Source organism: Siminovitchia acidinfaciens, from assembly GCF_003605385.1.
Classification (GTDB): Bacteria; Bacillota; Bacilli; order Bacillales; family Bacillaceae_C; genus Siminovitchia; species Siminovitchia acidinfaciens.
Genome location: NZ_QYTV02000003.1, coordinates 403,374 through 461,044, shown reverse-complemented (window position 1 = coordinate 461,044; position 57,671 = coordinate 403,374). Strand labels below are relative to the sequence as shown.

Below are 57,671 nucleotides of genomic sequence, written 5' to 3'. Positions count from 1 at the left end.
TCACCTGTAACAACAAGAGGGTTGATTTCGGCAATTGAACAATCGTTATCAACAAAGGCATTATAAAGGCTGATCATGAATTTAGCTGCCTTACCGACAAGTTCGTTAGGAATATTGATATTGAATGCTATTCTGCGCGCTTGAAAACCAGTTAAACCAACGAGTGGATCAACCACTTCTTTGAAGATTTTTTCTGGTGTTTCCTCCGCAACTTCCTCAATTTCCGTACCGCCTTCTTCAGAAGCCATCAAGACCACTCTATCAGTACTTCTATCAACGACAAGACCGACATAGTACTCCTTCTTTATGTCGCATCCTTCTTCAATCAACAGGCGCTTTACCTCTTTTCCTTCAGGGCCTGTCTGATGCGTAACAAGTGTCTTGCCTAATATCTCATTAGCATATGTACGAACCTCATCCAAATTTTTCGCGACTTTCACCCCGCCAGCTTTACCGCGTCCACCGGCATGGATTTGAGCTTTTACGACAGTGACACTAGAACCGAGCTCTTTTGCAGCTTCCACTGCTTCGTCCACGGTGAAAGCAACTTTTCCACTAGGTACAGATACTCCGTATTTTCTAAGGATTTCTTTACCCTGATATTCATGGATATTCATTTTCCGTCCTCCTATCGTTACTATGAAAAAAATAGATTGCGTGTTTATTGTATTAAAATGGCGTCAGGAAGTCCACTTTTTATGGTTGCACTATTTTTTGCTTTCACCCACTTTCTGATCAAGTCGATAAATAAACGCAAAAACTTCCGCCACTGCTTCAAAAAGCTCCTCAGGTATTGTTTCGTTTAAATCAAGCTGCCCAAGCAGTTCAACAAGCGCTGCATCTTGTTGAACAGGTATTCCGCTTTCCTTTGCCGCCTCCAGGATTTTTTCGGCAGTTACACCCTTTCCCTTTGCCAGTACGACAGGTGCGTTTCCATCATCTAACTGGCCTCCAAGTGCAACTGCTTCCTTTATTTTCGGATAATGTCGATAGCTTTTCATATTTGAATATCAACTCCCGAATACGGTTTTGAACCAATATCTTGCCATTTTTTCATTTTCTGTCTGGCAGGCTGTTTAAAATGGACAGAGGACAATTCATAGTCAAGATCTTTTAGCCGTTTCTTTAAATTAGGAATAAGCACACCGGCAATTGCTTTTATTTCCGATGATTCATTAATGACTGTAATATTAGTAATCCGGTTTTGAATTTTCACATCCACCACTGTCTTGTCCAGGTTAACTAAGTCCAGATAAAACATTATCCTGCAATAGTCCGGATCGATTTTCCCGTCCTCACGGCGTTTTCCCTCCCACTGCATTGTAAGGTCGGTGCGATGTCCATATAAATCTATCGGAAGGTCAAAAAATATTTGCTGGACCGGACCCGAATCCACGGATAAAAGCTGCTGGCCGTCCATCCTATGAAGAAGCTGCTCAGCGGCATGTCTGGCGATGTGATTTGTCTTGACGTCTAAGCGACTTAGATACTGAATAAGCAGGGACTTCAGAGTCTCCGCCCCGTTAACATCCCTGTTATGAATGATGGCATGCTCACTAAACAGGCCCATTTGTCGAATCGATTGCTTTATTCTTGTCAAAGCATCTTTCCCCTGAAATACATGGGACTCTATGGTCGAGCTTTTTTGGCTTGCCTCATTCCCCCGTAACGCCGCCGGATCAATATTTGTACCTTTTCGACTCGCTTCCTTATTCAAAACCGTTTGGCCCTTCTCTGTCTGGCTTACTTTTTTTCCAAGCCGCGTATTTTGTTCATTGGTTGAACTATTTTGCCCTGAATCTTTCCCTAATGTATTGATCAAATCCAAAATCCTCTGTACAGCAGGTTCTGAATTTCCTTCCAAAATCAAAGCTGCACGTAAGGAGGCTATTATTTCAGCCATTGGGGTTTTACTTAAGGCAGCAATAAGAGACTTGTAAATGCTTTCCGAAAAAGGCATGTCTCTACTGCTCATCAGCTGAACGACTCGCAAAGCGAGGTCTTTATCCGCTGCGTCACCAACCCACTGTCCCGCCAGATGGATCTGCTCCCGCGTCAAACTGATCGGTTCCTTTGTTAAAAATTCAGCAAGTACATGGAAGCCTTTTTCGTTTGGAATAGATAATTGCCGCATGGTGGCGAGGCTATCTGTCTGTTTCGTACCAATCAATTTTAGCCTGGGCTCACCTTGTCCTGGCTCAACTTGCAGAAAGTAGCCTTTTCCGCTTTCCAGTGGCGCTTCCAACCTGGCAATCAATTTGTGTGCCCCAAGCTGTATTTCTGCATGCTGGTTCGGAAATATTTTCTGAACCTGCGCAAAAAATATTTCCCCCGGCCGCAAAGTGAGCGGTCTGTTTTGATTGGATCTGACTGTTTGAAACAATTCTGCTGTTAAAGCATGAATATCCAATTCGCCCACTCCTTCGAATTATTTCCTGGCCGCCTGAACTGGAGCAAAAGATTGACGATGAATTGGACATGGACCGCATTTTTTTAATGCATCAAGGTGAGATTTCGTTCCATAGCCTTTATGTATAGCAAACCCATATTCAGGATATTTTTGATCATATTCAACCATGAGCCGGTCACGTGTTACTTTTGCAATAATGGAAGCTGCTGCGATGGAAATGCTGTTTGCATCGCCTTTGATGATGGATTCCTGTGGATAGGGAGCATTTATTCTCATCGCGTCTACGAGCAAAAAGTCCGGTTGGAACGCCAACTCACTGACAGCCTGCTTCATCGCTTTTTTCACAGCTTCATAAATATTATATTTGTCAATATCTTCGGCAGATATGATTCCAACCCCTATAGCCTTTGCATCTTCATGAATCCGGTCAAAAAGCTGAAGACGTTTTGCTTCGCTCAGCTTTTTAGAGTCATCCAACCCGGGAATTTCGGCTTCTTCTGTTAATATGACTGCTGCAGCAACAACCGGGCCCGCCAAAGGTCCTCGTCCGGCTTCATCTATACCGCAAATCCACTCGAACCCCTGTCTTCTTAGCCGGTTTTCATGCACTAACATTCGTCTATACCGCTCAAGCTCTTCGCGTTCCTTCTCTTTTTCAGATTTCCATCTGTTCAAAAGTGTTTGGACGCCTTTTCGAGAATCCGACTGCAACTGTAGAATTACCGGGTCGTTCTCATTTTTAATTTCAGCCAAAGCGTCTTTTATTTGTGTGATTGTATAAGTTTTCATAGGTTAAAATTTCACCCTTCAATCTTTGAAAAAAATAGATATTCATTTATTCATTTTTTTGAAATACATCTATATAAATTGATATTGGGCATTCATCTAGCATTAGCCCGAGGCATAGAAATCTGATACATTGGTTGCAGTGGAAGGCGGCGACTCCTCGAAAATGCTCCGCATTTCCTTCATGAGATGCTTATTCAAAGAAGCTATTTCTGGGTCCTGCGGGAGTAGCGTAGGCCTTGAGACCCCGCAAAAGCGTCCGCCTGGAACGGAAATCAACAGTGGCTCTCATGTGAAATTATCGTTTGCAAATAGGCGTGCCTGTCACGCACAACCCAAAGTCTTCATGCAATCACGAATTTGTTCAAAAATAAAGACCCTCTCGGGTCTCATTCAAAGATATCGTCAGGCATATCAAAAGTAATATTGCCAAGCTTCTGTGTCCGAACATCCATGACCACTGTCTCTGCGGTTTTTTCATAGTCAACTTCCGCACCGGATGTCAGGCATCCGCGAAGTCTTCCAATATGGTCAAATAAATCGACCATGTCCTCAGGCAGTTCTTCAAGCTGAAACCTTTTTTTCAATTTTTCCGGATAATGGGCTTCAAGGAAGCGGAGTGCAAAAACAGCAATATCCTGCATATTCAAAAGCGAATCTTTGATAGCACCTGTCAATGCAAGCTTATAGCCTATTTCCTGGTCTTCAAACTTTGGCCATAAAATCCCTGGGGTATCAAGGAGCTCCAAGTCCTTTCCGACTTTAATCCATTGCTGGCCTCTTGTAACACCAGGGGTATTGCCTGTTTTGGCAATATTTTTCTTCGCCAGCCGGTTTATTAACGTGGACTTCCCAACGTTTGGAATACCAATGATCATCGCTCTGATAGCTCTTGGCTTCAAGCCTTTTGCTTTGCGTCGATCCCGCTTTTCCTTCAGAAGGTCTTCCGCAGCCCTTACAATTTCGTTCAGCCCCCTGCCTGCCTGGGAGTTGATTGCGAGCGCTTTATTCCCTTCATTCGAAAAGCGACGAATCCACTGCCCTGTCATTTCCGAATCTGCCATGTCCGATTTATTCAGAAGTATAAGACGCGGCTTTTGCTGTATAATTTCCTGGAGCATCGGGTTCGCAGATGAAACAGGCAGCCTTGCATCCACCAACTCAAAAACGATATCTACCAGCTTTAATTTTTCCGTTACTTCCCGACGTGCTTTTGCCATATGGCCGGGAAACCATTGGATTGTCATGACAATCACTCCATCATCACTTTACAATTCTTATATCTTTTATGGGCCAATACACAATCTGTGTATCACCGATGACCTTATCCATTGAAATTGTTCCGATATGGCGGCTGTCTTTACTCGAGCGCCTGTTGTCACCCATCACGAAAAGCTCGCCTTCAGGCACAGTCTTCTCGCCCGTGATCTCTTCCAAAGTAAAGTCTTCAGTCAGAGGGCCTTCAGGGGTCTGCTCTTTATAGGCTTCCAAATATGGCTCATCATATGCCTTGCCATTAACGTACAGCGTATCATTGACATATTCAACTGTATCGCCCGGCAGTCCAATCACACGTTTGATGTAGTCCTTCTGCTCAGGCGCATGAAATACAATGATATCAAACCGATCGGGCTTACTGAGTTTGTTTACAATCATTCGATCCCCGTTATGTAAGGTCGGCATCATTGAAAATCCATCTACAACTATCGGAGTAAAAAAAGCGTATCGAATAATTGCAGCCAATCCAACAGCAATGAGCAAGGCCTTTGTCCATTCCCAAAGCTCGTTTTTCTCCTTTGCCATATCGTCACCATCCAATCATCAACTAAAGAAGTAAGCGAAAGTTATCTCTTCTTTATTTATTGTACAGTATATTAATTGGTAAAAACACTTTTATACTTGTCATCTCGAAAAATTACAAAATGCGCACCGCCTGTTCATCGATGTGCAGAATGAACTGAAATGCAGAAACGGCTTGTTTAGCGCGGGCTAGCATAAAACAATCGCTGACAATGGCGTAGTTTGCCTTCAGAAGCGATTGACATATAACCTCGTCAAGCTATGGTAATTGGCAAGCTCATAGCAACGACATCCTGTCGCTGCTACTGCACTAGCACATCCTGACCGTCGGAGTTGGACGTAGCATGTCCCGAGTAACAAATTATAAATATTGAATTCTATAAACGATAAAAAAGGAGCTTGAACCCAAGCCCCTTTTTATCAACGGATTTTCATATCTAAGCAAGGTTTGCTTCCGTTAAGAAACCAAGCGTGAGTATTAACGAATTTCTTTAATACGAGCTGCTTTACCGCGTAGTTTACGCAAGTAGTAAAGTTTCGCACGGCGAACTTTACCGCGACGCACGACATCGATCTTAGCAATTCTTGGTGTATGAACAGGGAAAGTACGCTCAACACCTACACCGTAGGAAATTTTGCGGACAGTGAATGTTTCGCTGATTCCGCCGCCACGGCGTTTAATGACTACACCTTCAAACAACTGGATACGCTCGCGAGTTCCTTCAACAACTTTCACGTGAACACGAACTGTGTCACCAGCGCGAAATGCAGGAAGATCTGAACGCAATTGTTCTTTAGTCACTTCTTCAATTAATTTGTGCATCGTATTCATCTCCTTCCAACCGATGCTCTTGCAAAAGATTTACTCGCAGCGGAACACCGTAGTTACAGACTGACAATCCGAAATTGTCACAGTCACAAAGGTAATAATATCATATTGCAACTTCATTTACAATCAGTTTTCAAACATCAGGACCGTTTTTTTCACTTTCATTACTGATGTATTTTTCATAGAGATCGGGCCGGCGATTTTTAGTCCTTTTTAATGACTCATTATGCCTCCAGTCTCGTATTTTGCTATGGTTTCCCGACAAGAGGACCTCTGGAACCTTCATTCCGCAAAAGTCGGCAGGCCTAGTATAATGGGGGTGTTCCAGCAAGCCGGTTGAAAAGGAATCCTGAGGAGCAGAATTTTCATTCCCCAGCACACCCGGCAGCAATCGTACAACAGAGTCTACGACAACCATTGCCGCCAGCTCCCCGCCTGTCAAAACAAAATCTCCGATAGAAATCTCATCCGTAACAATATGCTCCCTGATACGTTCATCGTACCCCTCATAATGTCCGCAAATGAAGACCAAGTGATCTTCCTTTGCCAATTCCTCCGCTTTTTTTTGGTCGAAACGAGCGCCCTGAGGACACAGTAAAATGACACGTGATTTCCCGCTGTCTTTCTGGACATGGGACACCGCGTCGAAGATTGGCTGCGGCTTAAGCACCATTCCTGCGCCTCCGCCATATGGGTAGTCATCGACAGTTTTATGCTTATCGGTGGAAAAATCTCTAAAGTTGGTAACGTGATAAGAGACTGCATCTTTTTCTGCAGCCTTTTTTAAAATAGAAGACCCGAATACTCCGGAAAACATTTCAGGAAACAGGGTCAATATATCGATCCTCATGACAGTAAACCCTCCATAGGATCTATGATGACCTTTTTCTCTTCGATGGATACTTCTTTAACCACATCTGGAATGTAAGGAATCAATATGTCCTTTCCGTTTTTCCCTTTGACAACCCATACGTCATTTGCGCCAGGGGTCAAAACTTCTTTAATGATCCCTATATCCTCACCCTGTTCGGTATAAACGTGGCAGCCGATGATTTCAAAAAAATAAAATTCTCCTTCTTCCAGTTCACTCAACTGGTCCTCTTTTATTTTTAAGAAGGATTGCTTCCAAGGTTCTACATCATTGATATTGTCATATCCTTCAAAACTCAGAAGGTCAAAGCTCTTATGCTTTCTATGTGTTTTCACTGTTAATGGAGTCGGTTCCTGATGGTTTCCGAGGAATAGATAAAGGGTGCTGCCGGGGGCATATCTTTCATCTGGAAAATCGGTTGAGGAGATGACCCGCACTTCTCCGCGGACGCCATGTGTATTAACGATTTTCCCAACATTAAACCAGTTGTCCATATCTTCATCTCTCCCTGATTTCTGCAATAATGCCGTCTTTTACAATGATTGTTTTACCATTGACGACATTTTCCCATTGGTCTCCCACTTGGATATCAACCAATACTTGTACATCCTGGTCCTTTAGTTCACTTCCGTACGGAAGCATCCCAAGCTGCTCTATTTGAAAATCAATAAGCCTTATTTTCTCCTTGCGTAAATCGATTTCTTTATCAAACTGAGCTTTTAGACCTGCTGGTGAGAACTTCTTGGTTCTTTCAAGTTTTTTCATTTCAAAAAGAAGTTGGTCACATTCCTTTTGCAGCTGTTGTTTTGAAACCATATATTTTGAAGAAAGTTCTTCTCTGCTCTTTTCAGTTAAAACCTGTTTGACGGTGACTGTTTGGATAATTTTCACAATCTCATCCTCCGCCTTAGTTTTCTCGTTTTTAGGAAACTATAAAGTTTAAAGCTCTATTCGGATTATTCTACGTCCAGCTCCGACGGTCAGGATGTCCTAGGCAGCCGAAGCCACAGGACAAGGAAAGCTGCGACAGCATTACATCGTACGAAGGAAAAGCGTCAGCTTTTTCAAGGATATAGGGTTTTGAGAGGCCAGCGCCTATCGAGTAACAGACTCCCCGCCTCCGCATTTGTTCCTTTTACAAGTTCAAAAAAAGGGGGGTGTTTCGGCCCCCCTATTCGTCGATTTCTAAATAAATCCTCTTATGTTGTTTTGATCCTGCTGCGGCGTATACGACCGTTCTAATGGCTTTTGCCACCCTGCCATGCCTGCCTATCACTTTTCCGATGTCATCTTCGTGAACAGATAAGTGATAAGTAATACGTTTCTCTTCTTCATTCATACGTACATGGACATCTTCAGGATGATCAACAATCGGCTTCACAATCGACATAATCAACTCTTGCATATCTATCACTATTATTTGCTATTTTTAGCGTTATGATATTTCTCCATGATTCCTTGTTTGGAGAACAAGTTGCGTACAGTGTCAGATGGTTTAGCACCATCTTGAAGCCATTTTAGTGCACTTTCTTCGTTGATGTCAACAATCGCTGGGTTTGCCACTGGATTGTATGTTCCCACTTCTTCAATGATACGACCATCACGTGGTGAACGGGAATCTGCAACAACGATACGATAGAAAGGAGATTTTTTTGCTCCTAAACGTTTTAAACGAATTTTAACTGCCATTTTACATAGCACCTCCGAAAAGTTTTACACAAAATAGTATATTATCAATGTGTGTTTTGTTTGTAAAGTGTTTTTTCTTAACACGTTAAAAATTAGTTTTGTTAACCTAGCATATACGCCTTTTCAAACAGGCGCTTCCGCTTTTCAGGTCACATAAAAGGAAACTTAAACCCTTTCTTTTTGCCTTTTTGCTGCATGCCAGTCATCTGTTTGAGCATTTTCTTCATCTCTTCAAACTGCTTTAGCAGACGGTTGACCTCCTGGATAGTCCTTCCGCTTCCTTTTGCAATGCGACGGCGTCTGCCTGCATTGATGATTTCAGGACGCTCCTTTTCCTCTTTCGTCATCGATCTGATAATCGCTTCGACATGTCCAATCTGCTTTTCATCGACCTGGATATTATCCAGACCTTTCATTTTATTGGCACCAGGCATCATTTTGATCAATTCATCAAGAGGACCCATGTTTCTAACTTGTCCCAACTGATCAAGGAAATCATCGAACGTGAAGGAAGCCGTCCGGAACTTATGCTCCATTTCTTTGGCCTTTTCTTCATCAACGTTAGCCTGGGCTTTCTCGATCAGCGTAAGTACATCGCCCATTCCAAGTATCCTTGAGGCCATCCTTTCAGGATGAAACGGCTCAAGGGCATCCATTTTTTCACCCATACCGACAAATTTAATCGGCTTTTGGGCTACAGAACGGATAGACAGTGCAGCACCGCCCCGGGTATCCCCGTCTAATTTGGTTAAAATGACTCCCGTGATGTCCAACTGTTCATTGAAATTCTGGGCCACGTTCACAGCATCCTGTCCAGTCATAGCATCGACAACAAGAAATATTTCGTCAGGCTGCGCCAATTCCTTGATATCCCTTAACTCCTGCATCAATTCTTCATCAATATGAAGACGTCCAGCAGTATCGATCAATACATAATCACAATGCTCTTCCTTGGCCTTTTCAATACCTTGCCGGACAATTTCAACTGGACTGACCTTGTCCCCAAGTGAAAAAACAGGCATGTTCAGCTGTTTTCCTAGTGTCTCAAGCTGTTTAATCGCAGCTGGACGGTAAATATCCGCCGCAATGAGAAGCGGTTTGCGGTTATAGCTTTTCCGCAGCAGGTTGGCAAGCTTTCCAGTAGTTGTCGTTTTACCTGCCCCTTGCAGACCGGACATCATAATGACAGTCGGCGGACGTTTGGCGACAGCAATTTTGCTTTGTTCGCCGCCCATTAGCTCTGTCAATTCTTCTTTAACAACTTTGATTACTTGCTGACCAGGAGTGAGGCTTTTCATCACTTCCTGACCTACCGCTCTTTCGCTTACCTTTTTCACAAACTGTTTGACTACTCTAAAGTTGACATCCGCTTCAAGAAGTGCAAGACGAACTTCCCGCATCATCTCTTTAACGTCTGCTTCAGTCACTTTTCCTTTTCCACGAATCTTTTGGATGGTCGTCTGCAAGCGGTCGGCCAATCCTTCAAATGCCATAAGATCTCCGCCCCCTAATCCAATTCCTCTAATTCATCCAGATAACGGTTCAGCTTATCACCGTCATTTGGAACTTCGGTCATACCTTTTCTCATCAAACTGATAAGCTTTTTTCGTTCTTCAAATTTCTTTAACAGTGCAAGCTTCTGCTCGTACTCTTCCAATAAAATTTCTGTTCTTTTCAGATTGTCGTATACTGCTTGACGGCTGACCCCATAGTTTTCGGCAATCTCACCGAGCGAAAAATCGTCACGGTAATATAGGGACATATAGCTGCGTTGCTTCGGAGTCAACAACGATTGATAAAAATCATATAAAAAGTTCATTCGCGTTGTTTTCTCAAGCATACCTTCAATCCCCACCTCGTTAAGTAAAAAACCTTTACACTCATTAAATAATATACTCTTTATACTGTGGTGTCAAGTTCAAATCCTTTATCTCAAAACCAGCTCAGTCTTCAGCCTTTTCAATTGCATCAGAAAATAATCCATACACATATTTTTCGGGATCAAACTCTTGAAGGTCATCCATCTTCTCTCCAAGTCCCACAAATTTCACGGGAATATTCATCTCATTCCGGATCGCCAACACAATTCCGCCCTTCGCGGTTCCATCAAGCTTCGACAACACGATCCCAGTGACATCGGTAGCTTCTCTGAATGTTTTTGCCTGGATCAGGGCATTTTGCCCGGTCGTAGCATCCAATACTAAGAGGACTTCGTGCGGAGCACCCGGTATTTCGCGTTCAATCACTCTTTTGATCTTTTCCAGTTCTTTCATCAAGTTGACTTTATTTTGAAGACGCCCTGCTGTATCACAGAGCAGTATTTCCGCTTTCCGGGCTTTGGCTGCCTGCACGGCATCGTACATGACAGCAGCCGGATCTGACCCTTCCGCTTGCTTAATAACCTCGACACCGACGCGCTCACCCCATACTTCCAATTGTTCAATGGCGCCTGCTCTGAAAGTGTCACCTGCTGCCAGAAGTACACTTTTCCCTTCGGATTTAAACTTATGAGCTAACTTTCCAATCGTAGTGGTTTTTCCGACTCCATTCACCCCGACAAACAAAATGACTGTGAGTTCATCTTCCTGAATATTAAGGGTGCTCAGATTTTCTTCCCCTGATTCGTATATTTCTATTAATTTTTCAGAAATGACCGACTGGACGTCTGCCGGGTCTTTTATATTTCTTCGTTTGACTTCCGTTTTCAATTCTTCCACGAGTTCCATGACTGTCTCAAAACCGACATCTGCCTGGATTAGTATCTCCTCGAGTTCTTCAAAAAAATCTTCGTCAACCGTCCGGTAACGAGAAACGAGATCATTGATTTTATTGGAGAAATTATCACGGGTTTTAACAAGTCCATCCTTGAATTTTTCCGAAATGGAATCGCTGGAAGTCGTAAATTTCTCTTTCAGTCTTTTAAAAAAGCTCACTCATTATCACCTCAATTATATTTGTGCCATCATCCGGTCTTCTTCCAATTTGACAGAGACAAGCTTGGAAACACCTGATTCCTGCATAGTAATCCCATAAAGGACATCCGCTCCTGCCATTGTTCCCTGCCTATGAGTAATCACGATGAATTGGGTGTTTTCGCTGAATTTTTTCAAATACCCGCTGAAGCGATTGACATTGGCTTCATCAAGGGCAGCTTCAACTTCATCAAGCACACAAAAAGGCACGGGCCTTACTTTTAAGATTGAAAAGAGCAATGCAATAGCTGTCAAGGACCTTTCCCCGCCTGACAGCAAACTTAAATTTTGTAGTTTCTTTCCTGGTGGCTGGGCAATGATATCGACACCTGTATTTAATAAATCATCAGGCTGTGTCAATTTGAGCTCAGCTTTTCCGCCGCCAAACAATGAGGAGAATACTCCTTGAAATGCCTGCTGGATGGATTGGAAAGTCCGGCCGAATCTTTTCGTCATTTCCTGGTCCATTTCATCCATGATTTGGTACAGTGTATCCTTTGCCTGAATAAGGTCTGTCTGCTGTTCCGTTAAAAATTGACTGCGATTGCTTACCCTTTTATATTCTTCGATCGCCCCGATATTCACCGTTCCGATATCAGCCAATTCCTGCTTAAGTGTATCCCGCGTTTCCTCAGCGTCTGATGTAGAGATGGAAAGTGAATATTCCTTCCTGGCATGCTCAAAAGAAATGGTAAATTCATCTCTCAATGTTTTTATGAGACTCTCCATCTCAAGTTCAAGGCGGTTGCTCTTCAATTCTTCGCCTTTGAGTTTATCCGCCAGTTTCTTCTGCTGTCTTATCAGCTCTTTTAATTCTGTCTCCCTGCCGGTGAAGGATTCCTGCAGCCTGACTCTTTCATTCCGAGCGTTGGAAATGCTTTGGAGCGTATCTTCCCTTTCAGCCTGTTTTCTTTGTATTTCTTTCTGTAAGTCCGCCATTTTTTCCAATAATGCCTTGTTTTCACCCTCTAGTGTACTTACTTCTTTTTGAGCAATCTCTATCTGTTGACGACCCTGGTTGATAGAAGAATAAATGCGGTCAAGATTCGATTGGGCTGCATTCAACTGCTCATCTAATTGCGCATTTTGTATGTTTAATTGATTGATTGCAGCTAAAAGGTGATCTTTTGAACTTTCCTGGGTGTTTCTTTTTACAGTAAGTTCCTCTATCTTCTCTTCCAATTGGCGAATAGACTGAGCCTTGGCCACTATAGCGGCTTCAACACGTTCTTTTTGAAGTCGCAATTCTTTCCCTTCCGTTTCCAGCTCTTTTTCCTCCATACTGCAAAGCGAAAGGTACTCCTCTGTGTTTTTCAAGGTGATCTCAAGTTTAGCGGTATCCGCTTGAATCTCATAATATAATGTTTCAAGCTTTTTCGTCTCCACTTGCCCCTGCCCCTGCCGCTTTTCTTGATCAGCAATTTTTCCTTTTATGTCATTCACGGCCATTTCAGCTGAGGCTGTTTCACGTTCCAGGAGCTCGAGCTGCTTCCGGAGCTGTTCAATTCGATTCTTCCTGCCGAGCAAAGAGCTTCTTTTTTGCTTGGAAGCCCCTCCCGACATGGAACCTCCTGGATTGATAATCTCGCCGTCTGGTGTGACAATACGGACCCGGTAGCCGGATAGTTTTGCCAATTCACCGGCACCTTTTAAATCTTTCGCCACGACAACGTTTCCCAGCAAGCTCCAAACGATGGATTCATACTTTTTCTCACATTTCACAAGTGCTGCGGCAACACCCAGAAAAGAATCGTGGCGCTGCATCATTTCCAATTGGCTGGAATGGAGATGCTTTGGCTTGATGATGCTTAACGGAAGAAAAGTAGCTCGGCCTAGCCGATTCTTTTTCAAATAGTTTATTGCATCCCGCCCGTCTGCTTCAGTTTGAACAACAACGTGCTGGACTGCTCCTCCGAGAGCAGTTTCTATCCCAGTTTCAAGACCTTTCGGAACATGAATAAGATCGGCCGCTGTACCTTCAATTCCATGAAGAAACGTGTTTTTGACTTTTAAAACTTCACGAACCCCTTGCATGTAGCCGGTGTAATCTTCCTCCATCGTCTCAAGGCTTTCTTTTTCCGCCTTCATCCTTTGGATCTCACGGTATTTTTGAAAGAGCTGTGACTGTTGATGTTCTCTTTGTTTTTTAAGTTCTACCAAAGTTTTTTGAATTTGCTGTGCTGTTTTATCAAAGTTACCTAGCTGTATTTTTATCTCCTGCAGCTTCGCAACCTTGATTTCAAGCTGCTTTTTTATCGAAGTTTGCTCCTTGATGTATATCCTTTTGTCATCTTCGAGTTTTTCGAGCCTGATTTTCTGTTGATTCAATTGTTTTTCAATGTATTGGAGTTTGTTTTTTTCTCCTGCATTCTCATTCATGAAATCAACATAATCGGTTTTTAATGATTCAATTGCATGTTCGAGGGTACCATCCAATTCGCCGAGTTCGTTATTTTTTTCCAAAAGTTCATTTTTCAGCGCACTGGATTCAGCCTCTTTTTGAGAGATCAGCCGCTCAGTTCTTTTGTACTCATTTTGTAGTTCGGCGCTTTTGGATTCTGCAATCTTTATATTTTCATTCAGCATTTCCATATGCTGGATTGTATTCCTGTTTTTTTCCTGCAGCACTTGACGCTGCCCTTCGAGTTTTTCCAAATACTCGGAAACGGTAAGAAGCTTTTCCTGAAGTGTGTTTATTTTTTCGTCAACTGCATTTTGATTCTGTCTTTCTTCATCCGTTGCGAATTCAAGTTGTTGTATTTCATTGGCCAATTTTATTTCTGCATCAGTATGTGTTTCAAGTTCACCCTTGACCTTTTCCCACTTTTCGTACAGGCTCTCAATTTGCCGAACGACCAGGGCTGCTTCAATCTTCTTTAGGGCATCCTGGGTCTGAATAAATTTTTGTGCAGTTTCTGCCTGTTCCTTCAGGGTCCCCAGCTGGTTTTCAAGTTCATGAAGGATATCTTGGACACGCTGTAGATTATCTTCTGTTTCCGAAAGTTTTTCCTGGGTTTTTTTCTTTCGTTGCTTATATTTAAGCACACCTGCTGCTTCTTCAAAAATCGTCCGTCGTTCCTCGGGCTTACTGTTCAAAATCTGATCGACTTTACCTTGGCTGATAATGGAAAAAGCTTCTCTTCCCAACCCTGAATCAGTAAACAAATCAACGATATCCCTGAGTCTGCAGGGATTGCCGTTGATGAAAAATTCACTTTCACCTGTTCGGAAGACCCGCCTTTTCACACTGATCTCATTATAATCAATGGGCAGATTTCCTGCCTGGTTATCAAGTATGATTGATACCTCGGCATAGTTCAAAGGTTTTCTGGCATCACTGCCGGCAAAAATGATATCTTCCATCGTACCGCCGCGCAGCGACTTGGCAGATTGCTCCCCAAGGACCCAGCGAAGTGCATCGGTGACATTGCTTTTTCCACTCCCGTTTGGCCCGACTACAGCCGTGACACCCGGTACGAATTCAAGTTCTGTTTTTTCTGCAAATGACTTGAAGCCATAAATATTCAATTGCTTGAGGAACAATCTTTCTCCCCCTTTCCATTACCGAAATCACTGTTCATTCAGTTTTCCAAGGGCCATTTGTGCAGCGTGCTGCTCAGCCTCTTTCTTCGAACGGCCCTTACCTGCTCCAAGCACTTGGCCATTCAGTATCACCTGAGATTCGAACAAGCGGTTATGTGCCGGGCCGTGTTCATTTAATATCTGATATTCCAATGTGCCGGCCCCATCCCTTTGGACAACTTCCTGCAGTTGGCTTTTAAAATCCATCACATGAGAAAAAGCACCTATTTCAACTTTCGGAAAAACAATCTCTTCCAAAAAAGCCTGGGTTCTTTCCAATCCCTGATCAAGGTACAAAGCGCCAATAAATGCTTCGAAGGCGTCCGCGAGCAGTGCAGGCCTTTTTCTTCCCCCAGTCATCTCTTCCCCTTTTCCGAGGAGGACGACTTCACCGAAATCCAGTTCGTTGGCAAAGGTGACAAGGGATGGCTCACAAACAATTGCTGCTCTTAATTTTGTCAATTCTCCTTCACTCATCATCGGATATTTTTCATATAAAAATTGGGAGACTGTCAATTCCAGGACGGCGTCACCCAAAAATTCAAGGCGTTCATTGTCTTCATACGGCTTTTTCCGATGCTCATTCACATAGGATGAATGTGTAAAAGCTTTTTTCAAGAGTTTTACGTTTATAAAATGTATACCTGTCCGCTCCTGCAGCTTTTTAAACAGGTGGGCCTCCCTTTCTGCCATTTTTGCATCTTTTCTTGTTTTTCTCATTGTCTATCCACCTTATGAGGTAAATTTGAAGTAGAAAAAGCCCCGCTGGTAATCAACGGGACATTTCAGTTTCCAACGACTAGCTATTGCTTTTTATGTAATTGACCGCATCGCCTACTGTTGCAATCTTTTCAGCATCCTCATCAGAAATTTCCATATCAAACTCATCTTCTAATTCCATGACAAGCTCAACAACGTCAAGTGAGTCAGCTCCTAGATCGTCTCTGAAAGAAGATTCCATTTCAACTTTTGACTCTTCCACTCCAAGGCGGTCTACAATAATTTTAGTCACTCTTTCTTGTACATCTGCCATCCGATTCACCTCCCCTCAAGCCATTATAATCGATATACGGCAAAAATAAAATATTGATGAGAAATTACATGACCATGCCGCCGTCAACATGGATTGTCTGCCCAGTAATATAGTTTGCATCATCCGATGCAAGGAATAAAACTGTGCCTGCAATATCAGAGGCCTGTCCAAATCTATCCAATGGAATTTGTTGGAGCATTGCTTCTTTTTGCTCCTCTGTCAATTGGTCGGTCATATCTGTTGTGATAAAACCAGGTGCAACTGCGTTCACAGTGATACCGCGGGATGCCAGTTCCCTTGCTGTCGACTTTGTCAAGCCGATCACTCCTGCTTTTGCGGCAACGTAGTTGGCCTGTCCTGGATTCCCGATCACACCGACTATGGAAGCGACGTTGATAATTCGTCCGCTTCTTTGCTTCATCATCTGTCTTGTGACAGCTTTCGTGCAAAGAAAGACTCCTTTTAAGTTTGTGTCAATTACGTCATCCCATTCATTTTCCTTCATTCTCATGAGAAGATTATCTCTGGTGATTCCTGCATTATTCACGAGAATATCGAGCTTACCGAACTTGGCTATCGTATCCTTAACCATTGCTTGGACTGCGTCTGAATCGGAAACATTACATTGATAAGCGATGGCTTCCCTGCCAAGGGACTTAATTTTTTCCACCACTTCATTGGCTTTATCGGTGCTTCCGGCATAGTTCACCACTACATCGGCTCCCGCCTCGGCGAGCGCAAGTGCAGTTGCTCTGCCGATTCCCCTTGAAGCGCCTGTGACAAGTGCCACTTTTCCTTCCAATTTCATGCTATTCCCCCCTCAACAATTCTATGGCCTGTTGGCAGCTTTCCGGATCTTGGACTGAAATTGTCTTAACATTTCTGTCCACTTTTCTAACCAATCCGGATAACACCTTTCCTGGACCAACTTCAACAAAGGTATCCACACCGGATGCAATGAGTTGCTGTACAGTGTCTTCCCATAATACCGGTGAATAAAGCTGCTCTATTAACTTTTCTTCAAATACTTCCTTTTTCGTTTCCGGTGTTGCGGTAACATTGACAACTACCGGCACGGAGGCATCACGAATCGTAATTTCATTTAAAATCCCACTAAATTTTTCTGCCGCCGGCTTCATAAGACTTGAATGGAAAGGACCGCTTACCTGCAAAGGCAGTACACGCTTCGCGCCCTGCTCCTTTGCTTTTTCCCCCGCTTTTTGAACACCTGCCACAGTTCCTGAGATGACAATTTGTCCAGGACAGTTCATATTGGCTAATTGAACATCGTCACCTTTTTCGGAAACACTTGCACATACATCCTGGAGCACACTTCTATCTAGTCCGAGTATAGCTGCCATTGTTCCTTTTCCATCTGGAACTGCTTCTTCCATATACTCACCGCGTTTGTTCACCGCGTATACGGCATCGGAAAAATCAATTGCTCCAGCTGCCACAAGCGCTGTATATTCGCCAAGACTGTGGCCAGCCGTGTAGTCAGGACTGATTCCTGCTTCTTTCAGGTCTTGCATAAGGGCAATGCTGGTTGTTAAAAGTGCCGGTTGTGCGTTGGCAGTAAGTGTCAATTTTTCTTGAGGACCTTCAAATATAATAGAAGAAAGCGAGTATCCAAGCCGTTCGTCAGCCTGTTCAAAAGTCTTCTTGGCATTTGTATTCGATTCAGCTGCTTCTTTTCCCATGCCGACGGTCTGAGAGCCTTGGCCTGGAAAGATAAATGCTATTTTTCCCAATTTCCCAACTCCTTTATGCTTTTTGTTCAGTGACACTGCTTTTGATTGTTTCCGATACATCATTCATCACAATGTCCCTTGCCTGGCGAATCGCATGGTAGATGGCATTAGCATTGGATGACCCATGGGCTTTTATTACAGGGGCCTGAAGGCCGAAAAGTGCAGCGCCCCCATACTCTGAATAGTCCATCATATTCTTCAATTCGACGAGATCGGATTTAATCAGGCCTGCGGCCAGTTTATTTTTCAGACTGCTTGTAAACGTCGATTTTAACATAGAAAAAAGCGAAGCGGCAGTCCCTTCGATAGCTTTTAGTACGACATTACCGGTAAAGCCGTCAGTGACAACGACATCTGCATGACCCTCCAGCAATTCCCGTGCCTCAATATTGCCTACAAAATTTACATCGGATTGCTCGAGCAGTTCAAATGCTTTTTTCGTAAGTTCGTTGCCTTTATTTGCTTCAGAGCCGATATTTAACAAAGCGACCCTTGGCTTTTCAATTTTCCTTACCTTTTCGGCATATATCTGGCCCATCCAAGCATATTGGAGTAAATGCTCTGGTTTTGCATCTGCATTTGCACCCAAATCGAGCATCAGAAACCCTTTGCCATCCAAAGTGGGAAGGGTCGGCGCTAACGCCGGCCGCTCAATGCCTTTGATTCTGCCGACAATAAATAAACCCGCAGCCATCAATGCACCTGTGTTGCCAGCGGAGATGCATGCATCTGCTTCTTTATCAGCAACAGCCTGTGCCATCTTCACCATTGAAGCTTCTTTTTTTCTGCGAACAGCCCTGACAGGCTCATCTGTCGGACCGATTACATCCTTCGTATGTATTATTGTTACCCGCTCATTTGGTTGCAAGTGTGTTTTAATCTTTTCTTCATCACCGAACAAAACAAATTCAGTATCAGAAAAATCACGGGCTGCTTTGTTCACGCCGAGTATGACCTCTTTTGGCGCATGATCACCGCCCATGGCATCAATTGCTATTTTCATAATTTATCTCCTTTTTTCCAAAAACTAAGGCAGCATTCATTTTCATTATAGTTGCTGTCTTAACCTACCAAGCGTCATCGGCTTTAGGTTACAAGACAACCCCTGCTAAAAACTAATCCTTCCTCGACGCTCATCTGGCTTTTGGCAATAAAAGGGCACTTAGGCACTTCACTTTTTTCAACGCTCCGGTGTCTAGCTTCAGACGGCAGGGGCTCGAGGTCTCTTCGGTCAATCCAATGAAGTCAAAGAACGTTCACCGGATTGCTATCCTCTGCACAGGGTGTGCTAGTGCAAGCGAAGCCACAGGGTCGCGTTCTGAGCCAACAGCAGCTTGTCGCCCCTAAGCAGTCGTCTTCCGCATTTCAAGTTTGTACGTCACTAAACTGGCCCTGACACTTTTCTTATCATTCGCTGGAACGGAACATTTCAAATTCTCCCCTGAATGCAAGTTCACCGCCAACAAAACTTTCAACTTCCACTATTGTTCTTTTATCGCCTCTTTTATAAGGTCGCACCTTTGCCTTTGCTACCACTCTTTCCCCGACTTTTACAGAGCGGGTAAAGTGGATTTTCGCTTTGACAGTCAACGCTAATTCATCATTGATGACCGCCACTGCAAGCGAATTGGCCTGGGCAAATAAATGATGGCCCCTAGCGATAGAGTTACGGGTGAATACATGTTCTTGCTGGACATCGAATATCGAAATCGCACTTTGATCCAAATTGAGATCGATCACTTCACCGATCACTTCACTCATCGGCAGCGACTTCACTTCATTTTCAACATGTTTTTCCGCAACGGTTTTAATTCTTTCTCTCAATTCAGGTATTGCCAGTTCCATCCGATCAAGCCTGATCGTCTGCACACTTACTGAAAATTGTTCAGCCAGTTCTTCGTCCGTTACAAAAGGATTGGTATCTATAGTCTCAACGAGCAATTTCTGCCGTACCTTTTTCGAAGGCCTCATCTGTCATTCACACCATTCCCCGATATTAAGACTTGGTATTAATAGTAGTATATAAAACAGTAGGGCTGCTTGCAACTATTAAATCAGCTGCAAGCAAACTTCTAGTCAAGCTTGTCTTCGGACAATGCACCCGATTCTTCCAACTGCCGTCTCAGCGGCAAAAATTGATCATCCTTCCAAAAAGACTCGGATTCTATCAGTTCAACCGCATCATTTCTGGCAACTTCCAATACACGATAATCATGAACCATGTCCGCCACTTGAAATTCAGGAAGGCCGCTTTGTTTTTTTCCAAAGAAGTCACCTGGGCCTCTAAGTTCAAGATCACGTTCACTTAAAACAAAACCGTCATTTGTTTCAGTCATGATGCGCATTCTTTCTTTTCCAACTTCAGTCTTCGGGTCAGCGAGCAAAACGCAGTATGACTGGCTGCTCCCCCTTCCGACACGGCCGCGCAGTTGATGAAGCTGGGCTAAACCAAACCTTTCCGCATCATAAATCAGCATGAAGGTTGCATTCGGAACATTGACCCCTACCTCCACGACAGTTGTCGATACAAGCAGTTGTATTTCATTTTCACTGAATGCTTTCATAACCTCGTCTTTTTCAGCAGCGGGCAGGCGTCCGTGCATCAAACCAGTTTTAAAGCGACCTTGAAAATGGTTTGAAAACATGTCAAATACGTCAATTGCATTTTGGACATCCAGCTTGTCACTTTCTTCTATTAATGGACAAATGACATAGGCCTGCCTCCCTTGGCGGAGCTCTTTTTCCATAAAGTCAAGGACCCTGTCAAGCATTTCATGTTTCGCCCAATATGTTTCAATAGGCTTTCTTCCTTTTGGCAGTTCGTTAATGATGGAAACATCCATTTCCCCAAAGACCGTTATGGCCAATGTACGGGGAATAGGTGTGGCAGTCATAAACAAGACGTCCGGACTTTCACCCTTCTCCTTAAGGACTCGACGCTGTTCGACCCCAAACCGGTGTTGTTCGTCTGTAATGACAAGGCCAAGATGGTGGAAGTTCACATCATCCTGGATTAGGGAGTGGGTTCCGATAAGAATATCTATTTCACCGGTTTTCAATCGATTCAATATGTCTTCCCGTTTCTTTCCTTTCACCGAGCTTGTCAGCAAGTCAATGGATAGCCCGGTATGCGAAAAGAGATTCCGAAGCGACTCGGCATGCTGTTCTGCCAAAATTTCGGTCGGAACCATGAGTGCCCCCTGATATCCGGCAGTGACACTTGCAAACAGTGCAATGGCAGCCACAACGGTTTTTCCCGAACCGACATCCCCCTGCAGAAGTCTGTTCATCTTATAAGGTGATTTCAAATCAAAGCAAATCTCGTTAACTGCTTTTTTTTGTGCGTTTGTAAGGGAAAATGGAAGGGAAGAAATAAATGTTTTTAGTTTTTGAAGGTCATAGTTTTGGCCGACGCCGTTAGTTCTTTCTCTATTCATCTTTCGAAGGGCCTGCATTTTCAACTGGAATAAAAGAAACTCCTCGTAAACGAAGCGCCTGCGTCCCTGCTGCATTTCCTTTTCCGACTCAGGAAAATGCATGTATGACAATGCATCTTTGGTGCCGGCAAGCTTGTATTTGTCTAAAAAGAAATTCGGAAGGGTTTCTCTAATATACGGAGTGTATCCCTCGAAAGCTTCCGTAATAAAACGGCGCAAAGCTTTTACCGTCAGCTGTCCTTTTACTGCATACACCGGCTGAAAATCACCTACTCCCTCATGAGGGCCAAGCACGACTTCATTGCAAGTGATTGTTTGCCGGTGTTTATCCCATTTCCCTGTAACAGTAATTGTACTTTGCGGTTGCAGTTTTCCTTTCAAATACCCCCGGTTAAAAACGACAGCTTTCACCAAATATGTTCCAACAAGCAGTCGAATAGTCAACCGGTTTCTTTTCCTCCCGTAATATACAAGGGAAGGTTCACTATGAACCTTCCCTTCAACCGTAATGCGCTCATCATGTTCAACCTGGGACAGGTCGCGCAGCCTCATGTCATCGTACCGGTAAGGGAGATAGTACAGTAAATCGTGAATCGTATGAACGCCCAGGCCGGCTAATTGAGCAGCTGTTTCATCCCCAATTCCTTTTAATACCGTCACTTCTTGATCCAATGGATTATTCATGATCCGCTATACTGCCCCCTTGATTCTGTATGGTTGTGGATAGCTTGTTAATCAGATTATGCTGCGGCCAGCTCCGACGGACAGGACGTCCTAGTGCAAGCGAAGCGACAGGATGTCGCGTTCTGAGCCTGCCTTCGTCGCCGTGTTGTCCGGCTGCGAGTGCCATCGGCTCGAGGTCATAAGCCAATCGCTTCTGAAGGCAAAGGACGCCTTCGCCAGCGCTCACCTTATGCTTGTCGCCGATAAGCAGGCACTCTCGCACTTCCTTATCCTTTATCCCGTTGGAGGCACTATTGTCTAGCTGCAGACGGCAGGGGCTCGAGGTCGCTTCGGGCAATCCAATGAAGTCAAAGAGCGACTTCACTGGATTGCCCTCCAGCGCTTGTCGCCCCTAAGCGGCCGTCTTCCGCATTTCTAACTGTCTAGCTGCAACGCCTAGCCCTAGCCTCTCGAGGTTACAAGCCAATTCCCTGTGGTGGCTGAAGTACTGCCTCCTCGGGAATCGTCTTGTGCTTGTCGGGGCTGATCAAGGCGTTTCCGCATTTCGGCTCAGTCTGTACGTCGCTAAACGAGCACTTCCGCTTTTCTTGTTATTCTACTGAAAAAATGAAGTTGTAAACTGGCTGCCCTCCATCATGAACTTCCACTTCAACATCTTCAAAATTCTGTTCGGCAAAATCTGCTAGCCGCTCAACTTCAGACTCTTCAGCACCCTCGCCAAACAGGATGGTCAGAATTTCCGAATCTTCGTCAATCATTTCCTGAAGCAAACTTTTTGCCGTTTCTATTAGTTCGGGTCCGGAAGTAACAATTTTTCCATCAGCTATCCCCATATAGTCATCTTTCGTGATCTTCACTCCATCTATGACTGTATCCCTTACCGCATATGTGACCTGACCAGTTTTCACTTCTTCCATGGCCTCGGTCATACCCTCACGATTTTTCTCCTGTGGAGCGGTAGGATTGAATGCAAGGATCGCTGCCATACCTTGAGGTATCGTTTTCGATGGGATAACAATAACATTTTCTTCAGCAATTTCTGCAGCCTGCTCGGCAGCCATGATAATATTTTTATTGTTAGGCAGAATAATGACATTTTTTGCATTCGCCGCTTTTACAGCTTCCATGATATCTTCGGTGCTCGGATTCATCGTTTGTCCACCTTCTATGGTGGCGGAAGCACCGATGCTTTTTAGGAGCTGCCCTACACCATCTCCCATGGAAACTGCCAAAATGGCATACTCCTGCCTTTCTTTTACTGGGATTGGAGCTTGTCCAGCTGGCCTTTCATTTGTCAATGCGCTATGCTGCTCTCTCATGTTTTCAATCTTCATGTGGATTAAAGGACCGTACTGCTGTCCATACGACAATACTTCTCCAGGTTGCTCCGAATGAATATGGACTTTAGCCACATCATCATCAGAGATGACCAGCAGCGAATCTCCGTATTGGCTTAAATCGGAGCGAAATTCATCTTCGCTGTATGGACGCTTTCCGCTTTCGAACCGAACCATGAATTCAGTGCAGTATCCGAATTTTATGTCTTCCGTATTCATGAAGCCATGGACACTTTGATGATGTTGTGCGCTCACCAGTTCCTCCATTGAAGGGGCAACAGGAGCAGCACCTGGAATTTCCTTACCAGTAAGAGCTGCCAAGAACCCCTCGTAGACACACACAAGCCCTTGGCCGCCACTATCCACTACTCCGACTTCTTTGAGAACCGGCAGCAGGTCCGGGGTTCTTCCCAGAGACCTTTTTGCCTCATCCAATGTTTCTTGCATGATAGCTATTAAATCATCAGTTGTTCCTGCAGCTTTAACCGCCGCGTTCGCAGCATCCTTTGCGACTGTTAAAATTGTTCCTTCCACTGGCTTCATGACTGCCTTATAGGCAGTTTCCATTCCCTTTTCCAGTGCTTGGGCGAATTCCACGGCGTTTATTGATGATTTGTTTTCAATATCTTTTGAAAAGCCCCTGAACAATTGAGATAAAATGACTCCCGAGTTTCCACGGGCACCCATTAACAGACCTTTTGCAAACGCCGCACCGACATTTCCGATATGGTCCTGCTTATTAGCTTGGGCTTCCTTTGAGCCGGAAGTTATGGATAATTTCATATTTGTTCCCGTATCCCCGTCTGGAACAGGGAAAACGTTTAAAGCATCAACCATTTCAGCGTTTGCTGATAATTGATTCGCTCCGCTTAGAATCATTTCGGCGAAGCGCTTCCCATCCAAAGATGTTATCGACACGAACTTTTCCTCCTCATTACGGATTCGTCACACGAACCCCCTGAACATAAATATTGACTGTATCGGCAGACATTCCGATCGTTTTCTGTAATGTGTATTTCACCTTTGACTGCACATTGAAAGCCACTTCCGAAATTTTCGTTCCGTAGCTGACGATAATGTACATATCAATATGAAGTTCATCTTCTTCTTGACGTATGACGACACCCCTGGAAAAATTGTCTTTTCTTAGAATTTCGGTCAAACCATCGCGAATCTGGTTTTTCGAAGCCATACCGACAATACCGTAACAATCAATAGCCGCGCCTCCGGCAATTGTAGCAATGACTTCATTGGAAATATCAATTTGGCCAAATTTCGTTTTCATTTCAATGGACACAAAATATCCCCCCTATTATTATGAGCCACGTCCCTATAATTTCCTATTAGAACTATGATTATATTACTATAATGGGTTCTAATTTAAAAGCCAGAAACCTGCAGACAATTACCAAGTCAGTTTCAACTGTCAAGGAAGATTCCATGACAGAAGTATAATGAATTGTTGCATTGCAGGTATTTCTATGATAAATTATTAAGGTATCTTTTCACAAAGAGGATGAAATAATCTTTTGATTATTTATTGTAACGCCAGTGACAGGAGGGAAATCATAAATGTCAAAAAAATGTGTCATAACAGGACGTAAAACAGGTACAGGCAACAAACGTTCCCACGCAATGAATGCTAATAGACGTACTTGGGGTGCAAACCTCCAAAAAGTACGCATCTTAGTGGACGGAAAGCCAAAGCGTGTGTGGGTTTCAGCACGTGCACTTAAATCAGGAAAAGTGGAAAGAGTTTAATAAGAAAGGCGAATGCGCCCGTTTAGCGAAGTTTGCTAGTCGCTGGGCGCTGTAGCTGGACATTTCTTGCACACAAAAGAGGCGCCTAAAAGGTGCCTCTTTCCTTTTACCCAATCACAAAAGCAAGGGTAACATATTTACATACAATCGTCCGTCAAACGCAAGCGCCTGAAAAGGCGCTTTTGAATTAATCCTTTTTAAACGTCCCCAGCATTGCCCTCACAATACCCCCCAAAAACCTAGGAAGCTTGATTGTATAAAACTTCATACAGGTCCCCTCCTCATCACTCTAAAAACTGACTCTACATATCATATTCATGATCTATGCATAAGTACGCATGCCCGGTTCAATCAAACCAAATTCAATCCTTGCTCCTTATCATCATTAGTATGCCTTTTTCAAATGAAAAATGACCAGTTTCGTGAATAAGTTCATTACTTATGCATAAGGAAGAACCGGTGGGGACGTGATGATTATTGAGGGGATATTTGAATCCTTTCAATGTCAATCCATATACATCTGAAAAAATCGGGATAAAGGAGATGAATTTTCTTTCTTCATCCCCCTTTACATCATAGCCTCCTGGTAAATGTACCGAAAGAATGTTTTGGACGTCTATAAGTTCAAAAGTGACATTCGGGTTCTCCTGTTTGTACTTTCCAAGCATAAGGGCATTGGCCATAAAATGATCAAGCCTGCCGCCCGTCCCCCCGAAAATTCTGACGGAAGTCGGGTTCATTTCCAATGCCCACATGATGGCAAGCTCCATGTCCGTTTCATCTTTTTCCGGCTTAAATTTCCGAAGTGATGGGACAAGCCTCTCAATCCGTTTCCACTCATCTTCGAGGATTGAATCGAAGTCGCCGACGGCTATATCAGGACGGAGGCCGGCACCAATTATCATCTGGACCCCTTTATCCACGCCTACCCAGATGATATTTTCATCCTGATATTCAGATAAGTCCGGGACTAATTTTTCCGGCCCGCCAGCGACAATGTGGATTATTTTAATCATTGGATCCCTATTTGTCTTCGCAAATCTTCAATCGCTTTTTTACGGTCAGATTGGTTAAAGATAAACGAACCGGCGACAAATACGTTCGCACCTGCTTCCTTGCAGAGCCTAGCTGTTTCCGAATTGATCCCGCCATCCACTTCAATCTCCAAATCCAGGCCTTTTTGATTAGCCATGTTTTTAATCTCCGTTATTTTTGGAAGGACCGACTCGATAAATGACTGTCCTCCAAAGCCAGGATTGACTGTCATTAATAAAACCATATCGATGTCTTCTATCACATGTTTAATCGACGCGGCAGGAGTTGCCGGATTTAATACGACTCCCGGCTTGACGCCGTGTTTTTTTATTTCTTGGAGAGTCCGGTGCAGATGCGGGTCGGCTTCAACATGTATTGTTATATAATCCGCACCCGCCTTTGCGAAGTCCTCAATATAAAGATGAGGATTTTCTATCATCAGATGCACATCTAGCGGCAAATCTGTCACAGTTTTGATGGCGGCAACAGTTCCGGGTCCCATTGTGATATTCGGAACGAAATGTCCATCCATGACATCGATGTGAATATAGTCCGCCCCTGCTGCTTCCACTTCTTTTATTTCTTCGCCCAGCTTTAAAAAATCTGCAGCAAGAATTGAAGGTGCTATCTTCATACTTAATACCTCGGCTTTCTATTCTTAATTTCTAAGTAAAAATCTTGATAATGGTCATAACGATATTGGCGGATGTCGCCTGATTCCACAGCTTGTTTTACGGCGCAGCCGGGTTCATTTATATGAAGACAGCCCCTAAACCTACAGTTTTCCCCGTATTCTTGTATTTCTGGAAAAGTATATGGCAAATCCTCAGCTTCCATTTCAGGAAATTCCAATGAACTGAAGCCGGGGGTATCGGCAACTAGTCCGCCTCCGATTTGAAGAAGCTCAACATGACGGGTTGTATGCTTCCCCCTTCCAAGGTGGTCCGAAATATCGGCCGTTTTTATTTCTAGCTTTGGATGCAGCGAGTTGAGTAAGGATGATTTTCCAACACCAGACTGTCCAGCTAAAACGCTGATCTTGTCGTCTATTAACGGAAAAATCTTCTTAACTCCCTCACCAGTCATTGATGACAAAAGGAAAACCTTATATCCAATTGACCGGTATCCATCAATGTACCATTCAATTTTCTTCTTTTCTTCCGGGGTTAAAAGATCGATTTTTGTAATGCATATGACCGGAGATATGTCATTGGCTTCTACAACTGATAGAAAACGGTCAAGAAGTTGTGGACTGAAATCAGGCCTTGCAGCGGAAAAAACCAATAATGCTTGATCGATATTGGCGATTGGAGGCCGGACAAGCTCATTTTTTCTTGGCTTGATTTCCATGATATATCCTTCGTTTGCATTCTCCGATTGGAAAACGACATAGTCCCCGACAAGGGGGGTCACATTTCTTTTCCGAAAAACTCCCCGCCCACGACATTGAACTACCTGATCCCCCGAAAGTACATAGTAAAATCCACTCAGCGCTTTAATGATCTTTCCATCCGACATGGCATCCATCCTTCCTGAATATTAGTCTCCCGGATACGGTACTTCTTCGTCCAAAATAACCGTATTATCCCTTACAACCTTATAGCCGGCTTTTTTCCCTTTTTCTATAGTAAATTTCAACTGCTTTTTCATTGGAGCATCAATCGAGAAGGTTTCCGCCGGAACCGTCATACTGTGGTTCATATCCTCGATGAAGATCCTGATTTCCTGAGGCTTTCCTTCTTCACTCGGCTCGTATGGAATATTAATTTCCCTGGTCACTTCCTTGGGCGGTATTTCTTCCTGCCCTTTTGAAATTGTAACTTTTACAGTGGACCCCTTCATGAGCTCTGTACCGGGTGCAGGATCCTGCCTGATGACAAGCCCCTCGGGCACATCGTCCGAATATTCCTCATCGGAAAAATCAATTATCAACCCAGATGATTCTTCATAGTTTTCCAGACCTTTTTGATTGTTCCCCGTCAAATCCTTCAATGTAACTTTCTCTTCACCTAGACTCACTTTAAAAATAAGTTTAGTTTCAGAAGGAACCACCTCTGAGCCTGGGGCCGGGTCTTGCCCGATGATTGTTCCAGGTGAAGCAGCATCATATACCTCTTCCTTATCAATATGGTCAAAGCCTTCTTTTTCAAGAAGCTCGACAATTGCCTCATATTCGCGCCCTTTATAATCTGACAGGACAAATTTCTCTTTTCCGGTGCTTAAATAGATGGTGATTACACTGCCTTTTTTCACCTCACGGCCGGCTTTCGGACTTGTCTTGATCACTTCGCCTTCCGCGACTTCTTCATCCGGTATCTGATTCGTTTCACCGATTTCAAAACCTGCCTCCACGAGGCTTAACACCGCGTCTTCATACAATTCTCCGCTTACGTCAGGCACCTGCACTACTTTGGCACTCATTAGTGAGGGCATGACTGTCATGAGAAGTGCTGTGGCAAGAATCAAGACTAATAAAATGGAGCCAACCACCCATGGCCATTTTTTCTTTTTCTTCTTTACTTTGTCCTTATTGTTATTGTTCGGCTTTTCAGGATCTTTATTTTCAATTTGATGAATCATTGTGTCATCGTCCAATGATTCAACGAGCTCATCTGTAATCACCGGGATAGCTTTCGTTGCATCATTATCTTCCGGAATGATGAACTTGGGCTCTTGCAGCCGCTCGGGGTCGAGAGCTGTCTCCAAATCTTTCCCCATCTCTTCAACACTGTTATAACGAAGAAAAGGGTCTTTGGCAGTCGCTTTTAATACTATATTCTCTACACTTTGGGGAATATCAGGATTCCACCTTGTCGGCGGGGGAGTTTCCGATTGCAAATGCTTTAAGGCGATAGAAACGGCAGATTCACCGGAAAATGGGAGCCTCCCTGTCAACAATTCAAACATAACGATTCCCAATGAATATATATCCGACTTTTTGGTTGCCATGCCTCCTCTTGCCTGCTCGGGAGATAAATAATGTACAGATCCAAGAACGGCATTTGTTTGTGTAATTGAAGTGGCGGTCAATGCCATGGCAATTCCGAAATCAGTTATTTTCACATTTCCATCGTGATCTATTAAAATGTTTTGCGGTTTGATATCACGGTGAATGATATGATTATAATGGGCATGTGCAAGAGCGGAAGTCAGCTGTTTGACAATATCAATCACTTTTTCAACCGAAATGGGATAATAGTTTTGTATGTATTGTTTCAAGGTCATCCCGTCAACATACTCCATGACGATGTAGTAAATATTATCTTCTTCCCCTACATCGAAAATGTTTACGATGTTCGGATGGTTCAGGCTGGTCGCCGATTGAGCTTCCCGTTGAAAACGACGGATGAATTCATCTTCGTCCGCAAAGTCCAGCCTTAATATTTTTACTGCAACATCACGGTCCAAGATCATATCATGAGCCAAATAGACGTTGGCCATTCCGCCGCCGCCAATCATAGTTATGATTTTATAGCGCCCGCTAATTCTTTTCCCGATCAGCATTCATTGCACCTGCTTTCGTCGCGGGCTTCATATTCTACTATGACAAGTGAAATATTATCTTCGCCGCCATATTGGTTAGCAAGTTGGATCAAATTGTCAGCCTTGTCTTCCCCTGGCAAGGGCGTTTTTAATATTCCTTCCATTTCCGCTTTGCTTACTTTATCAGACAATCCGTCCGAACATAGTAAAATCTTGTCCCCTTCTTCAAACGTGACTGTTTTAGTGTCTATTTCAATTTCCTCTTGTGTTCCGGCAGCTTTGAGTACAATGTTCTTTCTGGGATGATGTGCTGCATCCTCGGGTGATATTTGTCCGGTTTTCACAAGCTCATTTACAAAGGAATGGTCTTCCGTCAGCTGAGCGTATCCTTGGTCATTCAATACATAGCAGCGGCTGTCGCCAACATTCGCCACCGTAACAAACCTGTCTGTACAGATTGCAGCTACGATCGTCGTACCCATACCTTCACACTGGGAATTTTCGATGGAGTGCTGAAAGATTTTTTTATTGACAGCAGCAACATGCTCATGAAACCACTGTTCCGCTTCTGTAGGACTCAGATTTTGGTTAACTTCATCCCACTGCTCCTTCAATAAACTGACAGCAATGCCGCTCGCAACTTCACCTGCTTTATGACCTCCCATACCATCGGCGACAATAGCAAGCATTTCACCCCGACTGTTGATGAATACCCCGCCATCGTCTTCATTATGCGGCCGGACCTGTCCCCTGTCTGTTTTAAAAACTGCAAGCATATCCTATCACCTCACCCATAAGTACACGATTTGCTTTTCTCATTATTTCCATTCTAGAAGATGTTCAAAAAGTCGCCAAATGATAAGTTGCCAATCTCTTCAATGGTTCGTTTCCGATGCTGCCCATGTATTTAAGCCAGTCCGATGTGTAAAATCAGCCGCTTTGACCTTCTTGCGACGAACACACCGTGCTAATAAAGACGTGGCCACAGGACATGAGCCTTTACGGACCTTCTGATTTGACAACTTTATGAACACGCATTCTATAACCCTTTTTTTCTGAAGGAGGATATGAAGAAACCGTCACCGCCAAAATCTTGCGGGAAAATTTGCAATGAATTTCCGTCATTTTTCATCGAAAGTCCTTCCGGCATCCTAAGAGGATGCGGCTCGAACTCAGGGTGAAGCTCCAGGAATCTTGCGGCTGTTTCAACATTTTCTTCTTTATCGACGGTGCAAGTACTGAAAACAAGCATACCGCCTTTTTTAACCAGCTTGGACGTTTCATGCAAAATATCCATTTGCACACTCTTAAGTGCGTATATATCTTCTTCGGTTTTTGAATATTTAATATCGGGCTTTCTCCTTAGAACGCCTAATCCAGAGCAAGGAGCATCAACAAGTACACGGTCAAATGACTCGGCTTCAAAAACATCACTCGCTTTACGGCTATCCAATGCCCTCGCTTCCACATTTTCCAATCGGAGTCTCTTAACTTGGTCCATGATCAGCTTCACTTTATGAGGGTGGAGATCAAGCGCCACCACTTTTCCTTTATTATCAAGCATTTCGGCAATATGAGTCGTCTTCCCTCCCGGGGCCGCACAGGCATCAAGCACCTGTAGGCCGGGTTCAATTTCCAGGGCATAGGCAACCAACATGGAACTCTCATCTTGAATCGTAAAAAGACCATTATCATAGGCCTTGGATCGAGCGAGATTTCCTTCAACTGCCCGGATTGCTACCGGAAGAAGGTTACTGGGAACTGCTGACAAACCTTCTTCTTTCAACGCTTTGATGACATCATCCCGGCTTGTTACAGTCATATTAACCCGAGCTGTCTGGACAGGTGCAAGGAGGTTCTCTTCACACAAATTTTTAGCTTTTTCATAACCATACTGGTCAACCCATCGCTTGACAAGCCAAGCAGGATGACTTGTTGCTATCGAGATCCGCTCAATTGGATCTTTTATATCATCGAGGGAGGGAATTCCCCCTCTTTGAACAGACCTCAACACTCCATTAACCAGCCCGGCGATCCCTTTATGACCGCGTTTTTTAGCAATTTCCACAGCCTCGTGTATGACTGCACGGTCAGGAATCTTATCAAGATACATCATCTGGTACAGAGAAAGTCTTAATAAAAGACGAACCCAATGCTCCACTTTCTTTTTTAGGAATGGGCTCAAATAATAATCCAGCGTCATTTTTCTTTGAATTGTGCCATATGTAATTTCCGTCAAAAGAGCTGTATCCGGGCCAGTAAATAGATATTTTTTAATCGTATCGTTAAGAAGCAGATTACTGTATGACTGATGCTTTTCAACAGCTTCAATTATATCGAGGGCTGCTTCCCTGACATTCTTATTTCGTTTACTCATCGTGACCGCCCAATTTCAACCCTCGTTCAATAAAAGATCCTGCTCCCATTAAAAACTGTGAGGAAGACATTTTTTTCTTCCCGGCTGGTTGAAGCTCGGTAATTTTTATGGCTGTGCCATCCCCCGTGGAAACAGTGAATCCATCTTTTTCCACATTAATAATTGTTCCGGGAACCCCAGCTTGTCCGGCCACCTGTTTTTCGGCTTTCCAGATCTTTAAAACCTCGTTGTTAAGCTTTGTATAAGCAACAGGCCATGGCCGTAAGCCGCGAACCTGGTCATAGATTTCCCGGCCGGTTTTATTCCAGTCGACTTTTTCCTGTTCACGAGTAATATTAGCAGCAAATGTGGCCAATTCGTCATTTTGAGGTATTCTATCAGCCTCGCCGGAGATTATTTTCGGTAATGTAATCGACAGCAGATCCGACCCGGCGATACTTAATTTATCATGCAGGGAACCGACATCATCATCTTCTTCGATTGGAACCTCGACCTGACTGATCATATCGCCGGCGTCCAATTTCTCCACCATATGCATGATTGTGACACCTGTTTTCTTCTTACCTTGTAAAATTGCATAGTGAATAGGCGCTCCACCCCGCAATTCCGGAAGCAAGGATGCATGGACGTTGATACATCCGAGTTTGGGATAATCCAGAATTTCTCGCGGCAGTATTTGTCCATAGGCTGCTGTAATAATTAAATCAGGGCCAAGTGCAAGTATTTTTTCTGCTTCGCCGGCCGCCCGAATCTTTTCAGGCTGTAAGACAGGAATACCTAATTTTTCCGCTTCAATTTTAACAGGTGGCGGTGTCAACACCCTTTTTCTCCCCACTGGCCTGTCCGGCTGTGTAACCACAGCAGCAACGTCATATCCATCTTCAATAAGCCTTCTTAAAACAGGCACTGAAAAATCAGGCGTGCCCATGAATATTACCTTGGTTATTGTTCTTCACTCCAATCTCTCAAATCAGATTCATTAACATATTCAATCACTTTAGATGTAAACAGCACACCGTATAAATGATCGATTTCATGCTGGATAGCACGGGCCAGAAAATCCTCTGCATGCAGGAAATATTCGTTGCCGTACCGGTCCTGGGCTTTGACCTTAATTTCATGTGCCCGAGGAACCTTCCCATAAATCCCTGGAAAACTTAAGCACCCTTCCAAATCGACCTGGTTGCCTTTTTCATCGATAATTCGAGGGTTGATCAATTCAAATAGCTCCGAATCTTCATCTTCCCCTAAATCAACGATGGCAATTTGACGGGAAATGCCTACTTGCGGAGCCGCGAGCCCGACACCGTCTTCAGCGACCATCGTGTCATACATATTGTCCAACAGCCGATGGAGCTTTTCATCGAAGCTTGTTACTTCCTTACACTTTGTTTCAAGAATTTCATTTGGGTGGTGAACAATCTGAAGTATGGACAAGGTTGTACCTTCTTTCTATTTTCTTTACATCATGTTATAAGGGTTAATATCAATAGTGACGGAAAACCCATCACGGGCAGTTTGTTTGTTATAGTGCTCCAACACCTTTCTCAAAGATGAAAGAAGGTTTGGTTCACGCTTGTATTTTATCAGACATTGATAGCGATATCTATCATTGATTTTAGGTATCGGAGATGCAACAGGCCCCAATAATATCGCTTCCTTAGAGATGTTCTGTTGCAAAAAGGCGGAGATCTTTTCGGTAACGGTGACTGCTTGCAGCAAATCATCATGTGTGACAGTTACAAGGGCCAAATAATAATATGGCGGATAAGAGCCAATTTTTCTCATTGTCATCTCTTGATTGTAAAAGCGTTGGTAATCCTGCAACGCTGCCAATTGGATGCTGTAATGTTCAGGGGTATATGTTTGAACGACCACTTCCCCGGACAACTCATGCCTTCCAGCCCTGCCGCTGACCTGTGTTAGAAGCTGAAATGTTTTCTCGGCGGCCCGGAAATCCGGTAAATGAAGCATCGTATCAGCACTGAGCACTCCTACTAGAGTGATATTTGGAAAGTCCAATCCTTTGGCAATCATTTGTGTCCCAAGCAGAATGTCCGCTTTCCCTGATTGAAAATGATCAAGAATCCGTTCATGGGCCCCTTTTCTCGTTGTTGTATCAACATCCATCCTAATGACTCTTGCCTCCGGAATAAGCTTCACCAATTCTTCCTCAACTTTTTGGGTCCCCATTCCAAAGTATCTGATATGGCTGCTGCTGCACTCAGGACATTCAACTGGAACAGTGGTTTGAAAGCCGCAGTAGTGGCATTTCATTTCATTTGTTGATCGATGGTAAGTCATTGAGATATCACAGTGAGGACATTGCATGACATAACCACAATCTCTACACATGATAAAAGTGGAATGTCCGCGGCGGTTCAAGAACAGGACGGTCTGCTCTCCTTTATCAAGACGGTCTTTGATTTTTTCAAAAAGTTCAGTTGAAAACATCGACCGGTTTCCAGTTCTCATTTCCTCCCGCATATCAACAACTGAAACAGGAGGAAGTTCCCTGTCATTCATTCTTTTTGACAAGCAAAGCAAGTGATATACGCCTTTTTGTGCTCTGGCAAAAGACTCAAGCGAAGGGGTAGCACTGCCGAGAATCACAGGACAATGGTGATTCTCTCCTCTTTTGATTGCTACATCCCGAGCATGGTAGCGCGGAGTCTCTTCCTGCTTGTAACTAGACTCATGTTCTTCATCAATAATTATAATTCCAAGATTCTCAAAGGGGGCAAAGACTGCTGAACGTGCCCCTACTACCACTTTAACTTCCTTCCTTTGGACCTTTCTCCATTCATCATACTGTTCCCCGATGGAAAGCCTGCTGTGCAAAACGGCGACATCACTTCCAAATCTTCCTTTAAAACGCTCAACCATCTGCGGCGTCAAGGCAATTTCAGGGACAAGAACTATCGCTTCTTTCCCCTGTACGATTACCTCCTGAATCGCCTGTAAATAAACTTCTGTTTTTCCGCTGCCTGTGACACCATACAAGAGAAATGTTTCATGCCGGTCGTCATTGATTGATTGTAAAATCGGATTCATCGCTTCTCTCTGGTCATTCGTTAGTTCAAGCGGCTCTGTTCTTTCAAAATCCCTATGTTTATACGGATCGCGATATTCCTCCATCAAGAGCTCCGAAAAGACTCCCTTTTTTATCAATGCATTTATGGCGGCTGTCGGAACTTCGGCCTCTTTTACCAAAATGGACGTTTCAATAGTATCGGGACTCACATTCAAGAGGAATTGTATAAGTTTTATTTGATTGACGGCATTGGCAGGCAAAGTTTGAAGAAGCTCCTCCAACTCCTCTATTCCTGCGTTTACTCTGACAGCCTTTTTTAATTTTTTCCTGGCCCTGTCTTTCACAAAGTAAATAACTTCAGCATTTCCGTTTTCAATCTGCTTATGAAGTGCGGGAAGAAGGTTCCGTTTTTCAGCTTCCTTCCATGAAATCTTCTGTTTTCCCTCAAACAAGTCATCTAGTAGTATGGCTGAATTATCTGTCCTGCGGATAATCTTCTCATACTTCGCTTTCATAGCAACAGGCAGCATTGCATGAAATACAGATATTTTAAATGATAAAGTCTCATATGCCATCCAGTGCCCAAGATTCAGAAGCTCTTCATTCAGGACAGGTGCAAGGTCAAGCGGCTGTTTGATGTCTTTCAACTTTTCTACATCTGTATCTTCTTTCAAATCCACAACAAAGCCCTGTATGGATCTGGGACCGAACGGGACGGCAACACGCATCCCCGGCCGGATAATACCCTCCCATTTTTTCGGAACACCGTAATCAAATACTCTGTCTGTTCCCAGGGCCGGAACATCAACAATGACTTGTGCGATTGTCATAAGTGGTGATCGCCCCCCAGCTTTTCCGATATTTCGTGTAAAATCTTCCTGGCTGTTTCCTGTTTGCTCAACAATGGGAGTTGGACGCTGGAATGGTCCTTATGAAAAATTGTGACGATATTTGTGTCGCCTGCAAAACCCGCTCCTTCTGCTGCAACATTATTCGCCACGATCATGTCCGCATTTTTTTTCACAAGCTTCCCTTTGGCATACTCCTCCATATTGTCCGTTTCCGCTGCAAACCCGACGAGGAATTGATTTGCCTTCTTTTTGCCCAGTTCAAAAAGAATATCCTTTGTCCTCTCAAGTTCAATGACCAAATCCCCAGACTGCTTCTTCATTTTTGAAGCATGTACCTGTTTAGGGCGATAATCTGCTACCGCAGCACTTTTAACGATCACATCAGCTTCATTTGCATGAGTCATCACCGCATCGAACATGTCTGCCGCACTTTCCACATGGACGACTTTTACACCATTGGGAGCAGGCAGTGAGTCTGTACCCGAAACTAGGATGACTTCAGCCCCCATCAATGCCGCCTGTTCTGCAAGAGCATATCCCATTTTCCCACTGGAGCGGTTTGTAAAATAACGGACAGGATCCACTTTTTCCTTGGTAGGGCCTGCTGTGATTAAAAAAGTCTTACCATCAAATAAACGCTGTGCAAAGAAATGGTTCTTCACCATTTCGACTATTTTTACAGGTTCCTCCAGTCTGCCTTTTCCGACATAGCCACAGGCAAGATAGCCTTCACTCGGCTCGATGAATTGATAACCTGTCTGTGCGAGTGTTTCAATATTCCTTTTGACGATCGGGTGCCCGTACATATGGACATTCATTGCCGGTGCAATCCAGACTGGAGCCCTCGCTGCCAGAAGGGTGGTGGTGATCATGTCATCAGCAATGCCGTTAGCCAGCTTTCCAATCACATTGGCTGTAGCGGGGGCTACTAATATAAGATCTGCCCAATCTGCAACATCAATATGGGCAATCACCTCAGGGTTATTTTCATTGAAAGTGTCTGTATAGACTTCATTTCTCGCTAACGCCTGAAATGTGAGCGAAGTGACAAATTTCATGGCTGATTCACTCATGATAATTTTTACGTTAAATCCGGACTGGACTAATTTGCTCGTCAAATCCGCTGCCTTGTAGACGGCTATGCCGCCTGTGACACACAATAAAACATTCTTTTTCTCCACAGCAAATATCCCCTTTTACTTAATAAAGAAAATATAAAAAAAGACTAAGATTTTTGATATAAGATGTACTATGTCCAGCACCGACCTACTGGATGTACCAGTACAAGCGAGCGACAGGACAAGGAAAGCTTCGGCAGCGTTACATCGCATGAAGAAAAAGCGTTAGCTTTTTCGAGGATGTCGCGTCTTGAACCCGCAATCCCATAGGATGTGGCGCTTTGGTGCAGTCCTGCGCCTAGTCCCGCATCAATCAAGCCTACAAGGAAGCTGATACAGGAAGAATGTGCTCGTGGGCCATTGATCATTCGAAGAAGTCTTGTTCATCTCGTCGCAAAGCAGCACGATGCAAATTCAAAGAAGATTCACATGATGTGATTGTCGTAAGTAGCTATCCTGTTCCCTTACGAACTCCCTCTCGGGAATCGTCTTGTTTGCCAGCGCTGACCAAGGCGCTTGCGCTTTTCTTATCGTGCGTTCTTCTCTGTTCTATCATTATGAATGATTTTCTGCCTTTATAAAAGAAAAAACAACCCATCTTGTCGACAGGTTGAATATGATAGGTAATTATGCTGGATCTTGTTTTACTCCATTTTCCGATTCATCATCATCGGACTCTTTTATTGTCAATACACCGTTGTAAATCTCTTCTAGCGCTTTACCAACAAACTTATAGGATTGGTATTTTTCAAGATGCGGATTATTCTCGTCCTGAAGCTGACGCGCCCTTTTTGCTGCAACTGATACAAGCGAATATTTGGAATCAATCACATTCATCAATTTATCAATAGAAGGATATAACATACTACTTCACCTCCAACATTTCAATATATTTATCAATGACACGTTCACTGCGGCAGTGCTCCGCCTGGACAATCGCATTGATTTTGTCCACTGCGTTCTCAACATCATCATTTACAACAATGTAGTCGTACATACTAGTCAGTTCGATTTCTTTCTTAGCCGCTTCCATGCGGTTTTGAATAAGTTCCACAGACTCCGTACCCCTGCCGACAATTCTGTTTTTAAGCTCGCCAAGACTTGGGGGCATAAGAAAGATAAAAAGACCCTCTGGGAATTTTTCCCGTACTTGTGCGGCCCCTTGAACTTCAATCTCCAGGAAAACATCTTTCCCAGACTCGAGTGTTTCTTTTACGTAATCCACCGGGGTGCCGTAATAATTGCCTACATATTCGGCATACTCAAGCAGCTTTCCCTCTTCGATCAGTTTTTCAAATTCTTCTTTGGATTTAAAGAAGTAGTCGACCCCATCCACTTCTCCTTCACGCGGCTTTCTAGTCGTCATCGATATAGAATATTCAAATTTGGCATCCGGCCTTGAGAAGACCGCTTTTCTTACAGTCCCTTTTCCTACCCCTGATGGTCCGGAAAGCACAATTAATATCCCTTTATCATTCATTCAGTAATCCTACCCTTCTTCTTGGCCATTCGATATTAAGCGGTGGGCAACCGTTTCCGGCTGTACCGCTGAAAGAATCACATGCTCGCTGTCCATGATGATAACAGCGCGCGTCCTTCTTCCATAAGTGGCATCAATTAACGTGGCCCGTTCCCTGGCATCCTGAATCATCCTTTTGATAGGGGCTGATTCAGGGCTGACAATCGATATGATTCTGTTTGCGGAAACAATATTCCCAAATCCTATGTTTAAGAGCTGTATCGGCATGCTGCTCCTCCAGTCATCTTCGGCTATTAAGCCTTTTTTCAATCAGTAATCCTATTCGATATTCTGAACTTGTTCACGCATCTTCTCAATCAATACTTTCATCTCGACCGCCATGATGGCAATGTTTGAATCATTCGCTTTGGAACCGATCGTGTTTATTTCACGATTCATTTCCTGTATGATGAAATCCATTTTCCTTCCAATCTGTCCACTGGACAGAAGAGCTTCCCTAAATTGTAATATGTGGCTTGTAAGTCTTGTCAATTCTTCGCTTATATCAGCTTTATCGGCAAAAATGGCAGCTTCCGACATCAGCCTGATTTCATCTATGTTTTCCTGCATCATGTCTTTTAATTTACTTCGCAGTCGTTCCGTATATGTTTCTTGTACCAAGGGAGCAAGATCCTTTGTTTTTCTAACAAGGTCTTCCAACAAATTTATGTATGATTCCAGTTCATTTGATAATGAACTGCCCTCCGTTTTCCGCATCTTCAGCACTTGGCCGGCTGCCTCGTCCGCCGCGCTCAGCAACAACGTTATCAAATCATCGTCTACATCACCTGTTTCGCCGACCTGAACGGCTTCATCTAACCCAAGTATGTCTGATAACATTGCTTCCCCGGAAAATTGATACCTGCCTTTTGCTTCCTTTATAAAATGATAATAACTGTCCAACAAATCCCAGTCAATATGCAATTCCCTGCGAGAAGAAATATTCCCTGTCAATCGGACATTCAATTCAACACGGCCTCTGCTGAAATGCTTGCTGAGCTGATTTCGGAGAGTGATTTCTGCGTGGGAAAGCTGTTGTGGCATTTTAATGTGGTATTCGCGGAAGCGATGGTTTACAGTTTTAATTTCAACTTGAATCGTGCATGTTGGTGTCTGTTTAACACTCCGTCCAAAACCGGTCATGCTCATCACCATATGAGTCACCCCGTTATAGAAAAGCTCAAGCGCCTTGGTCAGCAGGCAAACAAGACGATCCCAAGGAGGCAGTTCTTCAGCCAAGCGGATGAGTTCAATAGTTTCCTGTAAATCCTTGCTGGGCTAGGCGCTGGACTGCCTCGAATTGCCAATTCCTGTTGCTTCGCTTGCAGGAGTACTTACTGCACTTCCGCGGCACCAGGACCTCCTGTCCGACAAAGCTGGACCAAAGCATGTACTTTTCCTAACTAATTTTAATTTTTAAAGTAATAAAGAAAAAGGCAATAGATTTTCTCTATCACCTTGTTGATTATAACATACACGATTATCTTTTTCTTGAAAAAAAAGTTCCGGCCAGCAAAAAAGTCGGTACAGCACTCATTCCAAGAACCAACAGCCAATCCCTCGGTTCGATTGCCACTGTATGGAAGATTGGTTGGAACACAGGAACGTAAATGACGACGAACATCAATAATGCCGAAGAAATGACCGCCCAGACCAAATATTTGTTCTCAAAAGGGTTTCGTGAAAAAATGGATATTTCACTCCGACAGTCAAATACATGGATGAGCTGGGCCATGACAAGGGTGGCGAAGGCAACTGTTTGCGCATATGGCAAATCGTTAGGATTTCGGTGATAGACGATGACAAAAGCTACCAAAGTGACAAGTCCTATCAAGAATCCACGGGAAAGGATCTTCCAGCCAAGACCGCGGGCAAACACTCCTTCTTTTGGATGCCGCGGATTCCTTTGCATGACATTCTCCTCCGGCTGATCAAGTCCCAAGGCCATGGCCGGCAATCCGTCGGTTACTAGGTTGACCCAAAGAATTTGAATCGGAACTAGGGGGAGCGGCAAGGACATCAGCATGGCAAATAACATGACAAGTATTTCCCCGACATTGGATGCCAGTAAATATCTGATGAACTTTCGGATATTTTCATAAATGTTTCTTCCTTCTTTAATTGCTGCTTTAATCGTTGCAAAATTGTCATCCAAAAGGATGAGTGAAGATGCTTCCTTTGCCACATCTGTGCCGGTGATGCCCATGGCAATTCCTATATCCGCCGACTTGATGGCAGGTGCATCATTGACCCCATCACCTGTCATGGCAACGATGTGACCTCTGTTTTGCAAAGCATTAACAATTTTTAATTTATGTTCCGGCGACACTCTTGCAAAAACAGATATACCTTCTACAACAGCTTCCAGTTCTTTGACTGATAGCTCATTTAATCTGCGACCATCCATTACCTCGGATTCTTTAGTGCTTTTTGACAAAATCCCCAGTTGCCTGGCTATCGCACAAGCTGTGTCAACATGGTCGCCGGTAATCATGACTGTCTTGATACCAGCTCCCCTGCACTCTTTGACGGCTGCTTTCACCTCAGCCCGTGGTGGATCGATCATTCCCTGTAAACCTATCAATGTCAAGTTACACTCCACATCTTCTGCCTTCTCGGGGATTTTCCCTTTCATAGGCTTATAGGCAATGGCAATTGTCCTGAGAGCCATAGATGCCAATTGCTTCACTGCATCATTGACCTCTTGCACTGTCTGACCGCTAAAAACTTTTTGTTTCCCGTCCCAGAGAATGGCATCGCTTTTTAATGCTAAAACATCCGGCGCTCCCTTAGTGACAACAAACCGGTCTCCTGACGGGCTCTTTACAATGACGCTCATCATTTTTCTGGCAGAATCGAACGGGTATTCCTTTTCAATAGTAAATTGCTGAAGCAGGGATGCTTTTTCTAACCCAGCCTTAGCGCCTGCAATTAACAAGGCCCCTTCAGTCGGGTCCCCTTCAACGATCAGATCCGCACCGGATAATTTTATTTCAGCATTATTGCATAGAGTGCCAAATGTAAGGAGCTGATGTAATGTCTTCTCTCTTTCAACTTCCACTTTCCTTTCCATGTCAAAGAAATCTCCTGACGAATCATAACCGGAACCGGTGACTGTCCACGTTTTACCACCTCCCCATAAATGGGTGACGGTCATTTTATTCTGAGTCATTGTCCCTGTTTTGTCCGAACAGATAACCGAAGCGCAGCCAAGCGTCTCAACAGCCGGAAGCTTTCGGACGATGGCATTTTTCCGAATCATTCTTTGGACACCAAGTGAAAGAGCGACTGTCACAATGGCCGGCAGTCCTTCTGGAATGGCCGCCACTGCAAGAGATACCCCCGCCAAAAACATCGTATAAATATCATGCCCGTGGAATATACCCGCTAAAACGACCATGACTGTCAGAAGCAAGGCCACCGTTATTAATATTTTACCGAGCTGATCGAGCCTTCTTTGCAAGGGTGTCATTACCGTTTCAGCCGTTTGTATCATCCCGGCTATTTTTCCCATTGCCGTGTTCATTCCAGTTGCTGTGACAATACCAATTCCGTTACCACGAGTGACCATCGTCCCCATGAATGCCATGTTATTTAAATCACCAAGGGATGGGTTATCATCTAAAATCGGATGTGAATGTTTTTGGGATGGAATTGATTCACCAGTTAAGGCTGATTCTTCGATCTCGAGATTGTTAAAAACGATAATTCTAAGATCAGCCCCGATCCGGTCTCCGCTTGAAAACTTCAAAATGTCTCCGGGCACTGCCTCTTTTGAGTCTATTTTCGACCAGCGTCCGTCCCGAAGGACAGCCACCTTTGGTGCAGATAAATTTTTCAATGCCTGAAGGGATTTTTCCGCTTTTCTTTCCTGGATAAAACCCAGCAGGCCATTGATTAAAACAATGACCATTATGGCGACTGCATCAACATATTCACCCAGCAGTCCGGATATTAACGTTGCAGCTAACAGCACAAGCACCATGAAGTCTTTAAATTGGCTAAAAAAAAGGAGGATGGCAGATTGTTTTTCTCCTTCTGACAGTTCATTTCGGCCAACCTTTTTTCTTCTTTCATCAGCCAATTGAGTGGACAAACCTGTCTTTGTATTTGTATGAAGCGATTTAGCTGCCTCATTTTCATCCATTTGGTGATAGATCATCGCACACCCGCCTTCCCTATAAGACAAGCAATAGTTGTCCTTATCATTGCAAGCTTATTCAGGAACAGGGCTAATCATGATATAATTTTTATAGAAAAGCGGAAGCGCTCGTTTAGCAACGTACAGACTGGACGACTCCTGACGAGATAAAGGAAACACGGCGAAGCCAACAGGCGAGCCGATGTTGACTTATCGTAGGAAGGAGGAGGAAGTCTGCTAGTCGCTGAGCGCTGTAGCTGGACAATAGAAAAGCGGAAGACGGCTGCTTAGGGCAAAAAGCGCTGGCTGCCGCTTCTCCTTCGGGGAATGTATCGCTGCCGAAGCTCCTTGTCCTGGGGGACCGACGGCACTTGATCGTCCCGCCCGTCGAAATCAAATCAGTGAAGCCCTCTTTTGGCTTCATTAATCGAAGCTAAGTCTGCTTCGTATAACTTCGCAACGAGCAGAATATAAGCTATAGCGCCGGAGTACTTGATTGCTGAGTCTGCTCCCTGGGGAGTGGCCAGTCGTCGTAGCTGGACACAATCTATGTAAAAAATGAAGTCACTAATATATTAGTAAAGGATGTTTCTGATGGCTTTTGATGGACTTTTCACACGGGCTATGACAAAAGAGCTCGCAGATGCACTGATTGGCGGCAGAATCAATAAAATTCAGCAGCCTTATAAAAATGAAATTATTATTACCGTTCGGGCAAACGGAAAAAACCATAAGCTTCTCCTTTCTGCACATCCCAGTTATTCCAGGGTCCAATTGACCCAGGAATCATCTATAAGTCCAGATGAACCACCTCTTTTCTGCATGATGATGAGGAAACATCTGGACCGGGCCATTGTCCAAAACATTTATCAGGCTGGTCTAGACAGAATCGTCATATTTGAACTCAGGGGCAGAGATGAACTGGGAGACGAATCAATCAAGCTCTTAATCATGGAGATTATGGGCAGGCACAGCAATATCATTTTAGTGGACAAGGCAAATGATAAAATCATCGACAGTATCAAACATATCCCTGCTTCGATCAACAGCTACCGAACAGTCTTGCCTGGAGGAACATACGTATATCCACCAGCACAAAATAAATTGGAGCCATTCTCAGCCAACACGGATGATGTTTTAAGGAGCATCGATTTTAACAGCGGAAAAATCGATCGGCAATTAGTCCAACACTTTGCGGGAATTTCTCCTCTTTTTGCGAAAGAGATCACCTTTCGCTGCGGGATTACAAATCGGAGCACCCTGCCCCCCGTATTTTTGAAACTCATGGATGAATTGAGATTACATCAATACGATTATTCCATCACAACTGCCGGTGACAAAAGTGCATTTTACCTTTTACCCATTCAGCATATGGATGGAGAAACCAAATCCTTTTCCACGTTAAGCGATATGCTAGACAGCTTTTATTTTGGAAAAGCTCAAAGAGACCGGGTCAAACAGCAGGCAATGGACCTGGAAAAATTGATGAAAAATGAGAAAGAAAAAAACGAAAAGAAAATCAGCAAACTTGAGGATACGTTGAAAAAATCCGAACGGGCTGACGAGTATCAGCTGCTTGGTGAGCTTCTGACTGCCAATATGCACCTAGCAAAAAGGGGAATGAAAGAAATATCCGTTGTAAATTATTACGATCTTGACGGAGGTACAATAAGCATCCCCTTGGACCCCAGAAAAGGACCATCGGAAAATGCACAAAATTATTTTTCCAAATACCAAAAGGCAAAGAACTCTGTAAGTTTTGTTCAGGAACAAATTGAACAGGCGAGGAATGAAATCCTCTATTTTGATACTCTTTTACAGCAATTATCCTCCGCATCAGTCGAAGATATTGACGAGATCAGGGAAGAGCTGATTGGAGAGGGCTATATCAGACGCCGCCAAAGCCGTCCGAGAAAAAGAGCTTCGAATAAACCGGTCATTGAAAGATATGAAGCAAGCGATAAAACCGAACTCCTTGTCGGTAAAAATAATACACAAAATGACTATTTGACCAACAAATTAGCCCGCAGAGATGAGATCTGGCTTCATACAAAAGATATTCCGGGATCCCATGTAGTCATCCGAAGTACCGATCCCTCGGAGGAAACAATTCTGGAAGCTGCCATGCTCGCTGCATATTTCAGCAAAGCAAGGGATTCCTCCTCTGTACCCGTCGATTACACGAAAGTGCGTCATGTGAAAAAACCGAACGGTTCAAAACCGGGCTTCGTTATATATGATCAGCAGCAAACGGTGTATGTGACGCCAAACGAAGAGTTGGTGCGCTCCTTGAAGAGCCAAACAGGAAAACAAACCACCGATTAGAGAACCTTACGTTGCCAATACTTTTTTTAAATGACGGACACTCCGTCTTTTTCGTGCATATACAAGCGTAACAACGCCATATTAAAGGCAGGAGGTGTGTGCATTGGGAAAAGATCGTCAGGAGAAGAAGTTGAGAGAGAGCGGTCGGGTTCAGTCGGATCGTGATGTCGGCGTGCGCTTTCCCGGGCGTGCCAAACTGTCAGGCCCGGAAGAAGCCCGAAAATTGAACGATGGCCATAAATAGCCTTGAGATAGCCTTGATGGTTGAAAGCAGACAAAAAGTAAAGCATGCAGGAAGGAGATTAAGATATGTCACCCAACCCAAAAGGACCGAAACAGCAGAAGCAGCCCACCCTGCCCCAAAGCCCAGAACAGCCTTATGGTGAGCCTTTAAGCGGCTCCAAAAAGGTGAAGCAGGCAAATCATTCCCGTCAGAACCAAAAAAGCTCTCATGATATGTAGAGGATTCTCGAGGCAACTGAAAGTTTCTTAGAAGAAAAATTGGTCCACTTCCCGAAATATGTCAATTTTATAACGTTAAAAAAGGCTGCCATTTTTTAGGCAGCCTCCTTCTATACTATTATTTTCCCCATTCTTCGGGGTTTTCTCTCCAGCTCCGCAGCGTCAACAAATCTTCCTCTTTGATCAGCTCTTTTTTAAAGGCCGTTTCAATCAGATCGGAATAACCCGTTAACGAATAAGCTTGGATACCTTCTGCTTCAAAAGAGCTTTTAGCTTTATCAAGCTCATAGGAGAAAATACTGACAACACCCAATACATCACTGCCAGCCTCTTTAAGTGCTTTGACTGCTGTAATTGAACTTCCTCCCGTTGAGATGAGGTCTTCCACAACAACTATTTTTTGTCCTTCAGAAGCTTTTCCTTCGATTTGATTGCCTTTTCCGTGAGCTTTGGCTTTTGATCTCACGTAGCACATAGGTAGGCCGACAATATCACTGACCCATGCTGCATGCGGAATGCCTGCTGTAGCTGTCCCTGCAATCACATCTACGTCCGAGAATTTTTCCCGAATTAGCCCTGCAAGCCCTTCTGCAATCGCCTTTCTGACTTCCGGATAGGACATCGTTAACCGATTATCACAATAAATTGGCGCCTTCAAGCCGGACGACCATGTAAACGGTTGGTTCGGCTGTAAAAAGACGGCTTGTATATCTAGTAAATGTTCAGCGATTTTTTGGCTCATCATTACCTCTCCCATTCTGTCAACACTTTTCCATAAGATAAAACCGGATCTTCTGCTTGTGTCACAGGACGTCCGATCACAATCATCGATGATCCCATATCGCGTGCATCCGAAGGGGTGACAATCCGTTTTTGATCATTGCTATTGTTCCCCGCCATCCTGATTCCAGGTGTTACCCGCAAAAAGCCCGAGCCAGCATTTTTTTCAATAGCAGCTGCTTCAAAGGCAGAGCAAACCACCCCATCAAGGCCTGAGTCCCTGGCAAGCATTGCATAATGAAGCACGGATTTATCTATTGAACAATTAATTAATTGTTCACGCTGCATCTGTTCTTCACTTGTACTTGTCAGCTGCGTAACTGCAATTAAAGCGGGGCGGGTCTGGCCCGCCTTTGTCCCTTCTTCCAATCCATGAATAGCTGCTTTCATCATTTCCGATCCTCCGGCAGCATGGACATTCACCATATCAACTGAAAGTCCGGCGAGCACTTTCATTGCCCGATGAACAGTGTTTGGAATGTCATGGAGCTTTAAATCAAGAAAGATCATGTGCCCATTGTCTTTCAAAGCTTTTATAAATTCAGCCCCTGCCTGATAATAGAGCTCCATTCCAACCTTTACAAAAAGCTGTTGTCCATCAAAGTTGTTCAAAAATTGCTCGGCTTCTCCCCCATTGGGGAAATCAAGAGCAATAATCGGCAGATTTTTAAAAGTTCCGTTAACCATTACTGAACCGCCTTTTTTCCGGATGGCATAGCTTCTGCAGATAGGACCATCGATTCAAGGACATCAAGTATTGCCTTGGCCGTATCCAATGAAGTCAGGCATGGGATACCATTTTCCACGGACTCTCTCCGAATTCGGAAGCCATCTCGGCGCGGCTGTTTCCCCCTTGTCAGTGTATTGATGACAAGCTGTGCATCACCTTGCCTGATTGTGTCAAGCAGATTGTGTCCAGAAGCGCCAATTTTATCGACCGTTTGGACTTTGATGCCTGAATCAGTAATGGACTTAGCAGTACCGCTTGTCGCGATTATCTGATAACCGATGGCTGAAAATCTCTCTGCCAGCTTAGCTGCCTCATCCTTGTCTTTATCTGCAACAGTGATCAAGACCGTACCATGTGTCTTAATCTCAATTCCCGAAGCCACAAGACCTTTATACAACGCTTTTTCCATCGTGCTGTCTTTACCCATGACTTCACCTGTTGATTTCATTTCTGGGCCAAGACTAATATCCACCCTGCGAAGCTTTGCGAAAGAGAAGACCGGAGCTTTTACATAAACACCGCTCATTTCTTTAGTTAACCCAGTCTCATAGCCAAGATCCGTCAGTTTTTCGCCTAAAATCACTTTCGTAGCGAGATTTGCCATTGGAATTCGTGTAATCTTGCTCAAGAACGGTACAGTCCTGCTCGACCGCGGGTTTACTTCGATAACATATAATTCATCATTTGAAATGACATATTGGATGTTTAAAAGTCCGATAATGTCAAGCCCCTTGGCAAGACGGATTGTTGCGTCTTCAATTTTTTTAATCATCTCAGCGCTGATATTTTGCGGAGGATACACTGCAATGGAGTCCCCAGAGTGGACGCCTGCTCTTTCAATATGCTCCATTATGCCGGGAATTACCACATTTTCCCCGTCGGAGATCGCATCAACTTCCACTTCTTTTCCTGTTAAGTAGCGATCGACAAGTACCGGATGTTCAGGATTGATTTTTACGGCATTTTCCATGTAATGGAGGAGCTCTTTCTCTTCATAGACTATTTCCATCGCTCGCCCGCCAAGCACATATGATGGACGCACCAAAACGGGGTAACCGATGTCTGATGCTATCTCTACCGCTTCCTCCACAGAGAGAGCCGTTCTTCCTTTTGGCATTGGGATATTCAGCTCAGTGAGTGCCTGTTCGAATTTATCCCTGTCTTCAGCCCTGTCAAGACTTTCTAGCGAGGTACCAAGAATTTTTACTCCACGTTCAGAAAGATCGGAAGCCAGGTTGATGGCTGTTTGTCCGCCAAATTGTACAACTACGCCTTCCGGCTGCTCCAAATCTATGATATGCATGACATCCTCGATTGTCAGCGGCTCAAAATAAAGCTTGTCTGAAATGCTGAAATCAGTCGATACAGTTTCCGGGTTATTGTTAATGATAATAGCTTCATAGCCTGCTTGCTGGATTGCCCAAACGCTGTGTACCGTCGCATAGTCGAACTCGATGCCCTGTCCAATTCGGATTGGTCCAGATCCAAGTACAATGACACTTTTCTTCTCGGTGCGTGATGATTCATTTTCCTCTTCGTAGCTTCCGTAAAAATATGGCGTTTCTGATTCGAATTCACCTGCACATGTATCAACTTTTTTGTAGACCGGAACCATGTCATTTTCTTTACGCCATTCGTAAATATCCCTCTCACTGCTTTGCCATAATTTAGCAAGAGTTGCATCGGCAAACCCTCTTCTTTTGGCCTCTAATCCAAGGTCGGCACTGAAAGGCTCATTTTTCAATTTCTTTTCAAGCTCAATGATTTTATTCAGTTTATGGAGGAAAAACAAATTTATTTCGCTCCACTCATGGATGGTTTCCATCGAAATTCCTCTTCTAAGTGCTTCTGCAACAATAAAGAGGCGTTCATCGGTTGCATTTTCGATTTCGGCCTTAAGCTCGGATTCTTCCATACTTTTTGCTTCTTCATTCTCCAAGTGATATAAACTGATTTCCAGCGAACGCACTGCCTTTAACAAAGATTCCTCAAAGCTCCGTCCGATCGCCATGACTTCTCCAGTAGCTTTCATTTGCGTACCCAAAGTTCTGTTCGCTGATTCAAATTTGTCAAACGGCCATCTCGGAATTTTTGTAACAATATAGTCAATAACCGGTTCGAAGCAAGCATATGTTTTTCCTGTCACCGGGTTCATCAATTCATCCAATGTGTAGCCAGCAGCAATCTTTGCGGCAAGTTTGGCAATCGGGAAGCCCGTCGCTTTAGAAGCCAATGCAGAGGAACGGCTTACCCGTGGATTCACCTCAATGATGTAGTATTGGAAACTGTCAGGATCAAGTGCAAGTTGCACGTTGCACCCTCCCTCGATTCCAAGAGCGCGGATCAATTTCAAGGATGTATTCCTCAACAATTGGATCTCTCTGTCACTTAACGTTTGACAAGGAGCAACCACGATGGAATCACCGGTATGAATACCGACAGGATCCACATTTTCCATATGACAAACAACAATCGCATTGTCATTTGCATCTCTCATCACTTCATATTCAATTTCCTTATAGCCGGCGATGCTTTTTTCAATCAAACATTGATTGACGGGGCTGTTCTTCAAGCCACTGGATACAATGGAAATCAGTTCTTCGTGTGTTGTACATATTCCTCCACCGGTTCCACCCAACGTATACGCAGGTCGCACGATGACAGGTAGGCCAATTTCAGCAACAAAGCTTTGCGCTTCTTCCAAAGTATGGACGATTGCACTTTCAGGAACTGGCTCATTCAGTTCATTCATGAGGCTTCTGAACTGATCCCTGTCCTCCGCCTGTTCAATAGCCGATAGCTTTGTCCCAAGGATTTCGACGTTGCACTCCTCAAGAACACCAGCTTTGGCCAGTTGCATGGCGATATTCAATCCAGTCTGTCCGCCGAGCGTAGGCAGGATTGCATCCGGTCTTTCTTTTCTGATGATTCGGCTGACAAATTCAAGCGTCAAGGGTTCAATATAAACAGCATCCGCAATTTCTGAATCTGTCATGATTGTCGCGGGATTTGAATTGATTAGGATGACCCTGTATCCCTCTTCTTTCAAAGCCAGGCAAGCCTGGGTACCGGCGTAGTCGAATTCAGCCGCCTGTCCAATTACTATCGGGCCTGACCCGACAACTAAAATGCTTTCGATATCAGTTCTTTTTGGCATGGTCATCCGCCTTTCTTTTATTTACATCCATTAATTTAAGGAATTGATCAAACAAATACTTGGCATCTTCCGATCCTGGGGCTGCTTCCGGCTCAAATTGGACTGAAAAAGCAGAGTGCTCCTTATGAGCCAGACCCTCATTGGACCCGTCATTCAATTGTACATGCGTAATAGACAATTTGCTTTCATCTACCGAATCTGTAACAACTTCATATCCATGGTTTTGAGAAGTAAAAATCACTCTTCCTGTTTCGATGTCCTTCACGGGATAGCTGCCTCCCCGATGGCCGGTAAACATCTTTTGCGTCTTACAATCATTGGCAAGGGCAAATAATTGATGGCCAAGTCCGATGCCGAACAGAGGAACCTTCCCTTGAATTGAACGAATCGTTTCAACAGCTTCGGGAACGTCTTCCGGGTTACCTGGGCCGTTAGATAAAATCAATCCATCAGGCTGCAATGAAAGAATTTCTTTCGCCGATGTATTATATGGAACGACAGTAACATCGCACCCTCTTTTTGTCAGCTCGCGTAAAATCCCGTGTTTCAGACCGAAATCCATGACGATGACACTGCTGCCGCGGCCTGGAGCCGGAAAAGGTTTGACTGTTGATACTTGCTTCACCTGATCTGCCAGGCTTTCAATTGCATGAAGGCGAGACAAATGCGTTTCAATGCTTTCACCAAACCCGCAGATAACTCCCTTCATTGTCCCTTTGGTCCTTATCAATCGAATCAATTTTCTAGTATCAATGCCGGTGATGCCGGGAATATCCTTCGCTTTTAAAAACTCGCCAAAAGACATATTGCTCCGCCAGTTAGAGGGAAAATCCGCCGCTTCTTTCACGATGACACCTTTGATGACAGGGTCGATGCTTTCAAAATCATCGCGGTTTATTCCATAGTTTCCAATTTGCGGAAAACCAAATGCGATAATTTGCCCGTAATTAGACGGGTCCGAAATAATCTCCTGGTAACCTGTCATGCTTGTATTAAAAATGATTTCTCCTGTTGTTTCTTTTTCACTTCCGATTGCTTCGCCGACAAATATTGTTCCATCTTCTAGAATGAGCTGGCGTTTCATCAAAAATCACGTCCTTCCGACCATCTTAGTTCTCCATTTACAAAAGTGGCAGTTGGCCAGCCTTTACATGACCATCCGCTGAATGGAGTGTTCTTTCCTTTAGATAAAAACTGAGCCGGATCGATTCTCTGTTCCTTTTCCAAATCGATCAGGGTAATATCAGCAGGTTTTCCTATATTTAATGTTCCACAGCTCAATTTAAAGGTTTCGGAAGGTGCTGCTGTCATCCAATCAACCAACTGCTTTAAGGAACATTGGCCCTTTTCAACAAAATACGTATATAGCAGCGGAAAGGCTGTTTCTAGTCCGACAATCCCAAACGGGGCTTTTGTCACGTGCTTGGATTTATCCTCTGCTGTGTGAGGAGCATGATCAGTTGCAATGAAATCGATGGTTCCGTCAAGCAGTCCCTCAATCAGTGCTTTACGATCTTCTCTTCCACGGAGCGGCGGATTCATTTTGAAGTTTGTATCGTTCACATCTGTAATATCCTCATCGCATAACAGCAGATGATGAGGGCTCACTTCCGCAGTCACTTTAATACCCGCCCGTTTGGCATCCCTGACAGTTCTCACTGACTCTTTTGTACTGATATGGCATACATGATAATGGCAGTTTGCTGCCTCTGCGAGCAGCACATCCCTTGCGATATGAACTGATTCACAAATGGAAGGGATCCCTGGAACACCAGCTTTTCTTGAAATTTCCCCGTCGTGAAGGGCTCCGCCGTAAATAAGCGAGTTGTCTTCACAGTGTGCGACGATAGCCATATCCAGTTCCGCTGCCTGCTGCATCGCTTCATACATTTTTGCTGCAGTCTGTACGCCGACACCATCATCTGTAAAGGCGAATGCGCCGGCTTCCTTCAAGGCTTTGAAGTCCACAAGTTCCTCACCCTGCAGACCAGTCGTAATGGCCGCGTATGGAAGAACCTTCACTTTACCTGTCTCTTCAATGCGGTTCACAAGCCATTCCATCTGATCCTTATTATCCGGAACCGGCTTTGTGTTTGGCATAGATGCCACAGTTGTAAATCCGCCTCTTGCTGCAGCCATCGTTCCCGTCTCTATCGTTTCCCTTGTTTCTCCGCCCGGCTCACGAAGGTGAATATGCAGATCTACTAAGCCAGGTGTAACAAGAAGCCCTGTCGCATCATATTCTTCCTCGCCTTTATTCTCAAGATTATTGCCGACTTCTTCAATGACACCATTTTTAACTCGTATGTCCATTTCTTTCATTTCACCATTATCTTGCAGCAATTTACCATTTTTGATCAGCCAGTTCATTCATGATTCCCCCTTTTATTTTTCAAGAAGATGCTTTAATACAGCCATTCTGGCATATACGCCATTTTCCATTTGCTTAAAGATCCTTGATTTCCCGCTATCTACCAGACTGTCGGCAATTTCAACGCCTCTGTTCACCGGTCCGGGATGCATGATAATGCCTGAAGGCTTCATTTTGTTTTCCCTCTCGACTGTCAGTCCATACCTTTCATGATAATGTTCTGCGGAATGGTCCATAGTACTGTCATGTCGTTCATGCTGGATTCTCAAGAGCATGAGCACATCTGAAAAGCTTATAGCTTCGTCTATATCCACATAATACTCCGAGTTTGCAGCATCTCCTTCAAACCATTCAGGGGGTCCCGAGTAATAAACTTCCGCCCCAAGAGTAGTCAAAGCTTCCGTGTTCGACCTCGCCACCCGGCTGTGGCTTAAATCGCCGACAATTGTCACTTTCAACCCTTCGAATTTCCCGAATTCCTGCTTTATTGTAAGCAAATCCAAAAGTGATTGGGTCGGATGCTGCCCACAGCCATCACCGCCATTAATTATTCTCATATTAAATTTGCCTGCCAGGTCTTCATAAAATGCATCCTGCTTATGACGGATGACAGCAAGATCCACACCGATGGATTCGAGAGTTCTCAACGTGTCCTCCATTGTTTCCCCTTTTAATATGCTTGATGCTCCTGCTTCAAAGGGAATGACTTCTATTCCAAGTTTGCGCTCGGCCATCTCGAAGCTGGTTTTTGTTCTCGTGCTTGGTTCAAAAAACAGGTTGACGGCAAAAGTCTGTTCTTCAGGAGTCCAGCATTCTCCCTTGGCAAACGATTCAGCGGTTTTCAAGAGTTTATATATCTCCTCTGTAGTCAAATCCTTCATTGAAAATAGATTTTTCATGGCCGTTCACCATTCTTTCTTTAATTTAATTCTGGCACAGAGTTTTTCAAATAAGAAACCCTCTTCGCCAGTCATCGGCAAAGAGGGTTTGCAAAACGAAGCCGGGCGTAGTGCGCCAGCTTCTTTAAAACCTCCCTTTGCCAGTCTCACAGGACTGAATTAAAAGGGTATTATTCTTTTTCATAAATTCCTACCTGGTCTTGGTCATCGGTCTCAACAAGTTGAACGACTATCCGTTCAAGACTTGAAGTCGGAAGATTTTTTCCGATGAAATCTGCACGGATTGGCAGTTCGCGATGCCCCCTATCAACCAGCACGGCCAGTTGAATTTGTGATGGACGGCCAATGTCGACCAAAGCATCCATGGCAGCTCTCACGGTCCTGCCTGTATATAACACATCATCAACTAATATCACTTTTTTATTTTTAATATCTACTGGAAGATTTGACCCCTTCACTTCAGGTTCAGTACTATCCGTTTTAATAGTCAAGTCATCCCTGTATAGTGTGATATCCACTTCTCCCACAGGTATATTCTCGCCTTCTATACGCTTAATCCGATCGGCCAGCCTCTGCGCAAGATAAATGCCCCGTGTTTTTATACCAACGAGCACACAGTTTTCAATTCCTTTATTACGTTCAATTATTTCATGAGCAATTCTTGTCAATGCCCTTTGTATCGCCTTTTCATCAAGAACAATCGCCTTTGGACTCACAATTTTCACCCCTGTCATTGTGTCAACAATAATACGTCAATATCCATAAAAAAAGCCCTCCCGCGGCACAGCAGGAGGGTACAAAATGGTAAAAACAGATTGAGAAGCATAAACTTTCAATGCGACTCTGACCGTACCTTCCCGGCCTCACGGGACCGAATTTAAGGTTCATATTCAACTATTACCAATATAGACTTCATCTCGAAAGTTGTCAACGGTTTTGTCTAAGTTTATTTAACAATAGATTGAAATCATCCGGAAGTGGAGCGCTGAATTCCTTGTATTCACCCGTTCGTGGATGGATGAATCCAAGAATCCCTGCATGCAATACCTGCCCATCAGTTGACAAAGTATTACGCGGGCCATATTTTGGATCCCCCACAAGCGGATGCCCGATATATTTCATATGTACCCTGATTTGGTGGGTTCTTCCGGTTTCCAGTACACACTCCACAAATGAATACGGCTCAAGCCTTTCCAATACAGTAAAATGGGTGACTGCCTGTTTGCCCTTTTCATTGATTGCCATACTTTGGCGTTCAATCGGATCTCTTCCAATCGGAGCATCAATCGTACCATGGTCATGAGGAATCACTCCATGCACGAGTGCAAAGTATTTTCGGGTTACAGTTTTATCCACCAGCTGTTGGACAAGCTTTTCATGGGCAACATCATTTTTAGCCACCATTAATAGCCCGGAAGTATCCTTATCTATTCTGTGGACGATTCCCGGACGCATGACGCCGTTTATTCCGGAAAGATCCTTGCAATGGGCCATCAAACCATTTACTAATGTTCCTGACGGGTGACCTGGTGCAGGGTGAACGACCATGCCCTTCGGTTTATTAACAACCAAAACATCCTGATCCTCATAATAAATATCAAGATTCATTTCTTCCGGTTCCACATCAAGAGGCTCAGGTTCCGGAATCTCTATAACAATAAGATCATCCTTGCTGCATTTATAATTTGCCTTTACCGATTCGCCGTTTACCGAAATTTGACCGTCCTTGATCCATTGCTGTACCTGCGAGCGCGACCAATCTTGACCTAGACCGGCCACCAGTTTATCAATCCGCTCCCCGCTTTCCTCTTCCTTTATCTGATATTCAACTCTTTCCATGCGCTTTCACCTTTTCTGTACGTTCTTCCTTGAAAATTTGTATAAAAAGAAGAATGACACCAATCGTCAATGCTGAATCTGCAATATTAAAAATGGGGAAGTTATATCCGAAAATATATGTATCCAAAAAATCGACAACTTCTTTTCTAAACAGCCGATCAATGAAATTACCGATAGCGCCACCTAAAATAAAAGCCAGGCTAACTTGAAACAAAGGCTTGCCTTTAGCTTGTGTCTGCATGTAATAGATGATACCTGCAACAACGATAAGTGTAATAATATAAAACAGCCACATTTGGCCTGCCAAAATTCCCCAGGCTGCACCGGTATTCCGGTGGGACGTGAGGTAAAAAAAGTTATCGATGATTTTAATACTCTCTCCGATCTCCATATTCCGGACGATCATCCATTTCGTAATTTGGTCAAGCACGATGACAAACAGTGCAATCAAATAATACCACACGTGTAAACCCCCGAATCTTAAAAGTCTTCTTTTGAATTCTAGCATAAAAGAGGAAAATAAAGTAGTTATTATCATGCCGAACTTCCCTATTCATCGTTAAGGGGGTGATCCATTTAATTGGATAGTGGCAGGAATGAAAAAAGCAGCATCTTCATATTTGCGAGTTGCTGCTTTCTTTTGTCTAAATATAGTTGCCAGATCAATTTGATATGAAAGTCGGCTTATGTGCTGTCAACTCAAAAACTTCATCAAGCGACCTTACAAGGTGTATAGACGTTGTTTTCTTATTCTCTAAATAGCGGCTCGCCCCTTCGCCGCCAATATAGAATTCAATCGAAGGCTTGGATGCAGCGAAATTCTCCATGGTTGAAAAAAGGGATGGATCATGATCAAAAGGTGCTGTTGTTGTTGCTGACAGAAGGACGATGTCTGGCATTATCCTGTCGACTAGAGACTGAATTGATTGTGGTGCCGGAGAAGCACCAATCAATTGAGTTTTCCAGCCCTTGATCATGGCTTGCAGCAAAAGGAGATGAAGCGGTATTTCATGCTGCTCATTGGGCAGGCAAGCACCAAGAGCAAACGGTGACTCGGGATTTTGCCAATAATTTCTGCGGATTTGAACGAGATAGTCACGGAAAATTAAACTGGATACCGCCTCTTGATATTCATCCCACTCTCCTCTCTCCCATTTATCTCCAACCTCTTTTAAAAAAGGTATTGCAATGGATGATATGAACTGTTCAAGCCCTAACTTCCCATAAGCCTGCTGTAAGGTGAACTGTAAACCAATCTCACTGCAACGCGCCCCCTTTTCCAGCAAATCTAAAACAAATTCATTTAATGGTTCATACATCTTCTTGTCAGGTATCTCATTCACTAGCTGCCCATTCTGTTCAAACAGGGCTTTTACAATTTCGCTTGCTTGTTTAATGGGTTGACCTTGCTCGGTGAGCTTTTTGGCTTTCAACAATTTATTTATATCGGTCTGGCTATAAACGCGATAGCCGTTCTCTAAACGTTTCGGCTCAATTAATCCGTAGCGTTCTTCCCATTTCCGTATAACTTGTCTGGAAAGGCCAGTCATATCTGCTACCTGTTTTATGTAATAAAGTCCCCTTTGACCTACTTGTACCATATGTTTTCACTCCCTGACTGACGAGTTCACTAGCAAAAAACAATTGTGTAAAAAGAGCTTAACCTGAGTCAATAGATGTTACATGAAACACTATACAAACATTGAACAAAAAAGGTAAAGCTGTATCATCACAGTCGCTGACCAATAAAAACTTTCCCTAATTATCCCCGAAATTACATTTTGTAAAAAAGATTTACCCAAGCCGCAAACATTTGACAGGTCCTGCCCAAGCATGACACTTTTCCCGACTTTTTTAACTTGGAAGGCATTTCATAAATACATGAAATGTGATATCCGTTTGCATCAGGTCTACACTACAACGATAGGCTGCAATATATCCCCGAAAAAATCATATAATCCTGCAACGGCATCTTCAGTGAAAACAACAATTGCATTTTTTTCTCTGCATCAATTTGCGAAAGATAACTTGGAATGCACTTGTTCCGGTTCAATTTGTCATTTTCTTCAGTATATAATAATATGATTACCTTGTATAACGATTAATCGAATTACATTATACAAACATTTTACAACGAAGCGACACTCTGCCATAATAATTACAAAATAAAAAGCAAGGAGGGATTCTATGTTTTTGGCCTGGAATGAAATTAAAAAGAATAAATTACGCTTCGCACTAATTACCGGAGTATTGATGTTAGTCGCCTACCTCGTTTTCTTCCTATCCGGACTTGCAACAGGCTTACAAAGCCTTAACCGGGAATCGGTCGATAAATGGGATGCCACTGCCATTTTTTTGACGGAAGACTCCGATCAAAGCCTTTATCAGTCATCCATGGACACTGAGGATATTGGAGCACTCAACGCTAAAGAAACGGCTGTCCTTGGGCAAATTAGTGCCATCGCGGGCAATGGGAATACGAAACAGAATGTATCTATTTTTGGAATTCGGCCAGATGAATTTTTAATGCCTGAAGTCACGGAAGGCAAGCCATTTAAACAACAAAACGAAGTGATCGCAAGTGATACTTTAAAAGATGCGGGTTTTG

At 43.8% G+C, this 57,671-nt stretch carries 57 protein-coding genes (2 of these 57 cut by a window edge); 5 read left to right on the top strand and 52 right to left on the bottom strand.

Annotated elements, in window-relative coordinates; translation table 11 throughout:
- From sucC to D4T97_RS09415, 26 genes are all read right to left on the bottom strand, one after another.
- Nucleotides 1-617, bottom strand: partial view of an ADP-forming succinate--CoA ligase subunit beta gene (sucC, locus tag D4T97_RS09540; protein WP_126050021.1) — the 5' portion only. Its footprint begins 544 nt before the window's first position; 617 of the gene's 1,161 nt are visible here — the first part of the coding sequence; its start codon is at nucleotides 615-617; the stop codon falls past the left edge of the window.
- A gap of 90 nt (nucleotides 618-707) precedes the next feature.
- A complete protein-coding gene (locus tag D4T97_RS09535) occupies nucleotides 708-1,001 on the bottom strand; it encodes an EscU/YscU/HrcU family type III secretion system export apparatus switch protein (protein WP_126050019.1) in 294 nt (97 codons plus the stop codon).
- Nucleotides 998-2,410: a hypothetical protein gene (locus D4T97_RS09530; RefSeq protein ID WP_126050017.1), complete on the bottom strand. Its 1,413-nt coding sequence runs from the start codon at nucleotides 2,408-2,410 to the stop codon at nucleotides 998-1,000. Before D4T97_RS09530 ends, D4T97_RS09535 begins: the two co-directional genes overlap by 4 nt.
- 18 nt (nucleotides 2,411-2,428) lie before the next feature.
- Nucleotides 2,429-3,199 (bottom strand): ribonuclease HII, encoded by a 771-nt coding sequence (locus D4T97_RS09525; protein WP_126050015.1) that lies wholly within the window; start codon nucleotides 3,197-3,199, stop codon nucleotides 2,429-2,431.
- Between the two features lie 386 nt (nucleotides 3,200-3,585).
- The gene (gene ylqF / locus D4T97_RS09520; protein WP_126050012.1) at nucleotides 3,586-4,443 is read right to left on the bottom strand and encodes a ribosome biogenesis GTPase YlqF; all 858 of its coding nucleotides are present in this window, start codon (nucleotides 4,441-4,443) and stop codon (nucleotides 3,586-3,588) included.
- 16 nt (nucleotides 4,444-4,459) lie between these two features.
- Entirely contained in the window at nucleotides 4,460-4,999 is a 540-nt protein-coding gene (gene lepB / locus D4T97_RS09515; RefSeq protein WP_126050010.1) for a signal peptidase I, read from the bottom strand.
- A gap of 475 nt (nucleotides 5,000-5,474) precedes the next feature.
- Nucleotides 5,475-5,819, bottom strand: a complete 345-nt coding sequence (rplS, locus tag D4T97_RS09510; protein ID WP_126050008.1) for a 50S ribosomal protein L19 — start codon at nucleotides 5,817-5,819, stop codon at nucleotides 5,475-5,477.
- A gap of 139 nt (nucleotides 5,820-5,958) precedes the next feature.
- The gene (gene trmD, locus D4T97_RS09505; RefSeq protein WP_126050006.1) at nucleotides 5,959-6,675 is read right to left on the bottom strand and encodes a tRNA (guanosine(37)-N1)-methyltransferase TrmD; all 717 of its coding nucleotides are present in this window, start codon (nucleotides 6,673-6,675) and stop codon (nucleotides 5,959-5,961) included.
- Nucleotides 6,672-7,190, bottom strand: a complete 519-nt coding sequence (gene rimM, locus D4T97_RS09500) for a ribosome maturation factor RimM (protein ID WP_126050004.1) — start codon at nucleotides 7,188-7,190, stop codon at nucleotides 6,672-6,674. The genes trmD and rimM overlap by 4 nt, the downstream gene beginning before the upstream one ends.
- 4 nt (nucleotides 7,191-7,194) lie before the next feature.
- Nucleotides 7,195-7,587, bottom strand: coding sequence for a YlqD family protein (locus tag D4T97_RS09495; RefSeq protein WP_126050002.1), 393 nt, complete (start codon nucleotides 7,585-7,587; stop codon nucleotides 7,195-7,197).
- 280 nt (nucleotides 7,588-7,867) lie between these two features.
- The gene (locus D4T97_RS09490) at nucleotides 7,868-8,101 is read right to left on the bottom strand and encodes a KH domain-containing protein (protein WP_126050000.1); all 234 of its coding nucleotides are present in this window, start codon (nucleotides 8,099-8,101) and stop codon (nucleotides 7,868-7,870) included.
- An 11-nt stretch (nucleotides 8,102-8,112) separates the two neighbouring features.
- Nucleotides 8,113-8,385 carry a 30S ribosomal protein S16 gene (rpsP, locus tag D4T97_RS09485; protein WP_126049998.1) on the bottom strand — a complete coding sequence of 91 codons (273 nt, stop codon included), beginning with the start codon at nucleotides 8,383-8,385 and terminating at the stop codon, nucleotides 8,113-8,115.
- Nucleotides 8,386-8,534: 149 nt separating this feature from the next.
- Nucleotides 8,535-9,878, bottom strand: coding sequence for a signal recognition particle protein (gene ffh, locus D4T97_RS09480; protein WP_126049996.1), 1,344 nt, complete (start codon nucleotides 9,876-9,878; stop codon nucleotides 8,535-8,537).
- Between the two features lie 14 nt (nucleotides 9,879-9,892).
- Nucleotides 9,893-10,225, bottom strand: a complete 333-nt coding sequence (locus D4T97_RS09475) for a putative DNA-binding protein (RefSeq protein ID WP_126049993.1) — start codon at nucleotides 10,223-10,225, stop codon at nucleotides 9,893-9,895.
- A 103-nt stretch (nucleotides 10,226-10,328) separates the two neighbouring features.
- A complete protein-coding gene (ftsY, locus tag D4T97_RS09470) occupies nucleotides 10,329-11,318 on the bottom strand; it encodes a signal recognition particle-docking protein FtsY (RefSeq protein WP_126049991.1) in 990 nt (329 codons plus the stop codon).
- A gap of 15 nt (nucleotides 11,319-11,333) precedes the next feature.
- Nucleotides 11,334-14,900, bottom strand: a complete 3,567-nt coding sequence (smc, locus tag D4T97_RS09465; protein ID WP_126049988.1) for a chromosome segregation protein SMC — start codon at nucleotides 14,898-14,900, stop codon at nucleotides 11,334-11,336.
- Between the two features lie 27 nt (nucleotides 14,901-14,927).
- The gene (gene rnc / locus D4T97_RS09460; RefSeq protein WP_126049986.1) at nucleotides 14,928-15,659 is read right to left on the bottom strand and encodes a ribonuclease III; all 732 of its coding nucleotides are present in this window, start codon (nucleotides 15,657-15,659) and stop codon (nucleotides 14,928-14,930) included.
- Between the two features lie 79 nt (nucleotides 15,660-15,738).
- The gene (locus D4T97_RS09455; protein ID WP_126049984.1) at nucleotides 15,739-15,972 is read right to left on the bottom strand and encodes an acyl carrier protein; all 234 of its coding nucleotides are present in this window, start codon (nucleotides 15,970-15,972) and stop codon (nucleotides 15,739-15,741) included.
- 64 nt (nucleotides 15,973-16,036) lie between these two features.
- A complete protein-coding gene (gene fabG / locus D4T97_RS09450) occupies nucleotides 16,037-16,780 on the bottom strand; it encodes a 3-oxoacyl-[acyl-carrier-protein] reductase (protein WP_126049981.1) in 744 nt (247 codons plus the stop codon).
- 1 nt (nucleotide 16,781) lies between these two features.
- Nucleotides 16,782-17,723: an ACP S-malonyltransferase gene (gene fabD, locus D4T97_RS09445; RefSeq protein ID WP_126049979.1), complete on the bottom strand. Its 942-nt coding sequence runs from the start codon at nucleotides 17,721-17,723 to the stop codon at nucleotides 16,782-16,784.
- 13 nt (nucleotides 17,724-17,736) lie between these two features.
- A complete protein-coding gene (gene plsX / locus D4T97_RS09440) occupies nucleotides 17,737-18,726 on the bottom strand; it encodes a phosphate acyltransferase PlsX (protein WP_126049977.1) in 990 nt (329 codons plus the stop codon).
- Between the two features lie 404 nt (nucleotides 18,727-19,130).
- Nucleotides 19,131-19,694, bottom strand: a complete 564-nt coding sequence (gene fapR, locus D4T97_RS09435) for a transcription factor FapR (protein WP_126049975.1) — start codon at nucleotides 19,692-19,694, stop codon at nucleotides 19,131-19,133.
- 101 nt (nucleotides 19,695-19,795) lie between these two features.
- Entirely contained in the window at nucleotides 19,796-21,844 is a 2,049-nt protein-coding gene (recG, locus tag D4T97_RS09430; RefSeq protein ID WP_126049973.1) for an ATP-dependent DNA helicase RecG, read from the bottom strand.
- A complete protein-coding gene (locus D4T97_RS09425) occupies nucleotides 21,837-22,106 on the bottom strand; it encodes a hypothetical protein (protein WP_126049971.1) in 270 nt (89 codons plus the stop codon). The genes recG and D4T97_RS09425 overlap by 8 nt, the downstream gene beginning before the upstream one ends.
- 328 nt (nucleotides 22,107-22,434) lie before the next feature.
- Nucleotides 22,435-24,099 (bottom strand): DAK2 domain-containing protein, encoded by a 1,665-nt coding sequence (locus D4T97_RS09420; RefSeq protein ID WP_126049969.1) that lies wholly within the window; start codon nucleotides 24,097-24,099, stop codon nucleotides 22,435-22,437.
- A 16-nt stretch (nucleotides 24,100-24,115) separates the two neighbouring features.
- Nucleotides 24,116-24,478 (bottom strand): Asp23/Gls24 family envelope stress response protein, encoded by a 363-nt coding sequence (locus D4T97_RS09415; RefSeq protein WP_126049967.1) that lies wholly within the window; start codon nucleotides 24,476-24,478, stop codon nucleotides 24,116-24,118.
- A gap of 275 nt (nucleotides 24,479-24,753) precedes the next feature.
- Here D4T97_RS09415 and rpmB point away from each other — a divergent pair, with 275 nt between their 5' ends.
- Nucleotides 24,754-24,942, top strand: a complete 189-nt coding sequence (gene rpmB, locus D4T97_RS09410; protein ID WP_126049965.1) for a 50S ribosomal protein L28 — start codon at nucleotides 24,754-24,756, stop codon at nucleotides 24,940-24,942.
- A 187-nt stretch (nucleotides 24,943-25,129) separates the two neighbouring features.
- Here rpmB and spoVM read toward each other — a convergent pair whose 3' ends face one another.
- The 16 genes from spoVM to D4T97_RS09330 all read right to left on the bottom strand — a co-directional run bounded on the left by spoVM (nucleotide 25,130) and on the right by D4T97_RS09330 (nucleotide 42,521).
- Nucleotides 25,130-25,210, bottom strand: a complete 81-nt coding sequence (gene spoVM / locus D4T97_RS09405) for a stage V sporulation protein SpoVM (RefSeq protein ID WP_018705181.1) — start codon at nucleotides 25,208-25,210, stop codon at nucleotides 25,130-25,132.
- Nucleotides 25,211-25,304: 94 nt separating this feature from the next.
- Nucleotides 25,305-25,955 carry a thiamine diphosphokinase gene (locus D4T97_RS09400; RefSeq protein WP_235872210.1) on the bottom strand — a complete coding sequence of 217 codons (651 nt, stop codon included), beginning with the start codon at nucleotides 25,953-25,955 and terminating at the stop codon, nucleotides 25,305-25,307.
- Nucleotides 25,955-26,611, bottom strand: coding sequence for a ribulose-phosphate 3-epimerase (gene rpe, locus D4T97_RS09395; RefSeq protein WP_126049960.1), 657 nt, complete (start codon nucleotides 26,609-26,611; stop codon nucleotides 25,955-25,957). Before rpe ends, D4T97_RS09400 begins: the two co-directional genes overlap by 1 nt.
- Nucleotides 26,612-26,613: 2 nt before the next feature.
- Nucleotides 26,614-27,495 carry a ribosome small subunit-dependent GTPase A gene (gene rsgA, locus D4T97_RS09390; protein ID WP_126049958.1) on the bottom strand — a complete coding sequence of 294 codons (882 nt, stop codon included), beginning with the start codon at nucleotides 27,493-27,495 and terminating at the stop codon, nucleotides 26,614-26,616.
- Nucleotides 27,496-27,516: 21 nt separating this feature from the next.
- Complete coding sequence (gene pknB / locus D4T97_RS09385; RefSeq protein WP_126049956.1) at nucleotides 27,517-29,481, bottom strand: Stk1 family PASTA domain-containing Ser/Thr kinase; 1,965 nt, start codon at nucleotides 29,479-29,481, stop codon at nucleotides 27,517-27,519.
- Nucleotides 29,475-30,236, bottom strand: coding sequence for a Stp1/IreP family PP2C-type Ser/Thr phosphatase (locus tag D4T97_RS09380; protein ID WP_126049954.1), 762 nt, complete (start codon nucleotides 30,234-30,236; stop codon nucleotides 29,475-29,477). The genes pknB and D4T97_RS09380 overlap by 7 nt, the downstream gene beginning before the upstream one ends.
- A gap of 263 nt (nucleotides 30,237-30,499) precedes the next feature.
- Nucleotides 30,500-31,837, bottom strand: a complete 1,338-nt coding sequence (rsmB, locus tag D4T97_RS09375; RefSeq protein WP_126049952.1) for a 16S rRNA (cytosine(967)-C(5))-methyltransferase RsmB — start codon at nucleotides 31,835-31,837, stop codon at nucleotides 30,500-30,502.
- A complete protein-coding gene (gene fmt / locus D4T97_RS09370; RefSeq protein WP_126049950.1) occupies nucleotides 31,830-32,783 on the bottom strand; it encodes a methionyl-tRNA formyltransferase in 954 nt (317 codons plus the stop codon). The genes rsmB and fmt overlap by 8 nt, the downstream gene beginning before the upstream one ends.
- Nucleotides 32,780-33,274 carry a peptide deformylase gene (gene def, locus D4T97_RS09365; RefSeq protein WP_126049948.1) on the bottom strand — a complete coding sequence of 165 codons (495 nt, stop codon included), beginning with the start codon at nucleotides 33,272-33,274 and terminating at the stop codon, nucleotides 32,780-32,782. Before def ends, fmt begins: the two co-directional genes overlap by 4 nt.
- A gap of 24 nt (nucleotides 33,275-33,298) precedes the next feature.
- The gene (gene priA / locus D4T97_RS09360) at nucleotides 33,299-35,701 is read right to left on the bottom strand and encodes a primosomal protein N' (protein ID WP_126049946.1); all 2,403 of its coding nucleotides are present in this window, start codon (nucleotides 35,699-35,701) and stop codon (nucleotides 33,299-33,301) included.
- Nucleotides 35,698-36,903: a bifunctional phosphopantothenoylcysteine decarboxylase/phosphopantothenate--cysteine ligase CoaBC gene (coaBC, locus tag D4T97_RS09355; protein ID WP_126049944.1), complete on the bottom strand. Its 1,206-nt coding sequence runs from the start codon at nucleotides 36,901-36,903 to the stop codon at nucleotides 35,698-35,700. Before coaBC ends, priA begins: the two co-directional genes overlap by 4 nt.
- Before the next feature lie 564 nt (nucleotides 36,904-37,467).
- Complete coding sequence (rpoZ, locus tag D4T97_RS09350) at nucleotides 37,468-37,704, bottom strand: DNA-directed RNA polymerase subunit omega (RefSeq protein WP_126049941.1); 237 nt, start codon at nucleotides 37,702-37,704, stop codon at nucleotides 37,468-37,470.
- A 1-nt stretch (nucleotide 37,705) separates the two neighbouring features.
- Complete coding sequence (gmk, locus tag D4T97_RS09345; RefSeq protein ID WP_126049939.1) at nucleotides 37,706-38,320, bottom strand: guanylate kinase; 615 nt, start codon at nucleotides 38,318-38,320, stop codon at nucleotides 37,706-37,708.
- 9 nt (nucleotides 38,321-38,329) lie between these two features.
- Nucleotides 38,330-38,587, bottom strand: a complete 258-nt coding sequence (gene remA / locus D4T97_RS09340) for an extracellular matrix/biofilm regulator RemA (RefSeq protein WP_126049937.1) — start codon at nucleotides 38,585-38,587, stop codon at nucleotides 38,330-38,332.
- Between the two features lie 51 nt (nucleotides 38,588-38,638).
- Nucleotides 38,639-39,598, bottom strand: coding sequence for a YicC/YloC family endoribonuclease (locus D4T97_RS09335; RefSeq protein WP_126049936.1), 960 nt, complete (start codon nucleotides 39,596-39,598; stop codon nucleotides 38,639-38,641).
- A gap of 241 nt (nucleotides 39,599-39,839) precedes the next feature.
- Nucleotides 39,840-42,521, bottom strand: coding sequence for a cation-translocating P-type ATPase (locus D4T97_RS09330; RefSeq protein ID WP_126049934.1), 2,682 nt, complete (start codon nucleotides 42,519-42,521; stop codon nucleotides 39,840-39,842).
- A 573-nt stretch (nucleotides 42,522-43,094) separates the two neighbouring features.
- Here D4T97_RS09330 and D4T97_RS09325 point away from each other — a divergent pair.
- From D4T97_RS09325 to D4T97_RS09315, 3 genes are all read left to right on the top strand, one after another.
- The gene (locus D4T97_RS09325) at nucleotides 43,095-44,825 is read left to right on the top strand and encodes an Rqc2 family fibronectin-binding protein (RefSeq protein WP_126050275.1); all 1,731 of its coding nucleotides are present in this window, start codon (nucleotides 43,095-43,097) and stop codon (nucleotides 44,823-44,825) included.
- Between the two features lie 103 nt (nucleotides 44,826-44,928).
- The gene (locus D4T97_RS09320; RefSeq protein WP_126049932.1) at nucleotides 44,929-45,069 is read left to right on the top strand and encodes a YpzI family protein; all 141 of its coding nucleotides are present in this window, start codon (nucleotides 44,929-44,931) and stop codon (nucleotides 45,067-45,069) included.
- Nucleotides 45,070-45,134: 65 nt separating this feature from the next.
- A complete protein-coding gene (locus D4T97_RS09315; protein ID WP_126049930.1) occupies nucleotides 45,135-45,287 on the top strand; it encodes a small acid-soluble spore protein P in 153 nt (50 codons plus the stop codon).
- Nucleotides 45,288-45,405: 118 nt separating this feature from the next.
- On the opposite strand, the gene pyrE is transcribed toward D4T97_RS09315, so the two are convergent.
- The 10 genes from pyrE to D4T97_RS09265 all read right to left on the bottom strand — a co-directional run bounded on the left by pyrE (nucleotide 45,406) and on the right by D4T97_RS09265 (nucleotide 56,664).
- Entirely contained in the window at nucleotides 45,406-46,029 is a 624-nt protein-coding gene (gene pyrE, locus D4T97_RS09310) for an orotate phosphoribosyltransferase (RefSeq protein ID WP_126049928.1), read from the bottom strand.
- Between the two features lie 2 nt (nucleotides 46,030-46,031).
- Nucleotides 46,032-46,754 (bottom strand): orotidine-5'-phosphate decarboxylase, encoded by a 723-nt coding sequence (pyrF, locus tag D4T97_RS09305; RefSeq protein ID WP_126049926.1) that lies wholly within the window; start codon nucleotides 46,752-46,754, stop codon nucleotides 46,032-46,034.
- On the bottom strand, nucleotides 46,754-49,954 hold the full coding sequence (carB, locus tag D4T97_RS09300; protein WP_126049923.1) for a carbamoyl-phosphate synthase large subunit: 3,201 nt from the start codon (nucleotides 49,952-49,954) through the stop codon (nucleotides 46,754-46,756). Before carB ends, pyrF begins: the two co-directional genes overlap by 1 nt.
- Nucleotides 49,938-51,038 carry a carbamoyl phosphate synthase small subunit gene (locus tag D4T97_RS09295; protein WP_126049921.1) on the bottom strand — a complete coding sequence of 367 codons (1,101 nt, stop codon included), beginning with the start codon at nucleotides 51,036-51,038 and terminating at the stop codon, nucleotides 49,938-49,940. Before D4T97_RS09295 ends, carB begins: the two co-directional genes overlap by 17 nt.
- Nucleotides 51,038-52,324, bottom strand: a complete 1,287-nt coding sequence (locus D4T97_RS09290) for a dihydroorotase (protein WP_126049919.1) — start codon at nucleotides 52,322-52,324, stop codon at nucleotides 51,038-51,040. The genes D4T97_RS09295 and D4T97_RS09290 overlap by 1 nt, the downstream gene beginning before the upstream one ends.
- 15 nt (nucleotides 52,325-52,339) lie before the next feature.
- Entirely contained in the window at nucleotides 52,340-53,224 is an 885-nt protein-coding gene (locus tag D4T97_RS09285; protein ID WP_126049917.1) for an aspartate carbamoyltransferase catalytic subunit, read from the bottom strand.
- A gap of 170 nt (nucleotides 53,225-53,394) precedes the next feature.
- Nucleotides 53,395-53,958: a bifunctional pyr operon transcriptional regulator/uracil phosphoribosyltransferase PyrR gene (gene pyrR / locus D4T97_RS09280; RefSeq protein ID WP_126049915.1), complete on the bottom strand. Its 564-nt coding sequence runs from the start codon at nucleotides 53,956-53,958 to the stop codon at nucleotides 53,395-53,397.
- 193 nt (nucleotides 53,959-54,151) lie between these two features.
- Complete coding sequence (locus tag D4T97_RS09275; RefSeq protein WP_126049913.1) at nucleotides 54,152-55,063, bottom strand: RluA family pseudouridine synthase; 912 nt, start codon at nucleotides 55,061-55,063, stop codon at nucleotides 54,152-54,154.
- Nucleotides 55,050-55,571, bottom strand: coding sequence for a signal peptidase II (lspA, locus tag D4T97_RS09270; protein WP_206435553.1), 522 nt, complete (start codon nucleotides 55,569-55,571; stop codon nucleotides 55,050-55,052). Before lspA ends, D4T97_RS09275 begins: the two co-directional genes overlap by 14 nt.
- Before the next feature lie 154 nt (nucleotides 55,572-55,725).
- Nucleotides 55,726-56,664 carry a MerR family transcriptional regulator gene (locus tag D4T97_RS09265; RefSeq protein WP_126049909.1) on the bottom strand — a complete coding sequence of 313 codons (939 nt, stop codon included), beginning with the start codon at nucleotides 56,662-56,664 and terminating at the stop codon, nucleotides 55,726-55,728.
- Nucleotides 56,665-57,250: 586 nt separating this feature from the next.
- Between D4T97_RS09265 and D4T97_RS09260 the strand changes: the two genes are divergently transcribed.
- Nucleotides 57,251-57,671, top strand: the 5' portion of a protein-coding gene (locus D4T97_RS09260) for an ABC transporter permease (RefSeq protein ID WP_126049907.1). Its footprint extends 647 nt past the window's final position; 421 of the gene's 1,068 nt are visible here — the first part of the coding sequence; it begins with the start codon at nucleotides 57,251-57,253; the stop codon falls past the right edge of the window.

Bases quoted from the DNA above. Each gene is read 5' to 3' on its own strand.
- D4T97_RS09535 (WP_126050019.1), bottom strand. From the start codon at position 1,001: ATGAAAAGCTATCGACATTATCCGAAAATAAAGGAAGCAGTTGCACTT.
- D4T97_RS09525 (WP_126050015.1), bottom strand. From the start codon at position 3,199: ATGAAAACTTATACAATCACACAAATAAAAGACGCTTTGGCTGAAATT.
- ylqF (WP_126050012.1), bottom strand. From the start codon at position 4,443: ATGACAATCCAATGGTTTCCCGGCCATATGGCAAAAGCACGTCGGGAA.
- lepB (WP_126050010.1), bottom strand. From the start codon at position 4,999: ATGGCAAAGGAGAAAAACGAGCTTTGGGAATGGACAAAGGCCTTGCTC.
- rplS (WP_126050008.1), bottom strand. From the start codon at position 5,819: ATGCACAAATTAATTGAAGAAGTGACTAAAGAACAATTGCGTTCAGAT.
- trmD (WP_126050006.1), bottom strand. From the start codon at position 6,675: ATGAGGATCGATATATTGACCCTGTTTCCTGAAATGTTTTCCGGAGTA.
- rimM (WP_126050004.1), bottom strand. From the start codon at position 7,190: ATGGACAACTGGTTTAATGTTGGGAAAATCGTTAATACACATGGCGTC.
- D4T97_RS09490 (WP_126050000.1), bottom strand. From the start codon at position 8,101: ATGCAAGAGTTGATTATGTCGATTGTGAAGCCGATTGTTGATCATCCT.
- rpsP (WP_126049998.1), bottom strand. From the start codon at position 8,385: ATGGCAGTTAAAATTCGTTTAAAACGTTTAGGAGCAAAAAAATCTCCT.
- ffh (WP_126049996.1), bottom strand. From the start codon at position 9,878: ATGGCATTTGAAGGATTGGCCGACCGCTTGCAGACGACCATCCAAAAG.
- D4T97_RS09475 (WP_126049993.1), bottom strand. From the start codon at position 10,225: ATGCTTGAGAAAACAACGCGAATGAACTTTTTATATGATTTTTATCAA.
- rnc (WP_126049986.1), bottom strand. From the start codon at position 15,659: ATGAGAAAAACAAGAAAAGATGCAAAAATGGCAGAAAGGGAGGCCCAC.
- D4T97_RS09455 (WP_126049984.1), bottom strand. From the start codon at position 15,972: ATGGCAGATGTACAAGAAAGAGTGACTAAAATTATTGTAGACCGCCTT.
- fabG (WP_126049981.1), bottom strand. From the start codon at position 16,780: ATGAAATTGGAAGGAAAAGTGGCACTTGTCACAGGCGCTTCAAGGGGA.
- plsX (WP_126049977.1), bottom strand. From the start codon at position 18,726: ATGAAAATAGCAATTGATGCCATGGGCGGTGATCATGCGCCAAAAGAG.
- fapR (WP_126049975.1), bottom strand. From the start codon at position 19,694: ATGAGGCCTTCGAAAAAGGTACGGCAGAAATTGCTCGTTGAGACTATA.
- recG (WP_126049973.1), bottom strand. From the start codon at position 21,844: ATGAATAATCCATTGGATCAAGAAGTGACGGTATTAAAAGGAATTGGG.
- rpmB (WP_126049965.1), top strand. From the start codon at position 24,754: ATGTCAAAAAAATGTGTCATAACAGGACGTAAAACAGGTACAGGCAAC.
- spoVM (WP_018705181.1), bottom strand. From the start codon at position 25,210: ATGAAGTTTTATACAATCAAGCTTCCTAGGTTTTTGGGGGGTATTGTG.
- rpe (WP_126049960.1), bottom strand. From the start codon at position 26,611: ATGAAGATAGCACCTTCAATTCTTGCTGCAGATTTTTTAAAGCTGGGC.
- rsgA (WP_126049958.1), bottom strand. From the start codon at position 27,495: ATGTCGGATGGAAAGATCATTAAAGCGCTGAGTGGATTTTACTATGTA.
- pknB (WP_126049956.1), bottom strand. From the start codon at position 29,481: ATGCTGATCGGGAAAAGAATTAGCGGGCGCTATAAAATCATAACTATG.
- D4T97_RS09380 (WP_126049954.1), bottom strand. From the start codon at position 30,236: ATGCTTGCAGTTTTTAAAACAGACAGGGGACAGGTCCGGCCGCATAAT.
- rsmB (WP_126049952.1), bottom strand. From the start codon at position 31,837: ATGAGTAAACGAAATAAGAATGTCAGGGAAGCAGCCCTCGATATAATT.
- priA (WP_126049946.1), bottom strand. From the start codon at position 35,701: ATGACAATCGCACAAGTCATTGTTGATGTTCCGGCCCTGGGAACAGAC.
- rpoZ (WP_126049941.1), bottom strand. From the start codon at position 37,704: ATGTTATATCCTTCTATTGATAAATTGATGAATGTGATTGATTCCAAA.
- gmk (WP_126049939.1), bottom strand. From the start codon at position 38,320: ATGAATGATAAAGGGATATTAATTGTGCTTTCCGGACCATCAGGGGTA.
- remA (WP_126049937.1), bottom strand. From the start codon at position 38,587: ATGCCGATACAGCTCTTAAACATAGGATTTGGGAATATTGTTTCCGCA.
- D4T97_RS09330 (WP_126049934.1), bottom strand. From the start codon at position 42,521: ATGATCTATCACCAAATGGATGAAAATGAGGCAGCTAAATCGCTTCAT.
- D4T97_RS09325 (WP_126050275.1), top strand. From the start codon at position 43,095: ATGGCTTTTGATGGACTTTTCACACGGGCTATGACAAAAGAGCTCGCA.
- D4T97_RS09315 (WP_126049930.1), top strand. From the start codon at position 45,135: ATGTCACCCAACCCAAAAGGACCGAAACAGCAGAAGCAGCCCACCCTG.
- pyrE (WP_126049928.1), bottom strand. From the start codon at position 46,029: ATGAGCCAAAAAATCGCTGAACATTTACTAGATATACAAGCCGTCTTT.
- pyrF (WP_126049926.1), bottom strand. From the start codon at position 46,754: ATGGTTAACGGAACTTTTAAAAATCTGCCGATTATTGCTCTTGATTTC.
- carB (WP_126049923.1), bottom strand. From the start codon at position 49,954: ATGCCAAAAAGAACTGATATCGAAAGCATTTTAGTTGTCGGGTCAGGC.
- D4T97_RS09295 (WP_126049921.1), bottom strand. From the start codon at position 51,038: ATGAAACGCCAGCTCATTCTAGAAGATGGAACAATATTTGTCGGCGAA.
- D4T97_RS09290 (WP_126049919.1), bottom strand. From the start codon at position 52,324: ATGAACTGGCTGATCAAAAATGGTAAATTGCTGCAAGATAATGGTGAA.
- D4T97_RS09285 (WP_126049917.1), bottom strand. From the start codon at position 53,224: ATGAAAAATCTATTTTCAATGAAGGATTTGACTACAGAGGAGATATAT.
- pyrR (WP_126049915.1), bottom strand. From the start codon at position 53,958: ATGACAGGGGTGAAAATTGTGAGTCCAAAGGCGATTGTTCTTGATGAA.
- D4T97_RS09275 (WP_126049913.1), bottom strand. From the start codon at position 55,063: ATGGAAAGAGTTGAATATCAGATAAAGGAAGAGGAAAGCGGGGAGCGG.
- lspA (WP_206435553.1), bottom strand. From the start codon at position 55,571: ATGCTAGAATTCAAAAGAAGACTTTTAAGATTCGGGGGTTTACACGTG.
- D4T97_RS09265 (WP_126049909.1), bottom strand. From the start codon at position 56,664: ATGGTACAAGTAGGTCAAAGGGGACTTTATTACATAAAACAGGTAGCA.